Annotated in this window: 54 protein-coding genes and 1 other annotated feature (1 of these 55 cut by a window edge); of the genes, 36 read left to right on the top strand and 18 right to left on the bottom strand. The window is 38.2% G+C overall.

Translation table 11 applies throughout. The features are described from left to right. Window positions 1-28: 28 nt before the first annotated feature. Window positions 29-691 carry a ribonuclease H family protein gene (locus AC1RFD_RS15415; protein ID WP_048391789.1) on the top strand — a complete coding sequence of 221 codons (663 nt, stop codon included), beginning with the start codon at window positions 29-31 and terminating at the stop codon, window positions 689-691. Window positions 692-810: 119 nt separating this feature from the next. Then, window positions 811-1,722, top strand: a complete 912-nt coding sequence (locus tag AC1RFD_RS15410) for a stalk domain-containing protein (RefSeq protein WP_416141112.1) — start codon at window positions 811-813, stop codon at window positions 1,720-1,722. 50 nt (window positions 1,723-1,772) lie between these two features. On the opposite strand, the gene AC1RFD_RS15405 is transcribed toward AC1RFD_RS15410, so the two are convergent. Continuing rightward, window positions 1,773-2,171, bottom strand: a complete 399-nt coding sequence (locus AC1RFD_RS15405) for a hypothetical protein (RefSeq protein WP_490762084.1) — start codon at window positions 2,169-2,171, stop codon at window positions 1,773-1,775. A gap of 165 nt (window positions 2,172-2,336) precedes the next feature. Here AC1RFD_RS15405 and AC1RFD_RS15400 point away from each other — a divergent pair, with 165 nt between their 5' ends. Then, a complete protein-coding gene (locus AC1RFD_RS15400; protein WP_048391787.1) occupies window positions 2,337-3,842 on the top strand; it encodes a coproporphyrinogen III oxidase in 1,506 nt (501 codons plus the stop codon). Window positions 3,843-3,864: 22 nt separating this feature from the next. On the opposite strand, the gene AC1RFD_RS15395 is transcribed toward AC1RFD_RS15400, so the two are convergent. Next, the gene (locus AC1RFD_RS15395; RefSeq protein WP_048391786.1) at window positions 3,865-4,962 is read right to left on the bottom strand and encodes a CdaR family transcriptional regulator; all 1,098 of its coding nucleotides are present in this window, start codon (window positions 4,960-4,962) and stop codon (window positions 3,865-3,867) included. Window positions 4,963-5,127: 165 nt separating this feature from the next. Here AC1RFD_RS15395 and AC1RFD_RS15390 point away from each other — a divergent pair, with 165 nt between their 5' ends. The 5 genes from AC1RFD_RS15390 to AC1RFD_RS15370 all read left to right on the top strand — a co-directional run bounded on the left by AC1RFD_RS15390 (window position 5,128) and on the right by AC1RFD_RS15370 (window position 10,030). Further along, window positions 5,128-6,267: a glycerate kinase gene (locus AC1RFD_RS15390; protein WP_048391783.1), complete on the top strand. Its 1,140-nt coding sequence runs from the start codon at window positions 5,128-5,130 to the stop codon at window positions 6,265-6,267. Next, entirely contained in the window at window positions 6,268-7,614 is a 1,347-nt protein-coding gene (locus AC1RFD_RS15385; RefSeq protein WP_054548651.1) for a GntP family permease, read from the top strand. Between the two features lie 69 nt (window positions 7,615-7,683). Continuing rightward, on the top strand, window positions 7,684-8,871 hold the full coding sequence (locus tag AC1RFD_RS15380) for an MBL fold metallo-hydrolase (protein ID WP_492475044.1): 1,188 nt from the start codon (window positions 7,684-7,686) through the stop codon (window positions 8,869-8,871). Further along, window positions 8,858-9,109, top strand: coding sequence for a DUF3006 domain-containing protein (locus AC1RFD_RS15375; RefSeq protein ID WP_492475043.1), 252 nt, complete (start codon window positions 8,858-8,860; stop codon window positions 9,107-9,109). Before AC1RFD_RS15380 ends, AC1RFD_RS15375 begins: the two co-directional genes overlap by 14 nt. Window positions 9,110-9,241: 132 nt before the next feature. Then, complete coding sequence (locus AC1RFD_RS15370; protein ID WP_492475042.1) at window positions 9,242-10,030, top strand: HAD family hydrolase; 789 nt, start codon at window positions 9,242-9,244, stop codon at window positions 10,028-10,030. A 44-nt stretch (window positions 10,031-10,074) separates the two neighbouring features. Here AC1RFD_RS15370 and AC1RFD_RS15365 read toward each other — a convergent pair whose 3' ends face one another. From AC1RFD_RS15365 to serA, 3 genes are all read right to left on the bottom strand, one after another. After that, a complete protein-coding gene (locus AC1RFD_RS15365; RefSeq protein ID WP_115674058.1) occupies window positions 10,075-10,998 on the bottom strand; it encodes a hypothetical protein in 924 nt (307 codons plus the stop codon). Continuing rightward, window positions 10,988-11,491, bottom strand: coding sequence for an RNA polymerase sigma factor (locus tag AC1RFD_RS15360; RefSeq protein ID WP_238542698.1), 504 nt, complete (start codon window positions 11,489-11,491; stop codon window positions 10,988-10,990). Before AC1RFD_RS15360 ends, AC1RFD_RS15365 begins: the two co-directional genes overlap by 11 nt. A 96-nt stretch (window positions 11,492-11,587) precedes the next feature. After that, a complete protein-coding gene (gene serA, locus AC1RFD_RS15355) occupies window positions 11,588-13,201 on the bottom strand; it encodes a phosphoglycerate dehydrogenase (RefSeq protein ID WP_492475041.1) in 1,614 nt (537 codons plus the stop codon). 159 nt (window positions 13,202-13,360) lie between these two features. Continuing rightward, window positions 13,361-13,602, bottom strand: a binding site (T-box leader). A gap of 404 nt (window positions 13,603-14,006) precedes the next feature. Here serA and AC1RFD_RS15350 point away from each other — a divergent pair. Together AC1RFD_RS15350 and AC1RFD_RS15345 are read left to right on the top strand one after the other, a co-directional pair. Further along, window positions 14,007-15,656 (top strand): FAD-binding dehydrogenase, encoded by a 1,650-nt coding sequence (locus AC1RFD_RS15350; protein WP_048391767.1) that lies wholly within the window; start codon window positions 14,007-14,009, stop codon window positions 15,654-15,656. A 13-nt stretch (window positions 15,657-15,669) separates the two neighbouring features. Further along, a complete protein-coding gene (locus AC1RFD_RS15345; protein WP_255349860.1) occupies window positions 15,670-15,792 on the top strand; it encodes a hypothetical protein in 123 nt (40 codons plus the stop codon). 6 nt (window positions 15,793-15,798) lie between these two features. Here AC1RFD_RS15345 and trhO read toward each other — a convergent pair whose 3' ends face one another. After that, window positions 15,799-16,770 carry an oxygen-dependent tRNA uridine(34) hydroxylase TrhO gene (trhO, locus tag AC1RFD_RS15340; RefSeq protein WP_259949862.1) on the bottom strand — a complete coding sequence of 324 codons (972 nt, stop codon included), beginning with the start codon at window positions 16,768-16,770 and terminating at the stop codon, window positions 15,799-15,801. Between the two features lie 138 nt (window positions 16,771-16,908). On the opposite strand from trhO, the gene AC1RFD_RS15335 reads away from it, so the two are divergent. Further along, on the top strand, window positions 16,909-17,691 hold the full coding sequence (locus AC1RFD_RS15335) for an enoyl-CoA hydratase (RefSeq protein WP_048391764.1): 783 nt from the start codon (window positions 16,909-16,911) through the stop codon (window positions 17,689-17,691). 52 nt (window positions 17,692-17,743) lie between these two features. Here AC1RFD_RS15335 and AC1RFD_RS15330 read toward each other — a convergent pair whose 3' ends face one another. Beyond that, window positions 17,744-17,929 (bottom strand): YhzD family protein, encoded by a 186-nt coding sequence (locus AC1RFD_RS15330; protein ID WP_036075853.1) that lies wholly within the window; start codon window positions 17,927-17,929, stop codon window positions 17,744-17,746. A gap of 258 nt (window positions 17,930-18,187) precedes the next feature. Here AC1RFD_RS15330 and AC1RFD_RS15325 point away from each other — a divergent pair, with 258 nt between their 5' ends. From AC1RFD_RS15325 to AC1RFD_RS15310, 4 genes are all read left to right on the top strand, one after another. Beyond that, window positions 18,188-19,402, top strand: coding sequence for a metallophosphoesterase family protein (locus tag AC1RFD_RS15325; RefSeq protein WP_492475040.1), 1,215 nt, complete (start codon window positions 18,188-18,190; stop codon window positions 19,400-19,402). A 4-nt stretch (window positions 19,403-19,406) separates the two neighbouring features. Continuing rightward, complete coding sequence (locus AC1RFD_RS15320) at window positions 19,407-22,295, top strand: ATP-binding protein (protein ID WP_492475039.1); 2,889 nt, start codon at window positions 19,407-19,409, stop codon at window positions 22,293-22,295. Further along, window positions 22,292-23,227 (top strand): 3'-5' exoribonuclease YhaM, encoded by a 936-nt coding sequence (yhaM, locus tag AC1RFD_RS15315; RefSeq protein ID WP_048391758.1) that lies wholly within the window; start codon window positions 22,292-22,294, stop codon window positions 23,225-23,227. Before AC1RFD_RS15320 ends, yhaM begins: the two co-directional genes overlap by 4 nt. 165 nt (window positions 23,228-23,392) lie before the next feature. After that, window positions 23,393-24,697 carry a methyl-accepting chemotaxis protein gene (locus AC1RFD_RS15310; RefSeq protein ID WP_048391756.1) on the top strand — a complete coding sequence of 435 codons (1,305 nt, stop codon included), beginning with the start codon at window positions 23,393-23,395 and terminating at the stop codon, window positions 24,695-24,697. A 68-nt stretch (window positions 24,698-24,765) separates the two neighbouring features. On the opposite strand, the gene AC1RFD_RS15305 is transcribed toward AC1RFD_RS15310, so the two are convergent. After that, window positions 24,766-25,746, bottom strand: a complete 981-nt coding sequence (locus AC1RFD_RS15305) for a peptidylprolyl isomerase (RefSeq protein WP_288585694.1) — start codon at window positions 25,744-25,746, stop codon at window positions 24,766-24,768. A gap of 143 nt (window positions 25,747-25,889) precedes the next feature. Between AC1RFD_RS15305 and AC1RFD_RS15300 the strand changes: the two genes are divergently transcribed. Continuing rightward, complete coding sequence (locus AC1RFD_RS15300; protein ID WP_004230765.1) at window positions 25,890-25,994, top strand: YjcZ family sporulation protein; 105 nt, start codon at window positions 25,890-25,892, stop codon at window positions 25,992-25,994. A gap of 245 nt (window positions 25,995-26,239) precedes the next feature. Here the strand turns inward: AC1RFD_RS15300 and AC1RFD_RS15295 are convergent, their stop codons facing one another. From AC1RFD_RS15295 to AC1RFD_RS15270, 6 genes are all read right to left on the bottom strand, one after another. Further along, complete coding sequence (locus AC1RFD_RS15295; protein ID WP_008173337.1) at window positions 26,240-26,425, bottom strand: hypothetical protein; 186 nt, start codon at window positions 26,423-26,425, stop codon at window positions 26,240-26,242. Between the two features lie 70 nt (window positions 26,426-26,495). Beyond that, the gene (locus AC1RFD_RS15290; protein WP_016992098.1) at window positions 26,496-27,041 is read right to left on the bottom strand and encodes a DUF3267 domain-containing protein; all 546 of its coding nucleotides are present in this window, start codon (window positions 27,039-27,041) and stop codon (window positions 26,496-26,498) included. Window positions 27,042-27,246: 205 nt separating this feature from the next. Beyond that, window positions 27,247-27,807, bottom strand: a complete 561-nt coding sequence (locus AC1RFD_RS15285) for an HTH-type transcriptional regulator Hpr (RefSeq protein WP_004230760.1) — start codon at window positions 27,805-27,807, stop codon at window positions 27,247-27,249. 157 nt (window positions 27,808-27,964) lie between these two features. Beyond that, window positions 27,965-28,360 carry a YtxH domain-containing protein gene (locus AC1RFD_RS15280; RefSeq protein ID WP_048391751.1) on the bottom strand — a complete coding sequence of 132 codons (396 nt, stop codon included), beginning with the start codon at window positions 28,358-28,360 and terminating at the stop codon, window positions 27,965-27,967. Window positions 28,361-28,494: 134 nt separating this feature from the next. Next, window positions 28,495-29,031, bottom strand: coding sequence for a tryptophan transporter (locus AC1RFD_RS15275; RefSeq protein ID WP_054548643.1), 537 nt, complete (start codon window positions 29,029-29,031; stop codon window positions 28,495-28,497). Between the two features lie 148 nt (window positions 29,032-29,179). Next, window positions 29,180-29,593 carry an HIT family protein gene (locus AC1RFD_RS15270; protein ID WP_054548642.1) on the bottom strand — a complete coding sequence of 138 codons (414 nt, stop codon included), beginning with the start codon at window positions 29,591-29,593 and terminating at the stop codon, window positions 29,180-29,182. Between the two features lie 104 nt (window positions 29,594-29,697). Between AC1RFD_RS15270 and AC1RFD_RS15265 the strand changes: the two genes are divergently transcribed. Further along, a complete protein-coding gene (locus AC1RFD_RS15265; protein WP_054548641.1) occupies window positions 29,698-30,447 on the top strand; it encodes an ABC transporter ATP-binding protein in 750 nt (249 codons plus the stop codon). Further along, window positions 30,431-31,612 carry an ABC transporter permease gene (locus AC1RFD_RS15260; protein WP_048391743.1) on the top strand — a complete coding sequence of 394 codons (1,182 nt, stop codon included), beginning with the start codon at window positions 30,431-30,433 and terminating at the stop codon, window positions 31,610-31,612. Before AC1RFD_RS15265 ends, AC1RFD_RS15260 begins: the two co-directional genes overlap by 17 nt. A gap of 67 nt (window positions 31,613-31,679) precedes the next feature. Here AC1RFD_RS15260 and AC1RFD_RS15255 read toward each other — a convergent pair whose 3' ends face one another. After that, a complete protein-coding gene (locus AC1RFD_RS15255) occupies window positions 31,680-32,198 on the bottom strand; it encodes an antibiotic biosynthesis monooxygenase family protein (protein ID WP_054548640.1) in 519 nt (172 codons plus the stop codon). Between the two features lie 233 nt (window positions 32,199-32,431). Here AC1RFD_RS15255 and hemE point away from each other — a divergent pair, with 233 nt between their 5' ends. The 3 genes from hemE (at window position 32,432) to hemY (ending at window position 35,994) form a co-directional block, all read left to right on the top strand. Beyond that, complete coding sequence (gene hemE / locus AC1RFD_RS15250) at window positions 32,432-33,481, top strand: uroporphyrinogen decarboxylase (RefSeq protein WP_048391738.1); 1,050 nt, start codon at window positions 32,432-32,434, stop codon at window positions 33,479-33,481. Window positions 33,482-33,637: 156 nt separating this feature from the next. Further along, window positions 33,638-34,558 carry a ferrochelatase gene (hemH, locus tag AC1RFD_RS15245; RefSeq protein WP_112116630.1) on the top strand — a complete coding sequence of 307 codons (921 nt, stop codon included), beginning with the start codon at window positions 33,638-33,640 and terminating at the stop codon, window positions 34,556-34,558. 14 nt (window positions 34,559-34,572) lie between these two features. Beyond that, entirely contained in the window at window positions 34,573-35,994 is a 1,422-nt protein-coding gene (hemY, locus tag AC1RFD_RS15240) for a protoporphyrinogen oxidase (RefSeq protein WP_492475057.1), read from the top strand. 139 nt (window positions 35,995-36,133) lie between these two features. On the opposite strand, the gene AC1RFD_RS15235 is transcribed toward hemY, so the two are convergent. Both AC1RFD_RS15235 and AC1RFD_RS15230 read right to left on the bottom strand, forming a co-directional pair. Next, on the bottom strand, window positions 36,134-39,172 hold the full coding sequence (locus AC1RFD_RS15235; protein ID WP_492475038.1) for a beta strand repeat-containing protein: 3,039 nt from the start codon (window positions 39,170-39,172) through the stop codon (window positions 36,134-36,136). 179 nt (window positions 39,173-39,351) lie between these two features. Continuing rightward, window positions 39,352-40,437, bottom strand: coding sequence for a glycosyltransferase family 2 protein (locus tag AC1RFD_RS15230; RefSeq protein ID WP_492475037.1), 1,086 nt, complete (start codon window positions 40,435-40,437; stop codon window positions 39,352-39,354). Between the two features lie 183 nt (window positions 40,438-40,620). On the opposite strand from AC1RFD_RS15230, the gene AC1RFD_RS15225 reads away from it, so the two are divergent. The 6 genes from AC1RFD_RS15225 (at window position 40,621) to AC1RFD_RS15200 (ending at window position 47,202) form a co-directional block, all read left to right on the top strand. After that, window positions 40,621-41,589, top strand: coding sequence for a YncE family protein (locus AC1RFD_RS15225; RefSeq protein WP_259949839.1), 969 nt, complete (start codon window positions 40,621-40,623; stop codon window positions 41,587-41,589). Continuing rightward, the gene (locus AC1RFD_RS15220; protein ID WP_004230448.1) at window positions 41,589-42,272 is read left to right on the top strand and encodes a response regulator transcription factor; all 684 of its coding nucleotides are present in this window, start codon (window positions 41,589-41,591) and stop codon (window positions 42,270-42,272) included. The genes AC1RFD_RS15225 and AC1RFD_RS15220 overlap by 1 nt, the downstream gene beginning before the upstream one ends. Next, window positions 42,269-43,657 (top strand): sensor histidine kinase, encoded by a 1,389-nt coding sequence (locus tag AC1RFD_RS15215; RefSeq protein WP_054549576.1) that lies wholly within the window; start codon window positions 42,269-42,271, stop codon window positions 43,655-43,657. The genes AC1RFD_RS15220 and AC1RFD_RS15215 overlap by 4 nt, the downstream gene beginning before the upstream one ends. A 3-nt stretch (window positions 43,658-43,660) precedes the next feature. Next, entirely contained in the window at window positions 43,661-44,185 is a 525-nt protein-coding gene (locus AC1RFD_RS15210) for a FixH family protein (protein ID WP_004230451.1), read from the top strand. 121 nt (window positions 44,186-44,306) lie between these two features. Next, complete coding sequence (locus AC1RFD_RS15205; RefSeq protein WP_009373269.1) at window positions 44,307-44,879, top strand: TetR/AcrR family transcriptional regulator; 573 nt, start codon at window positions 44,307-44,309, stop codon at window positions 44,877-44,879. A 133-nt stretch (window positions 44,880-45,012) separates the two neighbouring features. Beyond that, on the top strand, window positions 45,013-47,202 hold the full coding sequence (locus tag AC1RFD_RS15200) for a YhgE/Pip domain-containing protein (protein ID WP_115673010.1): 2,190 nt from the start codon (window positions 45,013-45,015) through the stop codon (window positions 47,200-47,202). A 399-nt stretch (window positions 47,203-47,601) separates the two neighbouring features. Here the strand turns inward: AC1RFD_RS15200 and yhfH are convergent, their stop codons facing one another. Beyond that, window positions 47,602-47,727 carry a protein YhfH gene (gene yhfH, locus AC1RFD_RS15195; protein WP_004230455.1) on the bottom strand — a complete coding sequence of 42 codons (126 nt, stop codon included), beginning with the start codon at window positions 47,725-47,727 and terminating at the stop codon, window positions 47,602-47,604. A 144-nt stretch (window positions 47,728-47,871) separates the two neighbouring features. Between yhfH and lplA the strand changes: the two genes are divergently transcribed. The 9 genes from lplA to AC1RFD_RS15150 all read left to right on the top strand — a co-directional run. Beyond that, window positions 47,872-48,864, top strand: coding sequence for a lipoate--protein ligase (gene lplA, locus AC1RFD_RS15190; RefSeq protein WP_048390817.1), 993 nt, complete (start codon window positions 47,872-47,874; stop codon window positions 48,862-48,864). 100 nt (window positions 48,865-48,964) lie between these two features. After that, window positions 48,965-49,669 (top strand): response regulator transcription factor, encoded by a 705-nt coding sequence (locus AC1RFD_RS15185; protein ID WP_004230457.1) that lies wholly within the window; start codon window positions 48,965-48,967, stop codon window positions 49,667-49,669. Continuing rightward, a complete protein-coding gene (locus AC1RFD_RS15180; RefSeq protein ID WP_048390819.1) occupies window positions 49,669-50,652 on the top strand; it encodes a sensor histidine kinase in 984 nt (327 codons plus the stop codon). Before AC1RFD_RS15185 ends, AC1RFD_RS15180 begins: the two co-directional genes overlap by 1 nt. A gap of 11 nt (window positions 50,653-50,663) precedes the next feature. Further along, entirely contained in the window at window positions 50,664-51,089 is a 426-nt protein-coding gene (locus tag AC1RFD_RS15175) for a hypothetical protein (protein WP_048390821.1), read from the top strand. A gap of 12 nt (window positions 51,090-51,101) precedes the next feature. Beyond that, window positions 51,102-51,878 carry an ABC transporter ATP-binding protein gene (locus tag AC1RFD_RS15170; protein ID WP_004230460.1) on the top strand — a complete coding sequence of 259 codons (777 nt, stop codon included), beginning with the start codon at window positions 51,102-51,104 and terminating at the stop codon, window positions 51,876-51,878. After that, window positions 51,850-53,784 carry an FtsX-like permease family protein gene (locus AC1RFD_RS15165; protein WP_492475036.1) on the top strand — a complete coding sequence of 645 codons (1,935 nt, stop codon included), beginning with the start codon at window positions 51,850-51,852 and terminating at the stop codon, window positions 53,782-53,784. Before AC1RFD_RS15170 ends, AC1RFD_RS15165 begins: the two co-directional genes overlap by 29 nt. A 142-nt stretch (window positions 53,785-53,926) precedes the next feature. Then, window positions 53,927-55,474, top strand: coding sequence for a fatty acid--CoA ligase family protein (locus AC1RFD_RS15160; RefSeq protein ID WP_492475035.1), 1,548 nt, complete (start codon window positions 53,927-53,929; stop codon window positions 55,472-55,474). A 249-nt stretch (window positions 55,475-55,723) separates the two neighbouring features. Next, entirely contained in the window at window positions 55,724-56,371 is a 648-nt protein-coding gene (locus AC1RFD_RS15155; RefSeq protein ID WP_048390828.1) for a VTT domain-containing protein, read from the top strand. Window positions 56,372-56,536: 165 nt separating this feature from the next. Further along, window positions 56,537-57,671, top strand: the 5' portion of a protein-coding gene (locus AC1RFD_RS15150) for an EAL and HDOD domain-containing protein (RefSeq protein WP_326141242.1). The gene runs 95 nt beyond the window's last position; 1,135 of the gene's 1,230 nt are visible here — the first part of the coding sequence; the start codon lies at window positions 56,537-56,539; its stop codon lies off the right edge, out of view.

The raw sequence follows: 57,671 nt of genomic DNA, 5'->3' as shown, positions 1-57,671 counted from the left end.
CAGTTAAAGAGTATGGGAGGTTATGAATATGCATGTCATCATTGAATGGACCTATAAAACACCAAAAGGAGCAACAACAGTTTTACGTTCAGCTGAAATGCCTGCAGCTCAAGCACTTTTACTTGCAGAGGATATGGAAAGAACGGGAAGGGTAAAATCGCTACATTGTATGGATCGGCAAGATACAAATTGGTCACTTAAAGAGCTAAAAGCATATTTAAAGGAAATTGATACAGAGCCTCATAATATTACGCTCTATTTTGATGGAGGTTTTGATCGTGGGACAAGGCAAGCAGGACTAGGCTGCGCCATTTATTACGAACAAAATGGTAAACCTTTACGATTGAGAAGGAATGCCTTTTCGTCTGAATTGAAATCAAATAACGAGGCAGAGTATGCAGCGCTTTATTTAGCCTTAGTAGAACTAGAACTTTTAAATGTCCACCATTTGCCTGTGCGTATTATAGGAGATTCACAAGTGGTCATCAATCAACTGAATGGGGAATGGCCAGCATTGGAAAAAGAACTAGCAAGCTGGGCAGATAAAATTGATGCTAAGCTGGAGCAACTTCACATTCAAGCCGAATACCAGCTTGTTTCACGTAAGGATAATTCGGAAGCAGATCGCCTTGCTACTCAAGCTTTAAATGGCATCGATATTACTGGTTTGAGCGAGATTGTTAAAGAATAGGAATAAGAGGTGGCAGTAGATACTGCCACCTCTTTCTCATAAAATCCTCGGTTTGCACTGAAACTTTTTCCATTTTAAAACTACTACTACTATGAATCCAAACAATAAGGAGAGATTTTATGAACATGAAAAAAATAGCACCTGCAGCTATGTCTGCATTATTATTTGGAAGTGCCCTTGTACCGGTAGCTTCAGCAAATGAGCAGCAATCTACAGAAGCGGAGGTACCACAAATACAAATTGATCCCGTACACATTTTTAATGATACTCGTGGTACTGTGGAAGATGTTCGTATTGAGGAAAATATTACATATTACACAGTAAAAGAAGGCGAGCAAACAAATGTATTAGAAATTACTAAAGATACTCTCGTGTTCGACAATACTGGGAAGAAAGTGGAGCTACAAAAGGGTGATAAAGTATTAGCTTATACCTTTGCTAACAAACCGCAAAAATATATTTATCCACCACAATTCAATCCAGAGGTTGTCATCGTTGAAACAGAAGAAGTTGGTTTTGTAGAAGTGGATTATTTCTTTGAAGATTTAACTAATACGTATGATATTTTAAAATTAAATATTGGGAAAGAAACAGAGCTATTCAATGAAAAAGGTGAAAAGGTGGACGCTAAAGATTTAGCAGAGAAGCATCTAATTGTTTTCTATACGGCCTCTACTAAAAGTATCCCAGCTCAAACAACACCATCTAAAGTAATTGTACTGGACGATGATTCCTCAACTACTAAGAATCCAATAAATGAAGAAATTGATAATATTATCGCATCAGATTCTTATGAAGTAGCTGGTACAAAAATGGTGCCATTACGTGTGATCGCTGAAAAGCTTGGCTTCAAAGTGGATTCTACAGGCAAGGGGGCAATCCTTTCAAAAGGGAATATGTCTTATACAATTACTCGCGGTGAAAAAACATTTGGCTATAATAAGGCATTACGTACACTAACAGTAGCACCGACCTTAAAAGATACAAAGACATATGTACCTGTTGAATTTGTGGATGAATATTTAAAATAATTAAGAAAATAGTATGCCAACAATGCTTGGCATACTATTTTTATTTGTGGTTACTCAGCCATTGCTAGAGCGTAATGGTTCTTTGAGGAAATAAAGGCTGGATACTTTTTCGCGAATTGTTGGAGACATTGTTTAAAGGATATTGTACTCATGAAGTTTTTAGCTAATACCATTTCATCTGAATACAATAAAAATTGCTGAAAATGCTGTTGAATAAATACCCTTGTCTTTTCATAATGCTTGTTAATTGAAATAGCGCCATAGATTTCTTGTTGATCAATAATATAAATAAAATCACAAAGTACTTTATGTGTGCCGTATTTAAGTTTTACCGTGACATATAATGTTTTTTCGTCACAGCGCTCTAAATCAAAATGGTGGAATGCTACTTTTACTTGATGAATAAAGCTCGAAACAGATGTATAATTGTCATTTTTTAAAATAAACATTCTCGACACCACCTTTTCTGAAAATTATAATGACAAAAAAATAGTTTGTCTATATTTAAACAGAATATTCTGTTATTTTATAGATTCTAATTGTTATTTTGCTTATAGTCATAGAAATTTGTTAAACTTAAATCTGCAATATATAAAAGAAGAGAGCGAAACGAAATGAAAATTATTCATATAGATCAAAAATATCCTGAAGATTGGATTCGCGTATTAAATCATATTGCGAATTTATTTTTTGAGGATTCCAAGCTGAAGGCTGAACCAATGGGAGCAGATATGTCTGCTTCATTTGACTATCAGACTGGAGACGATTTTTCCATTTCTACAAAAGCAAACTTGATTGTAGATGGTAAGCAATACACAAATGAGTACAGTATTCAATATGAGTCCCCAGCAACAGATCGTGAGCTAAATATTCGCATAAAACGTGCATTGTCACATGTATTTTTAGATGTTCTTGAACAGCATACTGGAGTGCATCAGCAATGGGGGATTTTAACGGGTGTACGCCCAACAAAGCTGTATCATAAATTTAGAAAAGAAGGTAAAAGTGAGCAAGAAATTGCTGATCTATTAATTCGAGATTTCCGCTTATCAAAGGAAAAAGTTGGACTATTAAAGGAAATTGTGGACCGACAACTAGTGACCATTCCTGATCTTGATGCCATTGGACAAGAAATCAGTGTTTATATTGGTATTCCATTCTGCCCTACCAAATGTGCATATTGCACTTTCCCAGCCTATGCGATTGGTAGTAATCGTAAGCAAGGGCGTGTTACGACTTTTTTAGATGGCTTGCATATTGAATTGCGCGAAATGGGCAAATGGCTGAAGGACAATGATATGAAAATCACCTCCATTTATTGGGGTGGTGGTACACCGACTTCAATTGAGGCCGATGAAATGGATGCCTTATATCAAACGATGTATGAATCATTCCCTAACCCTGAAACAATTCGAGAGGTGACAGTTGAAGCAGGAAGACCTGATACCATCACACCAGAAAAATTAGAAGTACTAAAAAAATGGGGTATTGATCGTATTAGTGTAAATCCACAATCTTATACTGATGAAACATTAAAAGCAATTGGTCGTCATCACACAGTCCAGGAAACCATTGATAAGTTTTGGCTTGCAAGAGAATCAGGTATGAACAATATCAATATGGATCTTATAATTGGGCTACCGAATGAAGGGATTGAAGAATTCCAACATTCATTAGAGGAATCGGCAAAAATGCAGCCAGAGTCTTTAACTGTTCATACGCTATCATTTAAACGTGCTTCAGAGATGACGCGTAATAAGGATAAATACAAAGTAGCCGACCGTGATACGGTAGCTGAAATGATGGAAATGGCACGAATTTGGACAAAAGAAAATGATTATGTTCCATACTATTTATATCGTCAGAAAAATATTTTAGGTAATTTAGAAAATGTCGGCTATAGTAAAGCGGGAGAAGAAAGTATTTATAATATCGTTATTATGGAAGAAGTGCAGACAATCTTAGGAATTGGCTGTGGGGCATCCTCAAAATTTGTTCATCCCGAAACAGGGAGAATTACACAATTCCATAATCCGAAAGATCCTGCTGCCTATATCATGACCTTTGAAGAGGCTATTGGGAAGAAAATAGAATTTTTAAATGAATTATATAAGGCTTAATGATGAAGGCAATCTGATCTGTTCAGATTGCCTTCATTGTTTGTAGTGTTCGTAATGTACAGGCCATTTTTAGCAGAACAGCATCCTCAAAGTATTGCGGATCATAGCCTGTTAATTCCCTTATTTTATTTAAACGATAAGTAAGTGTATGTCGATGAATATTCAATTGCTGAGCACAATGCTTTAGCTGTAAATTACAATCAAAAAACGATTGTAATGTTTCCAATTGTTTAGCGTCTAAATTTTTGAGTACACGACGGTAAAATGCTTGTACCTCCTCCGATTCACGATGTTTAAAAAGGGAATATAACTCGACATCTTCAAAAAAAGTCAATTCATTATTGATTGCAGCAAATTTTAGAGCTGTTTTGGCACCTTGGTAGCTATAGGGAAGCTGAGATAAATGTTGAACCACAGGCCCTACACCAATTTGAAGGGAGGGAAGTTTCTGCTTCTGCTTACGCAGTGCTTTTATAATAGGACGGCAATTTTGCTCCATACAACTTGTTAGTAGGATATAGTATTCCTGTAATTGGCTATGACCAGCAAGAATAGGCTGTTTGTAAAATAGATCCTCAAAAAAGAAGGGTATTGTATTTTCTGCGTAGGATGCTTCATTTAAGCTCACTAAAATCACCTGAAAAGGGCCAGAAAGAGCAAATGGTAATTTCTGAATCCGTTCAGTTAAGGTTCCGTCTAGCTTACTTCCATGAACGAGTGCTTCAAATATGTAATCGTTATTCTTTCGTTGCCATTCGCTTTTAGATTCAACAATCGCTTGATGGGCCATAATCTCTGTTGTGAGTTGAACGAGATTAGCAATTTCAAGCATATCCTCTGAATCTCCTGTAATACCTATAACACCTACAACCTCATCTTGGTACATAATTGGCATATTGATGCCTGGTTTTGTGTTTGGATAAAGTGCTATATTTTCCTCATTTATAATTAGAGTCTCTTTTGTCTGTGCTACGTATAGTGCACCTTCATGAATATTTTCCACCCTCATTTTATCCCCAGAAGCTAAAATGACTCCACTTGGGCTGATAACATTAATATTGTGACGCAAGCGCAACATCGTTTGATGGACGATGTCTTCTGCTAACTTTTTTGTCAACATGTTTATACACCTCGCATAAAAAACAGCCTGTTATATGACAGATAAATTGTACACCTATTATAATGTTTTCTGAATTTATTGTCATTATAATAAATTGTAAGCGCTTAACTTAGGGATATGAAAATTTACGTAAATGTCAATGGACGACATAAGTGGAGGTATAACATGAAAGTTATCATTAGTCCAGATTCCTACAAGGGTACTCTGTCAGCAGTTGAAGTAGCAAAGGCAATGCAAAAAGGAATCTTAGATGTGGATCATTCAATTGAAACAATTATACTACCAGTGGCAGATGGTGGTGAAGGTACACTGCACTCACTTATTGCCTCTACAGATGGTCGATATTGCTCAGCAACTGTGCTTGATCCATTGGGAAGAGCTATCCAGGCTCAATATGGTGTACTGGGCGATCAAGTAACCTGTGTAATAGAGATGGCTCAAGCATCTGGTATTATGCTGTTACAAGAAAATGAGAAAAATCCTGAACTTGCTACATCTTATGGCACAGGACAATTAATTAAAGCTGCACTTGATCAAGGTTTTAGAAAATTTATTATTGGCATTGGTGGGAGTGCTACAAATGATGCGGGTACTGGTATGTTACAAGCATTAGGTGTGCGGTTATTATCAGCGGAAGGGGTGGAACTTGAGGCTGGTGTTTCTAACCTTATGCAATTAGATGTCATAGATATGAGTCTACTAGATACTAGATTAGCAGAAGCAACATTTACGATTGCCTGTGATGTGGATAATCCGCTTATTGGTGAACGAGGAGCCACTGCCATCTTTGGTCCACAAAAGGGTGTTCAAAAACACCAGGTCGCTGAATTTGATCGTTGTTTAAAGCATTTTGCAGATATTGTTGAAGCTCAATTTGCTATACGATTACATGACTATAAAGGTGCTGGAGCCGCTGGGGGAATGGGGGGCGCATTAATCGCTTTTTTAAAAGGAACCTTCCATGCAGGAATTGACCTTGTGCTGGACGCTGTACAACTTCAGGCTCATTTAGCAGAAGCACAGTTAGTGATAACGGGTGAAGGAAAATCTGATCTTCAAACATTACATGGTAAGGCACCATTAGGTGTAGCAAAAGCCGCAAAGCAAGCGAATGTAGAGGCGATGCTGCTGTCTGGAGGAATTGATACCAAGGCAAATGCAGCATTACAAGCGTATTTTACAGTTGTTGAGTCATTGGTAGATGAGGAGATTGATGTGCAGCAGGCAATGCAAGAACCTGCACACTTTATTCGGTTAAAAACTAAAAGAATGATAGAGCGTTACTTACAAAAGGGGGATGTCTAGATGTTGTTCATTATTATATTAATAGGGGTATTATTTGTTGTCTTAGGAACAGCTAAGTTAAAGCTTCATCCGTTTTTAGCTTTATTAATCAGTGCTTTCTTCGTTGGAATTGCTTCAGGTATGCCATTGTTGACAGTAGTGGAAAGCATTAATACTGGATTTGGAGGCTTAATGACAAGTATTGGTTTAGTCATTATTGCTGGTACTATTATAGGCTTAATATTAGAAAAATCAGGTGCTGCTTATCGAATGGCAGAAGTAGTGTTAAGAATTGTAGGACCTAAACGTCCACAATTAGCGATGTCTTTAATTGGCTATATCGTATCCATACCAGTATTTTGTGATTCTGGCTTTATTATTTTATCCAGCTTGCAAAAATCATTAGCAAAGCGAGCCAATGTTACGATTGCATCTATGGCAGTAGCTTTAGCAACTGGCTTATTTGCGACGCATGTATTAGTACCACCAACTCCAGGTCCTATTGCAGCAGCAGGAAATATTGGCGCAGCAGATTATTTAGGAACAGTCATTGTCATTGGTTTATTAGTCGCGATACCAGCGACATTCGTAGGTTATCTATGGTCAGTAAAAGTTGCGACAAAAATTCGCGTTCCTGAAGATGAGGTAGAGGCATTAGATTATGAGGAAGTCATTAAATCCTTTGGTAAAATGCCCTCAACATTTAAAGCATTTTTACCAATCGTTCTGCCGATTGTGTTAATTGGTTTGGGTTCTATAGCAGCATTAGTTGGTGATACGGAATCGACTTTCAATACCATCTTTAAATTCTTAGGTTCTCCAACAGTGGCCTTATTTTTAGGTGTAGCAGCAGCCTTTTTATTATTACCTGAAATCAATGAAACGACATTAACAGGTTGGATTGGCGAAAGTCTAAAAGAAGCAGCACCAATTTTACTTATAACAGGGGCTGGTGGTTCGTTTGGAACTGTTATAAAAAATGCTGGTGTTGGAGAAATGCTTCAAGAAATGGATTTAGGTATGTTTGCCTCAGGTACATTATTCCTTCTTGTGCCGTTTATAGTAGCAGCAGCGTTGAAAACGGCTCAAGGTTCTTCTACAACAGCTCTTGTGATTACATCTACTTTAGTAGCCCCAATGCTTGTGACATTGGGAATTGATGGAGCGGTACCATTAGCATTAGTGGTGATGGCAATAGGTGCAGGAGCAATGACAGTTAGCCATGTGAATGATAGCTTCTTTTGGGTGATTACGCAGTATAGTGGTATGGAAGTAACACAAGCCTATAAAGCCCAAACGGTGGCCACATTACTCCAAGGGCTTGTGACTATTATTATTACGATGATTTTATGGTGGATATTTGTTTAAAGTAAAAGGAGAGCAGCCCATGGCTAGCTCTCTTTTTGTATAATAGGAGAATAGAAAGGAAGTTAGTAGATGAAAAAAATAATAGTATTACTCCTTTGTATTTTTTTATTAGCCGGCTGTACCGAGGCAGTCAAGACAGAGAAAATTCCTGTAACAGCTGGTCATGAAATGCAGGTTCATTTTATTGATGTAGGACAGGGGGATTCTATACTGATCGAATCACCAAGTGGTAAAACGATGCTTATAGATGGGGGAGTGAAGGGCGCAGGGCAACAGATTGTCTCTTATTTAAAAGAACTTGGGATAAATAAGCTTGATATTGTAGTAGCAACACACCCAGATGCTGATCATATTGGAGGGCTTATTCCTGTATTAGATAACATGACGATTGAGCAATTTTATGATTCGGGAAAAGTACATACATCGCAAACCTTTGAAGAGATGCTGACACGTATCGATGAAAAAAGTATTCCTTATCATGTGCCAAAAATCGGCGATGATATCGAATTTGATAAGGATGTAAATGTGAAAATTTTAAATGCCAATGATCAGGCTACAGACAATAACGATGCCTCCATTGTCTTAAAAATGACTTATGGGAATGTCTCTTTTTTATTGACAGGAGATGCGGGAGTGGCATTAGAAAAGGAAATGTTGCAGTATGATGTGAAAGCAACAGTTTTAAAAGCTGGACATCATGGCTCTAACACAAGTAGCTCAGAGGAGTTCATTCAGGCTGTAAAACCAGAGGTCACGATATTAAGTTATGGAGAGGATAATAAGTATGGACATCCACATGCAGAAATTGTGGACCGTTTGCAGGCTATTGGTAGTAAAATATATGCCACCGCGGATTTAGGAACGATTACGGTGTCCACAGATGGGGTAAACTATACGGTGAACGGTAAGGAAACTTCTAGTGTAGAAACTGGTAATATACTATCTAAAGAAGAACCGACAACAGCTATTGAAATCGTTAGTAAGGATCTAGTTACTGAAATTGTAGGAATTAAAAATAGTGGACAACACGCAGTATCTTTAAAAGATTGGCAGCTTATTTCAATTGAAGGGCATCAAGTTTATAATTTCCCTAATCTTTCTTTACAGCCAGGGAAAACGATTTATATTACTAGTGGAACCAATGCACGGGAAGGGCAAAATTATTTGAAATGGACAACTAAACAAATTTGGTTAAATGCTGGAGATGCTGCGCAATTACGGAATGAGAAAGGGGAACTTGTAAGTGAGCTTGAGTAAATACACATTGGACCGTATTGAAGATGGCTATGCGGTTTTCTTAAAGTTTCCAGCAGAAGAGGAACAACTCATTATTTCACAGTCAGCCATGAACAAGCCTGTGCAAGTAGGTGATCGTGTTCAGATAGAAGAAAAAGATGGTATTTACCATATTGAAATTTTAAAAGAAGAAACACAACAAAAAAGAGCAGACCTTCAGAGTTTAATGAATCGTTTACGAAATAAAAATAATAATTAATACATGACAAGCTGTGAAGATTTGACGTACAGCTTGTTTTTAGATACAGGAATTGTACTTAAATTGTTATCCTAAATATTTTGAAAATATGCTAAAATAGTAGTATTAATCGGGAGCTAGGAGCGGACAAAAATGTCGATAAATACAATTATTTTTGATTTAGATGATACACTACTATGGGATAAAAAATCAGTCAAAACTGCATTTGAAAAAACATGTGACTATGCAGCAACAGTACATAATGTGAATCCTACTGAGCTAGAGGAAGCTGTTCGCAGAGAGGCACGTGCTTTATATGAGGGTTATGAAACATATGATTATACGGTATTAATTGGTATCAATCCATTTGAAGGACTTTGGGGAACGTTTGACGACTCGACGGACTCCTTCCAAAAAATGAAGGAAATTGTTCCTAGCTATCGTGCAGCGGCTTGGACAAAAGGGTTAGCTACTCTTGGTATTGAAGATACAGCGTTTGGAGAGGAGCTAGGAGAGCGCTTTGTAGCCGAGCGTAAAGTAGCGCCATTTTTATACGAAGATACTTTTGCAGTGTTAGATGAATTAAAAGGAAGATATCAGCTTGTATTGCTTACAAATGGCGCACCAAGTTTGCAAAATTTAAAGCTAGAAATCACACCAGAAATTGCCCCATATTTTGATCATATTATTATTTCAGGTGACTTTGGTAAAGGTAAGCCGGACGCAGCTATTTTTGAGTATGTGATGGAGAAAGCAGGTATTACAGCGGACGAGGCAATTATGGTTGGCGACAATCTTAATACTGATATTTTAGGATCATCTCGTGTGGGAATGCGCAATGTATGGATTAATCGTGAAAGCAATATCGCCAACGGGGCTGTGACACCTACCTATGAGGTGGACTCTTTGACAGCGTTGTTGGAGCTTGTAAATAAGCTATAGATAAAAATGTGCTGACCCTTCATGGAGTCAGTACATTTTTTTTATTAAAAATAGACATTCAGTCCAAGGTATAAACATGTAAAAGCTATCGCTATACAAAGCTGAACAAGAGCGCTAGCAATTAAGTAACCCTTAGGTTCACCAGCCTTTTTACGATAATAGATTTGCATAAAGGAGTAGAGTGAGAAAAGGCCATAAATAATTGTTGCATGAATTGTATGGTGAACAAGATAGATACCAAATGAAATACCTCCAAACAACACGAGCATGATGGCATTGGCAATAGCATGCTCAACTGTCGCAGCGAAAAAGCGACGTTCTGTATAAGGCATTCTTTTTTTAGCAATCCATAGGATGAAATGCATAAGTAGGATGAAAATGTTCCCTAAAATAAGTTTCGTCGACCGCTTCTCATCATAAAAATAGCGTAGAGAGTCAATTGATTCTTCAATCAGAAAGGCTTGCTGGGTTTCAACATTGAAGAAAATCTTGTTATTGAGTACCTTCCATTTCTCTTGTGTACGGTCATTATAGAGAATCAAAATATCATAGATAGTACCACTTTTCCATTGACTAGCGGATATTGTTATAGGAGAAGCGTTGTCCCAATTCTGTTGTAGCTGTGTGATTGCCTTTGAATGAGCATAGCATTGCTGAGGAACATAAAGGCAAGAATCCTTTGCTATAAAGGTATCCTTGTTCAGATTCTCCTTTAAGTAGACACGTTGGATGGCTTTGGAGGAATCCATTGTCATAGGAGAATCAGTCGGACGTTGAACAAAAGTTAAAATTAATAAAGAAAGAACTACTATAAATAGCACTGACACAGACGGAATTTTCCATCCATTTCCAGTAGTTTGTTTACTAATTACTGAGGGCTCTGTCATATTGCGTAATAATTTTTTTTGCTGCTGATCAGATAACATTAAATCATCTAAGTGTTGCCATGTCTTCTTATCATTCTTCATCCATCTCACCTCCTAACTGTTTTTTTAATGCGATGAGTGCTCGTTTTAATGTGTTTTTTACTTTCCCCTCATTCCAGCCAAGAATAGCGCAGGTTTCTTCGATGGAAAGCCCCTCTATTTTGCGCAGAATGATCACATCACGATAGGTAATTTTTAGTTTTCGAATTGCAAGATACAGTATCTTGGCATCTTCTCGTTGCATCAGCCATTGATGAGGAGAAGGTGACGCTTGTTCTACATGCTGTTGTAAAAAAGGGACAAACTGAATAATCTTTTTCCGACGATAATGATCATAGGCAAGGTTACGTGCAGTGCACCGCAACCAAGCGAGATCGGCTCCTACTTTTATTGTTTGGTGATGGTTCAAATAACGGACAAAGGTTTCCTGTGTATAATCCTCCGCTAATTTTTCATCATTTAGTAAGTAATATAAGTATTTAAAAATGGTGTGATTATGTAAGTAAAATATTTCTTCTATGTTCAAGCTGAACACCTCCTTTTCTTTAAAGACGAAGAACTCATAGAAAAGTATCATTTTCCCAAAATAAAAAGCAGAGAGTAGAGACTCCCTGCTTCTTGTTGTTATTAATTATAGGTTAATGGCTTTTACCTCATCAATGTTTTCAAGCTGTGCCACAAAAACTAAATCTTCTTCTGTTACAACATTATCAACCGTTAACATCATAATCGCTGTACCACCAACCTGCGCACGACCAACCTGCATTGTTGCGATATTAATTTCTTTTTCTGCAAGCTTTGTTGCTACACGGCCAATTGCACCTGGTTTGTCAGTATTTTTAATATAAAGAAGGTGGCCTTGTGGAATGACGTCAACAACATAGTCCTCTACTTTTACAATACGTGCACCTAAACCGTTTAATAGTGTACCCGCTACAGTATGTGTTTCGTTAGCAGTAATAATTTCAATCGTAATTAAGCTAGTAAAGCCTTTTGCTGTTGTTGTTTTGTGCTCATTAATTTTCATACCAATACGTTCAGATAAGTAACGAGCATTCACATCATTGACATGATTACCGTGATTTTTAGACAGTAAACCTTTTAATGCATTTGAAGTTAATGGACGAACATCATAGTTTGCTACTTCTCCAGCATAAGATAGATTGATTTCTTTGACTGGCTCTGTTGTCACTTGTGATAGGAATGAACCAAGTTTTTCAGCTAATTCAAAGAATGGCTCAACTTGTGCAAGAAGCTCTTTAGGTATAGATGGCATGTTTACTGGATTTGTTACAGTACCTGTTTTGTAAAATTTAATGATGTCATTTGATACGTCAACCGCTACAGATTCTTGTGCCTCGATTGTAGATGCTCCTAAGTGAGGCGTTGCGATAACTTGTGGTAAAGTCAGTAGCTTATGATCTGTTGCTGGTTCAGAAACAAATACATCAAGAGCTGCTCCAGCCACTTTACCTGCTACGATTGCATCATATAAATCGTCTTCATTGATGATACCGCCACGTGCACAGTTAATAATACGTACGCCATCTTTCATCATCGCAAATTTATCTTTATTAATAAGGTTGCGAGTTTCAGGTAGAAGTGGTGTATGAACTGTAATGAAATCTGCAGCTACACAGATTTCTTCAACCGTTGCTTTTGTTACACCTAATTCTTTGGCACGTTCATCTGTTAGGAAAGGATCGTATGCCATAACATTCATACGTTGACCCTTAGCACGATAAGCTACTTCAACACCAATTCGACCAAAACCTACAACGCCTAAAGTTTTATTTTTTAGCTCCACGCCAACAAAAGATTTGCGATCCCATTTGCCATTTTTTAATGTATTAAAAGCTTGTGGAATATGACGGGCAAGTGAAGTCATCATCGCAATTGTATGTTCGGCAGCTGAGTTAGTATTACCATCTGGTGCGTTTACTACGATAATGCCGTGTTCTGTAGCAGCAGCAAGGTCAATATTATCGACACCAACACCAGCACGACCAATTAATTTTAAGCTTTTTGCTGCTTCAATTACTTCACGTGTTACCGTTGTTTGAGAACGAACAAGTAATACATCTACATCAGCAATTTTAGCGATTAATTCTTCTGGTGCTAAACCTGTGTCTACAATAATGTTTAAATCTAAATCTTGTTCCTGGCGTAATGGGAAAATACCATCCTCACTTAGTGGATCAGCGATAAATACGTTAATAGTTCTTGTTTTTGTTGCAGTAGTCATTATAATTAGCTCCTTTTTTATCATTATTGGCTATGGCTTTATCTACGATAGTCTGAAATTTGTAAAATTCGAGCATCTTACAGCATACAAACAATCTCCTTTCTAAATCGAAGACAATATAAAAAGCCTTCCACGCCTTACAAACACAGTTAGTGTGTTGTAAGGGGCGAAAGGCTGTATAAACTTTGGTTCGCGGTACCACCCTTAATCACTGCTGGAAAATTTATTCTGGCAGTCTTAGCTATATGCGTAACGTGCATGAGACGGATAAGCTTACTTTTAAGTTGTTCAGCCTATCTATTCAGGAGTGGAACTATTATCGTAGAAATCACTGATTTGCACCAACCATCAGCTCTCTTTGGATTTTCTTGCGACTAGTGTGTCTCCGTCGTTATATTTTTTGTGATTAAATTTGTTAACATCATAATCCCTATTGTTCACCTTTGTCAACGATATTTCTTAAAAACTTTAAAAATACTGACTTCAAAAGTCTGAAAAATAACTAAAAACGAATATTATTTATATAATACTGTTTTATTGTTCGTCTTTTTGGGGAATACAATGAAAGCGCTAACGATATTTGAAAAGTCCGATAGTATCAGGTTTCTGTGTAGTTTTAGCATTGAAAATTATATGGGAATTAAATGGAATAAAATAGAGGGTTTATGCTAATTATCCATGGATTTGTTCTAAGAAAGCGAACGTTTTTGTTTGTCACATTTTAGACAAAAATATAAAAAGTAGAAGGTAAACAGACTGTGAGAGAAGAATGTTAGTTAAGGATGATTGATTTGGGGGTGTAAGAATGAAGTACGATGTTGCAATAGTCGGTGCTGGTCTTGCAGGATTAGTCGCAGCTTGTGAATTAATCGATGCAAAGAAAAAAGTTCTTTTAGTAGATCAAGAGCCTGAAAATTCAATCGGAGGACAGGCATATTGGTCTTTTGGAGGAATATTTTTAGTAAATTCTCCAGAGCAAAGAAGGCTTGGAATTAAAGATAGTAAGGAGCTTGCATGGCAGGATTGGCAAGGAACTGCAGGCTTTGATCGTTTAGAAGATGAGGATTCCTGGGCGTATAAATGGGCAAGAGCATATGTCGATTTTGCTGCAGGTGAAAAATACGACTGGTTAAAGTCAAAAGGTATAAAGTTTTTCCCTGTTGTTGGATGGGCAGAGCGGGGAGGCTCATTGGCAGGAGGGCATGGCAATTCAGTACCTAGATTTCATATTGTCTGGGGAACAGGCCCTGGCATTGTAAAGCCATTTGTAGATAAAGTAAAACAGGCTATGAAAGAAGGATTCATTGACTTCAAGCCAAGACATCGTGTGGATGAATTTGTGCAGCAAGAAGGGAAGATTATAGGAATTAGCGGAACGGTGCTAGCTGAAACCTTTATTAATCGAGGTGAAAAAAGTTCGAGATTAGGAATCGGTGAATTTTCCTACGAAGCTAAAGCTGTGATTGTGGCAAGTGGTGGTATTGGGGCAAATTTTGATTTAGTGAGAAAAAATTGGCCTGCTCGATTAGGAACCCCTCCCAAAAATATGGTATGTGGTGTACCAGCTTACGTTGACGGAAGAATGCTAGAGATCACGGAACATGCTGGGGGACGCATTGTAAACCGTGATCGCATGTGGCATTACACAGAGGGTTTAAGAAATTGGGATCCAATATGGCCCAACCATGGAATTCGGATATTGCCTGGTCCCTCCTCCCTGTGGTTTGACGCAGAGGGGAATCGTTTTCATGCACCCAACTTTCCAGGGTTTGATACACTCAGTACGTTAGAGGCGATTCAAAAAACAGGTTATGACTATTCCTGGTTTATTTTAACGGAGAAAATTATTGAGAAAGAATTTGCATTATCTGGCTCGGAGCAAAACCCAGATTTAACAAACAAAAGCATAGGCGATGTTCTAAAACGCATTTTACCAGGCCCACCTGCTCCTATCCAAGCTTTTAAAAATCACGGAGAGGATTTTGTGATTGCACATGATCTAAAGGAACTTGTAGATGGAATGAATAAACTTGCTGGAAATGAGCTACTTGATTTCATGAAGATTAAAGAGCAAATCTTGGCAAGAGATCGGGAAATGGACAATAAGTTTACAAAGGATTTGCAAGTAAACGCTATTCATGGAGCAAGAAATTATATTGGGGATAAATGGGTGCGTGTTGCCAAGCCACATAAAATTTTAGATACCAAAAATTGGCCTTTAATTGCTGTTCGCTTAAACATTCTAACAAGGAAAACTTTAGGTGGCTTACAAACAAATTTAAATGGCGCTGTTTTGGGCATGGACGGTCAGCCAATTCCTGGGTTATTTGCTGCTGGTGAAGTAAGTGGTTTCGGTGGCGGTGGCGTCCATGGCTACCGCGCTTTAGAAGGGACATTTGTTGGTGGTTGTTTATTTAGTGGACGCCAGGTAGGGCGTTATTTAGGGCAAGGATAAAGTGCATAAATGAATGAAGAGCATCGTTTTGATGAACGATGCTCTTTTTAAATGGATTGATAATGTTGGAGTAGATCACTATGCTGAAGTTTTGAGCAGAAATCCAACAGCAATGCGCACCTTGATTAAATTATGAAATGGATTAACAATTTGATTGTTGGACCTCTGCAATCTTAGCAATTTGTTCTTCAACCTGTTCCTTTGTCCAACCGTTTTCCTCCACGAAAAAGTTGCGTTCTGCACGGCGACAATCATCTGAACAGCTTCGCATGTAAAATGCCTCATGTTTTTCTTCACAAAGCATTAACTTATGACACGCTGGGTTTGCACAGTTTGTGTATCGTTCAGAAGGCTCCCCGGTGAAATAATCCTTCCCAACAATAACATGTTCCACCTGATTAATCGGTACACTTCGACGGCGGTCAAAAACAAACATTTGACCATCCCATAATTGACCTTTTACCTCAGGATCCTTCGCATATGTAGCAATACCGCCGTGTAATTGACCTACGCTCTTACCATAGCCCTCGCGTTTTAGCCAACCAGAGAATTTTTCGCAGCGAATACCACCTGTACAATAAGTTAAGATTTTTTTATCTGCAAAATCTTCTTTATGTTCCTCCATCCAAGCAGGTAGGTCACGGAAGTTTTCAATATCTGGTCGAACAGCTCCTCGGAAATGACCGAGATCATATTCATAGTCATTACGGGCATCGATAACCACGGTGTTGTCATCTTGCATCTGTTCCATAAATTCTTTAGGTGTTAAATAATCACCTGTGATTTCTAACGGATTGATATCCTGTTCTAAACCGAGGTGAACAATTTCTCGACGAGGACGTACATGCATTTTTCTAAAGGTATGCCCTTCAGTCTCATCAATTTTCCACATCATATCGCTAAAACGAGCATCTGCCTTCATATGATTCATGTAAGCATCTGTTTGCTCAATGGTACCTGATACAGTTCCGTTAATACCTTCGTAACCTACTAAAATACGACCAAGAAGCCCTATCTCTTTACACAATGCTAAATGTTCTTCTGCGAACGCTTCAGGATCTTCAATCGTAATATATTTATAATAAAGTAATACACGATAGTCTTTTTGTGTCAAAATACATTACCACCTTTATCTCGATATTCGTCCTTTAATATAGCATAACAGGAGCAATTTTGCTTAGAGAGAAGGAGTTTTCTAAAAAAACACGAATTATACATAGTGAATGACTATTCATATTTGGGGGTTATAGAGATGGAATTTTCAACGATTACATTAGAAAAATTAGAGCGTCGAGCAACCTTAACATTGAATCGTCCACAGGCGATGAATGCAATGGATGATGTCATGATGCGTGAACTTGCAGAATGCTTTGAGGCTCTACAGCAGGAAAAAGATATTCAGGTGCTTGTTATTCGTGGAGAAGGAAAGGTCTTTTCTGCGGGTGGTGATATAAAAGCAATGCTAGATGAAAGCAAACCACTGAATATTGATGAGGCAATGGTTTATCTGACACGTATCGTGAAGGCATATTATCAGCTACCGATGATTGTGATTGCAGCGGTTCATGGTGCATCAGCAGGTTTAGGATTTAGTCTAACACTAGGGGCAGATATTATTGTAGCCTGTGAAAATAGTAAACTTGCTATGAATTTCATTGGAATTGGACTGATTCCAGATGGGGGCGGTCATTTCTTCATGAAGGAGCGTGTAGGTACTGTTAAAGCGAAACAAATGATATGGGAGGGAAAGGTATTAACAGCAAAAGAAGCATTAGATGCAGGGTTAATTGATTATATTGCACCAGAGGGCACTGTATTTGCAATGGCAGATCAGGTGGTGGGGAAAATGCTTGCATCCCCGATTTCTTCCATGATTACAACGAAAAAAATTCTACATGCACAAAATATGCCACAGCTAGAAAATATCTTAGCATTAGAGGCTGAGGGCCAGTCTGCAATGCGTAAAACAACAGATCATGTCGAGGGCATTCATGCATTTGTAGAGAAAAGAACGCCTGTCTTTGTAGGCAAATAAAAATAATAAAAGGCGCGTAGCAAACCATTGACTACGTGCCTTTTATTAGCCACTAAACATGGAATAAAATTAATTTACCTGAAGCGTTTACAAGACGATGAGTTTTATCGGCAACACCTTTTTCCTCAATTTGTTGTTGTCCATTTAGTTTAGCAGCCTCATCATTTTCAAAAGTCCAAGTTTCATCAAACAATGTTTCCCCTGTTTTTTCAAAAGCTGTAAAACGATAATTCTCCATACAGACCCCACCCTTTTACTTGAATATATTTCTATTATACATAGAAGATTTATAAACTTCACGGTAAAACTAGTGAATTTTTTGATAAATTACGAAAATTGTGGAAAAAGTAAGGCAATGTTGTTTTTTTCGTAATAGCATTTTTCATCAAACATGAGTTATGATAAAATAGAACAAATATTCGGTTTTGAATAAACAACATATTATTACTTTGGTTTTGTACTAAAGAGAGAATTATCTACTATTTGAGGTGATTGGATGTCAGCAATTCGTTTTTTCCATATGGCAGATTTACATTTAGATAGTCCATTTAAGGGCTTATTTGGTCTACCCGAACCCATTTTAAAAAAAATACGGTCAAGCACTTTTGAAGCGTTTGATAAAATTATCCTTAAAGCGATTCAGGAAAAACCTGATTTTTTACTAATTGTTGGGGATATTTATGATGGTGAAAATCGTAGCTTGCAAGCACAACGAAGATTTCAAGATGCAATGGAGAAGCTTTTTCAACACAATATCCCTGTCATTGTGAGCTACGGAAATCATGATCATTTAAATGGTACATGGACACGCTTTTCTTTACCAAGTAATGTCTATGAATTACCAGCTGAAACGAGTGTAGTTCAATTAAAAATACGGGGTCAACAAGTGAATATATATGGTTTTAGCTATCCTGAACGTCATTTAAAGGAATCTGTTATTGAAAGCTATCCAACTGCACATGATCAGCATGCCATTCATATTGGTATGCTTCATGGCAGTGAGGCAGGCAATACAACACATGATGTGTATGCCCCTTTTACAAAACAACAGTTACTTGAAAAGAACTATCATTATTGGGCGCTTGGCCATATTCATAAACGACAGCTTTTACATCAAAACCCTCCAATTGTTTATCCAGGCAATATTCAAAGTCGACATCGTAAAGAACAAGGAATGAAAGGCTTTTATGATGTGACGCTATCCAAAACATCGACTGAGCTTGATTTTATCTCTACCTCTGCTGTTGTTTATAGCACCATTGAGATGGATTGTACGAATGTGGTACACGCCAATGAATTATTGAAGAGATGTGCAGAAGCTATTACAGCTATTAGGAAGAAGTATGGCGCATCGGTAGTAGAGCTTCATTTGCAAAATATTGACGAACAAACGGAAGCTTTATTTGAACATGCAACAGTAGATGCATGGTTAGAGACTATTCGAGAGGCTGAGGAAGGTATTGACCCAATGTGTTGGGTACAAAAGATGGTGTTGCAAAAGGCAGCGAGATTTTATGAGCATACAGCAACAACTCAATCCGTTGTGAGCTTAATGGAACAATGGGACAGTAATGAATGGAAGGATATTCTAAAAGATTTGTACCAATATGCTGGTGGTGCGAGGCTGATAGAGCCACTTAGTGAAAAGGATATTGAGAACTTAACCCATCGTGCACAGACATTATTAGCAGAAGAAATTCAAAGGGCGTGATTACATGCTGACAATACAGAAAATCCAAATTTATGGCTTTGGTAAGCATGAAAATATCTCCATTTCGTTAAATGATGGTGTCACTATTTTTTATGGATTAAATGAAGCAGGAAAAACGACGATACAGCAGTTTATACTACAAATGCTTTTTGGTTTCCCAACAAGGCAGCAGATACAGCGCAAATATGAGCCGAAAATTTCAACGAAATATGGAGGTCAGCTGACACTTTTACACCCTATTTATGGTCAATGTACAGTTGAACGTGTGAAAGGAAAGGCTGCTGGTGATGTTACTGTCTACCTAGAGGATGGAACGACGGGGCATGATGAGTTGTTAGTAAAGCTTTTATATGGATATTCTAGGGCATCCTTTGAAGCCATTTTTTCTTTTTCGCTGCATGAACTACAAGGTATTGAAAAAATGTCTGAAGAGGAGCTAACCCATTTGCTACTTGCCTCAGGTACAACAGGTATTCAGTATTTATCCGCACTTGAAAAGAAAATGGATAAAGAGGCTAGTGAGCTGTTTAAAAAGACAGGTAAAGTGCCATTGATTAATCAAAAGATTGAACAACTAAAGCAGCTTGAGCGGACAATTAAACAGGAACAGGGGAAGATTCAAACCTTTGAGGATAAATTACAGCAATTACAATTACTTGAGCAAAATTTAGAACAGCTATTTGGTACGCAAAAACGGCAACAGCAACAATGGCAGCAATTAACTATTCAAAAGCAAGCACTCCCTCTCCTCAAGCAGCAACAGACATTGCAACAGACAATGACCAATTTTCAACATGTTCAGTTTCCATCAGAGGGTATCAGACGGTATGAGCAGGTAAAGGATCGTCTGTTACATGAAAGTCAGCAACTGATGCAATTAAAGGAGCAGCATCAAATATTGCAGGAGAAAATACTTGCAACAGTGGATGAGCAAAAGGTCAATGAAATGGCTTACCTTATGCAAAAAGAGGCAACGTGGCATCAGCTAATGGTGAAAGAGCAAAATTTACAGGATGATCTATTTTTGCTCGAACAAGAAATTGAAGCACAGTTTCGTTTACTAGGTGTAACAGAGAAAGAAGCACAAGAAAATCTTTTGAACGAAACAGTTTCACTCCAACAGGAGCAACAATTTCAGCTTCAATTAAGTAAATTAGAGGAGGCGGAGGAAGAGCTAAAATTTCATCTACGTTCACTAGAGCAAGTACACCTAGAATTAGATGCAATAGCCAAACAGAAGCAACAGCTAATGCGTGAGTCATTAACAAGTGAGGAAGAACATATTTTAGCACAATGGCCTCAACAAAAGCGGAGGCTTGAGCAACTACGTTCTGCCAAATCGCAACGCAGTAAGCAGAAGCAGCCTCATGACTTTATCTGGCTTGTACTACTGATTTGCTTCATGTCGTTTGCTTATGGTGTATTTGAAAAAAACATAGTTGTAATTCTAATTGGAGCAGTTTTATCATTGCTAACTTTTTTGTTTATTCGATATGTTAAGCAAGCAAATGAACCTACTAATAAAGAGCATAGCATCCTCCTACGGGAGTTAGAGCAAGAGGAATTGACAGTACAAGCAGTTCTTGCAAAGAAGCAAAGATATGAAGATCGCTGGTTGCACATCAATGAACAGCAGAAAGAGAAGGAGCAGCAATATACTTCTCTTGAATATAAAATTCAACTAACGGAGGTAGAGAGTGAAGAGGCCACTCAAACGCTCCAACATTTTTTAAAGCGTTATCGCTTACAAGGAACGATAGCCAGATCGCTAATGCCCGAATTATTTATGCGTATTCGTGGTGTACAAGAATTAGCAGCTAAAAGAAACAGTACCTCAAGTCTGTTGCAAGAAACGCAGGTAGAAAAGAACAACATTTATGAGCAGCTTCAACGGGTTTTAGAGGGAGCCTATAATGAACATGAAATTTATATGCATTTACGAACAGCCTACCTTGAAGCACAACAGCAACAGCAACAAGCACAGCATGCAAAAGATCAGCTAGCCAGCGTTCAAATAAAAATAGAAGGTGGACAATCAAGAATGGATCGTTATACTGCTGAAATGTACGAGCTATTCAAAGAAGCAAAGATCCAAAATGAGCAGGCTTATTATGAAATGCATGAGCAATTTGAACAGAGAAGAAAAATTGAGACAGAATTGCAAACCGTCCAGGCTCAATTATCTTCACTCGATCTTCAACAGAAGGAAAATCTGATTGAGGACTCTGTTAGCGAACGCATATTTGCTTTAGAACAAGAGCAGCAATCATTGCAACTAGAAATTGATCAATGTCTGGAACAACGTGCTGCTTTGCTAATGGAAAAAGAACAGCTATTAAATGATGAAAAGTATGGTCAATTACTTCAACAGTTTGAGCAGGAGAAAACAGAATTGCAGCAGTTAATTGAGCAGTGGGCAACTAAAAAAGCTGTGGCGACAGCTATTCATGAAACCCTATTCCGTCTTCGTGAAGAAAAATTACCTCATGTCCTTGAAGAGGTAAATGCTATATTCCGTTTACTAACAGGAGGAAACTATGACAAAATTTCGATTCATGAGGATGGTTATTTTGTAGCGCAGGATGCTGCAGGGATACGTTATCAAATGGTGGAGTTGTCCCAGGCTACCAAAGAGCAAGCTTATATTGCATTGCGAATGGCTCTAGCAAAAACCCTAGTGAGCGCTGCACCATTTCCAATGATTATGGACGATCCTTTTGTCCATTTTGATCGAAACCGCACAGACAAAATGGTACAATTAATGAAAGAAGTAGGATATGAACGTCAAATTTTATATTTTACTTGTCATGACACAATGCTCAACTATTGGCAAAAAAACCAGATTGTCGATATAGGAGCATTAGCAAATGAAAGGGGAGTGGCGTCAACATGAAAGGGATTACGACGCTCCAAGTTGGAGAAGTAGTTGATCAATTTTTATTAATAAAACAAGCGACAAAAGGGGTTACAACCGTTGGGAAGCCATTTATGTCGCTAATATTACAAGATAAGAGTGGGGATATAGAGGCAAAGCTATGGGATACGAATGAGGATCATGAAAAGATGTACCATGCGGAAGCCATTGTACGTGTTGGCGGAGAGATTCATGACTATAGAGGAAAGAATCAATTGCGTATTAAATCTATCCGTGTTGCTAAGCCAGAGGAAGGAATTGCTATTCACGATTTAGTGCCATCCTCTGCAACACCAAAAGAACAACTGTATGAAGAATTAACGCAATTTTTCTTTGACATTAAAAACCCTAATATCTCACGGATTACAAGAGCAGCAATTAAAAAACATCAAGAGGCTATTTTAGTTTTTCCAGCAGCGACTAAAAATCATCATGACTATGCATCAGGTTTATTAGATCATATGGTCTCCATGCTCAAACTAGGTAAAGCCATTGCTGACCTATATCCAACATTAAATCGTGACTTATTATATGCTGGAATTATTTTACATGATGTAGGCAAGGTTGTAGAGTTATCAGGCCCAGTTGCCACAATGTATACAGTGGAGGGCAATTTATTAGGTCATATTACGATTATGGTAAATGAAATTGCTAAGATTGCTAGTGAGCTTGAAATTGAAGGTGAAGAAGTCATGCTGTTGCAGCATATGGTATTGTCACACCATGGGAAAGAAGAGTGGGGTAGCCCGAAAAAACCTATGATTCAGGAAGCAGAAATTTTGCATTATATCGATAACATTGATGCAAAGATGAATATGTTAACAAGGGCATTAGGTAAAACGACACCGGGCGAATTTACAGAGAGACTCTTCCCACTTGATAATCGTTCATTCTATAAGCCTACTATTTAAAAAGCAATATCAATCGTCCCATAAACTAACGTTGCTGTCTAGCTATTCGATATTAATTTCTCTGAGTCTAAGTATTCATATATTTAATTGTAGTGCCTAACTATTGTACCAATGTGAATATTTAATTTAGAATAGAGAGAGAAATTATAGGAATGGGGAAAAGTAATGGATACAGAGGGACTTTTTTCACGGAAAATTAAGTTTTGGAAAAGTTTAATTTTCAAAATGATACTAGCTATCGGCATAAGTTTATTTATTAGCTCCCATATTTCAGAATTTGTTAGTCGTCAATTCGAGAAGGTAGTGCATTTGAATGGAAGTGCTGGGGTTGCCATTAATACATTTATTTCGTTATTTATTGGCACAGTAATTATTTCGTTATGTACAAGGTATATTGTCTTAAGGCGTGTAAAGCGTGTGTTAAATGCTATGACCCAGGCTGCTGATGGCGATTTAACTGTTCGTATTGATGATCGATTAAAAGATGAAATTGGTCAATTATCGACTGAATTTAATCATATGCTAGAACAAATTGGGACGGTCATTGAAAAGACGAATAAAGCATCGACAGATGTATCAACCTTTACAAAGGAATTTACAACGATTACCGAACAAAGCAGTCAAACAGTTGAAACTATTTCGGGTGCCATTGGGGAAATTGCCTCCAGTGCAGAAGGACAATTAAGGCAAATGGATTTATTATCTGAATCAGCACATTTAATTACTAAAGATATGGATCATGCATCTTCTGCTATACAGGAAGTTGCCTCAATAGCAAATGAAACGAACCAAAAGGCTGATTTAGGATTACAGTTAATTGAGCAAACGATTGCAAAAATGAATACCATTAATGAATCTGTTCATCAGTCAACTGCAGTTGTAAATGCTTTAGGCGAAAAATCGAAGGAAATCAGTACGATTGTAGCGTTGATTACAAGTATTACAGATCAAACAAACTTGCTTGCATTGAATGCATCTATTGAAGCAGCTCGTGCAGGAGAGGCTGGAAAAGGCTTTGCAGTAGTGGCAGATGAAGTAAGAAAGTTAGCAGAGGAATCTGGAAAGGCTGCAGATAATATTCGAACATTGGTGGATGATATCTTAAACCAAACCTCCAGTGCTGTTTATGCTATTAATAGCGGTACACAGTTTGTGGAGGAAGGCCGTGAGTCTGTTGAACAGACAGGCGATACCTTTAAAAATATAGTCGTATATTTGCAACAGATAAGTCATCGTACAACGGAGGTAAAGGATATTGTCTTGCGTGTCAATGAGAAAGCTAGTCAAACAGATGAGGCTGTAAAAGAAGTCGTTGGCATAGCAAATGGCACATCTTCGGGCATACAGCATATTGCTTTATCTATCGAGCAACAAAGTGCTTCTAATGAGGAAATAGCAAGTGCTGCAAATGTTCTTCAGACAATGTCAAATGACCTACAAACTGAAATTAGCCAATTTAAAGTAAAGTAAAATAGAGTAAAAAAGAGAAGCATCTGATGTATCAGGGTGCTTCTCTTTTGTTATATACTAGACTCTAATTATTTAGATTCCTTGTCAGTATCTTCTGCTTTATCTTCGGAATCCTCTTTTGGCGCATTTTCTTCAGCTTTTTTAGCTGCTTCTTCAGCTGCTTTTGCTTGTTCTTCACTTGTTGTTGTAAAGAATTTAAGCGGTTCTTTTAAATCTTTATCAGATGTTTTTACATCGGCATCTTTAGCCATTTTTGCAACGATATCTTTAAGAATCGTTTGAGCTTCACCAGTTTGGTTCAGTTTACTTAACATAGTTGAACGAATGTTTTCTTCTTCGTCTTTAAATGAACCAACACCTTTTACATCACGCTTGTCCGTAATTTCAATTACATGGTAACCAAAGCTAGATTTTACTGGTTCACTTAATGTTTTTAATTCAAGAGCATAAGCGGCATCGTTAAATTCATCTACCATTGAACCTACAGAGAACCATCCAAGCTCTCCACCTTTTTGAGCAGAGCCAGTATCTGTTGAGTACTCTTTTGCAACGTCCTCAAACTTAGCGCCACCCTTAATTTTTTCAATTACTTCTTTTGCTGTTTTTTCATCTGCTACTAAAATATGACGACCATTTAATTCTGTTTTCATTTGCTCGTAGTATTTTTTCACATCTTCTTCTTTAATTGCTTGATCTTTTAAAGCTTTTTCTTGAAGAAGTTGAACACGTAAAGAATCTTTAAAGCCCTGTTCTGTTAAACCACTTTCAGCAAGCGCTTGTGTAAAGCCATCACCAAATTGTGATGCAGTTGTGTCATACGCTTCTTTGATTTCTTTATCTGTTACTTCATATTTGTCAGCTAAAACTTTTTCAGTCACCATTTGCTGCATTACATATGAGCCTGTTAAAGCTTTTGCCTTTTCATTAAAATCAGCTACTGAAATATCGCCCACTTTAGAAGTAACGATTGCTTTGCTGTCTCCGCCGCTACAAGCACCAAGCGCTAATACAGATGCAGCTAAAGTTAAAGATAAAACTGTCTTTTTCATAGTGGATATTCTCTCCTAACATGGTTTCGTCCATTTTTTACTATAACATAAACGTTTTAAAAACAAAATGGTTCCCCCTTGAGTATTGCCTATATTTCAAATTTTGAAGCGCATAGGATATAGAAAAGAAAGGGGGTGAAGTTATGGGCAACGGAGGATACGGTGGCGGTGGCTACGGCTCAGGCTTTGCTTTATTAGTTGTGTTATTTATTTTATTAATTATCGTTGGTGCAGCGTTCCTATACTAATTAATAAAACAGCGAAAAGCTAAGAGCTTTAACTCTTAGCTTTTCTTAACAATGTTAGACATTCGCGCCGCATGCCTTAGGTTCTAAACAATTTATTTGGTTAGAAAAAGTTGTTGCATGGGGGGCTCGACTTATCTTCAAGCGTGCGGACGGGCGCGGATGGTGCACATGTTTTGAAAGGGGCTTTTCAAAAAAGCCCGAAAAAATTTAGATTCCATTACGCCGAGGCGTAATGGAATTTTCTGTTAAACTGCATATAAAATTTCAATGTAGAATGAGACAAGTAGGATAGTAATAAGTATATTTATAGTTCGGAATATTTTTGGTTGGTTTTCTTCGGGAATTTCACGTCGCATGCATAGAGCATATGTCATGCGGTTAATTTGAAATAAATAGAATACCGAGAATAGAACTACAATCATTAATAGCAAGTCTATTCCTCCCCTCTTTCAATAGTAATAGCATAACAAAGAACGTCAATAAAAAACAAGTACAAGCAATTTAGTGAACGGTCGGTGGAACTAAAATTTCATAGCCTTTAGGTGTTTCCTCTATTTGTGAATTTTTAGGTGAATTCAAGAGATACTTTACGTAAAGGATATCAATCAGGCATAGACTACAGTGATAGGCTAACAGCAATGTCCCATAATGGGTATAGGCTGGTAAAAGCCATGTTCCAACTATAATACTAGTATTTAGAACGATAAAAGGCGTAAGTAATGCTAAGATGTATCGATTTTTAGATAATGGCTCTCGAATTCGCATGTGTAAAACAGGAATTATATAAAACTGACTACGTACACGTAATTTTAAATGTTGGCGTAAATCAAATAGGGCCACAAAGTGCAAAAATTTGTGAATGGGATAAAGTGTTAGCACAGCTATCACAAAGAGCCAGAATAGTCGATCTGTATAATGCTCTTCATTAAATAAATTAAACGTTACATACGAAACAGAAAAGACCAATAAAAAAGTAATGACACCCATTATAATAATACGCGTAGTACCGTAATGATGTTCTAAATTTAAAATTTTCCAGCAATGCATGGTTTTTTATCAACTCCGAATAGGAAGTGTCCTATTTAATGTAAATTGAATTATGTTAGAATGCAAGAAAAAGGAGGTACTTCAGAAATATTTCTGAAATACCTCCTTTCACATGACTCATTCCTGAATGAACAGTAGTATAACTCATTTTTGTTCAACTTATAAATAATTGCAGGAAAAATTATGTGCAGTTTGAAGCTTCGTCTTATCCTTTTACAGGTGTGCGTTCTTCTAGTGTGTCAAAGGAATCACGGAAATGTTGGAAAGAGCGTTCGAAAATATCGATGAAATCTTCACCATAGATATTACGAATAACAGCCATTACATCTAAAAAATCAGGGAAACGGCCATATAAATCTTTTAATGCTAATGATCCTTCCAGTACGGAATGATACGTATTATGGTAGTTTTTATTCATCTCTATAATGAGCTCTGTGCCAGCTTCTGTAAGTTCAACATACGTATTACGTTTATCGTCATCACGCTTGGAAAACTTAAGAAAGCCTCGCTCTTCTAATTTTTTGGAGAAATTAAATGCTGTAGAAACATGCATCACGCCAAATTTCGCAACATCAGAAATGGAAGCGCCTTTTAAATGGTATGAAATCCATAAAATATGGTGTTCATTAATATTTAAATCATAAGGTTTAATCCATTGTTGCCAATCCTTTTCAACCGCTTTCCACAGCGCTTTTGATAACTGTGCGATTCTTTGACTATAAAGCATCGCTTCTTTTTGTGTATATAATTCCTCTGACAAAGCCATCACCTACTGCTTTCTTTCGCATTTTTAAAAATATTATAGCAGTAAAGGAAAAAAGTTTAAAGTTAGAAAAATTAAAAAATTGAAAAGTGGCTAAAAAATAATATTATAGCAATAGTTTTTGATAAAAATACAGATTATCTAACTATCGATAAGGACTTTAGTCGCTAACTTTTTCTTGAGGTTTTTTCTTATTTTCTGTAATTTGTGCAATGTTTTTCTCGATTTCGCTTATCGAATTCTGTAAAGCATCTAATTCTTGTTGTAAATTATTTTTCGTTGGTTCGATTTCTTCAGTAAAAGTCGTAATTGTTTGCTTTAAATCATTTATTATTTGTGGGATATTATTTTTTACTTCATTTGTTAATGTGTTAACAGATTGTTTAACAGTTCCTACTTGTTGTTTTACATCAAGGAGCATACCCTTTGTTTGGTCAACATTTTGTTTAACAGAAGCACGTAGCTGTTGCCCAGATTGTGGCGTGGAGAAAAGTACAGCGATTGTCCCACCGATAATTCCTGTCGTTAGTCCAAGTAAAAATGGTTTTGCTTTCATATTAGATACCTCATTTCTAGTCATGTTTATTTACTATTAAACCATGAAATGCACCAATACAAAAAGAAAAAAGAAACTAAACGAGTGATTTGACCGTCACAGTTTAGTTTCTTTTGATTATTTAAAGTGTTTATTTATGAAATTTGAGAAATAGCTGTATTGAATTTAGAGCGCTTCACTAATTTTGAAACAATTGGATAAATAACGGCAAACGCAACAACGTTAAATACGACAGCTGGAAGGACAACGCCAATAAATAGCATCGCAAACGTCGCGCCAACATTTGCATTAAACACAAAAAGCGCTAATCCTAAGAAGACAGTTCCTGAAAGAATTGTTCCCAAGCCAACTAAGACAGCAGATATGGCGAAATGACCTGCCAGTTTTTTGAGAATGATTAAAGCAGCTAAAAATACAAAACCAGTAACAGCTTTATCAATAATATTTGGAACTAGACCTGCTGGGAATGTTGTAAATAAACCTGAAAGCACCCCTGTTGAAAGAGAAAGTAGGAACGTTTCTTTCACTGTTGGGAATAATAGAATACCAATAAACATCATAGTTAACATAAAATCAGGCTTCATTCCATTCACCATTCCTGGTGTAACCACATAAAGTGCAGCACCGACACCTACTAACAGTGCCATTAATACTATATTCTTTGTATTCATTTGAATCTCTCCTCGACTATGCTAATCTATTTGTCTCCTAACGTGTCCTCTTGACCGCTAGCGAAACTTATTTGTGATTGTACGCTAAATTTTAAAAATTTGCAATACAGCATTCTGAACATTCAGATGTTAATATATTACAAATGGCTTATAGATTGGCTTTAATACTTTCTGCTACTTCTGACAACTGCTCTGGTGAGTACTTTTGTGTTTGCCAAATTAAGCCTAGCCCTTCTTTTTCATCGTAACGCGGAATAAAATGTAAGTGGTAGTGGAAAACAGTTTGTCCAGCTGCAGCACCGTTGTTATTAATGGTATTCAAACCAATCGGCTGAAATGCTGCTTTAATTGCATTTGCAATTTTTGGTGCCACAGCATATAGATTATGAGCCACTTCCTCTGGCATTTCAAATAAATCTTTGCAGTGATGCTTTGGAATTAATAGTGTGTGGCCCTTTGCAACAGGTGAAATGTCTGTGAATGCATAGACATGATCGTCTTCATAAATTTTTGTACTTGGAATGGAACCATCAATAATTTTGCAAAATAGGCAATCGCTCATAAGAATTTCCCCCTTAACGTATATGTAAGTACATTCTATCATACTCAAACCTGTATCATTTGCTAATTTTTGATAAAATATAATACAAGAAGAGGAGTGAGAATATGTCAGTATTAGAGGTACAGCATGTGACAGGTGGTTATACAAGAAAACCTGTTATTAAAGATCTATCTTTTACGATTGGAGAAGGTGAACTAGTTGGCTTAATCGGCTTAAATGGAGCTGGGAAAAGTACAACGATTAAACATATTATAGGAACAATGTTGCCAAAGGAAGGGGACATACGTCTAAATGGTATAACATTAAAGGAAGATACGGACAAGTATCGTACAGCCTTTTCCTATATTCCTGAAACCCCTGTATTATACGATGAGCTAACATTAAGAGAGCATTTAGAATTAACTGCAATGGCTTACGGTATTGACAAAGCAACACTCGATGCTCGTTCTGAGGTACTGTTAAAAGAATTTCGAATGGAGAAAAGATTAAATTGGTTCCCTTCACATTTTTCAAAGGGAATGCGTCAAAAAGTTATGATTATGTGTGCCTTTTTAGTGAATCCAAGTCTATATATTATTGATGAACCTTTTGTGGGATTGGATCCATTAGGTATTCAATCGTTATTAGATCAAATGGATGAAAAGAAAAAAGAAGGCGCTTCTATATTAATGTCTACACATATTCTATCAACAGCTGAAAAGCATTGTGATCGCATTATCTTATTGCATGAAGGAAGAGTTCGAGCACAAGGAACAATGGCTGATTTACGTCAATCATTTGCTATGCCGTATGCGACATTAGATGACCTCTATATTGCTATGACAAAGGAGCGGGACCATGAAGAACTTGCGTGATGTATGGTCCTCTCGCTTCATGCATTATATAGGAGAAGTACAAAAATATATGCAATTTATTTTTACAGGGCATATTGCTATCGTACTTGTATTTCTAATAGGAGCAGGGGGCTATCAATATAGCGAATGGCTGAAAGTTGTTCAAACAGACTTTCCAGCAGAAGTCCTGATAGCTGTTATCATCGGGATTTTATTGGCCTTTAGCCGTCCGACTACATTGTTGAGAGAGCCAGATCAAGTATACTTATTACCTTTAGAATCAAAGATGTCTTTGTACTTCAGCAAGGCGTTGGCTTGGACGTTTTGGTCTCAGGTGTGGATTGTAGCGATTGTCTATATTGTTAGTATCCCTTTATTAAAAGCCGTGACTGAATTAACAACGGTCGAAATATGGACAATATTTTTACTTACTATTGTGTTGAAATATCTAAGTGTTCGAGGAGAATTCAGCTATCGTTATAGTGAACGAGGGCAGATGGTTTGGGTGGATAGGTTTATTCGAGCTGTCATTTTTGCAGCTGCTATTTATATGGGGCTCCATGCACAGTTGTTATTAGCAGTAATCGCGACAGTTATTAGTGTTATTTATATGATAGTCTTTAGTAAAAAATCAGTTGGTGAACCAGTGCCGTATGAGCATTTTGTCAAGCTTGAACAGAATCGTATGATGAGCTTCTATCGTTTTGCAAATTATTTTACAGACGTACCTCATTTACACGGTAGCATTCGGCGTCGAAGCTGGATGGACTGGCTCTATAAATTTGTACCATATGGTAAGGAAAATGCTCAAAAGTACTTGGTATTTCGTACCTTTATTCGAACAGATGACCATTTCTATTTATGGGTACGCCTTACTGCTATTTCAGCAATCATTGCAGCATTTGTAGATATTCCTGTCGTTACATGGATTGTAGCAGGTGCACTCAGCTTTGCGACAACTATTCAGTTAAAACAAGCTCTGTTATCCAGCGGCGAATTTCGAATGGACATGCTCTATCCGTTACCAGATCATGCTCGTCAACTAGCTGTGAAGCAAATTGTGCGTTTAGCCATGATTACACAAGCTATTGTTGTGGGCTTATGTGCTATGACACAACCAATGTTTTATATTGCCTTTATCATTGTTTTGGTGATTAGTGAATTAACGTCGAAGGTTTCAAAGTAGAATAGAATACTAAAAAGCTCATTTACCAATGATATTGTTGGATAAATGAGCTTTTAATTATTTAAACTTATTGTGAATCTTCTTCTTTCGGTATAGCACTATAGGTTGTTACATAAGAAGCTGCTGAGAAGATGTTTTGCTGGCGTATCCCAGTTGAATCATCTCTTCTAGCATGGGCAGTTTCATAGGCTTTAGAGCTCTTCCATGCGTCAAATGAATGAGGTCCATGCCATTGAGTCATGACAATGTAAGTATCACTCTTGATAGGCCTTAATAAACGGAAGGCAACAAAGCCAGGCTCGTTTTCAATAGCGCGTGAACGTTCTAAAAAGCGATGCTCGAAAACTGGTCTTCCTTCATCTGTTACAGGAATATTGTTGAAAACAAAGAAACCGTGTTCCTCTAAATCATTTACTGAATCTAGCACTTCAAATTTACGAGGTGTCGCAAATACTGTTTTTCCTTCTGTTTCATGTATCAGTACAGAGTTACCTTCCCCATGAATTAAAATCATATGTTCATTAGAATACTTATTTTTTACCTGTTCCAAAAAATCGCCAGTACCAGAAGTTAAATAAATATACATGAATTTATCCTCCTTATGAATCTTACTAATATAGCGTGATTATACCCTTTCTGGCGTAAGTCTAACGCTCCGCTCAAAAAGAATATGCCGAGAAAGAACAATTTTATGACATTTCACTAGGAAAACTATACAATAACAGAGGAAGCGTTTACTATTGGAAACGGATATCAATAATAAAGGAATAAACATGCGATTTTTTATAGTAAGAATTTAACGAGGGGAAGGAACTATTCATGACAACTTTTAATGATACACTTCTACGTGCTGCACGTGGAGAAAGGACCGCACATACACCAGTTTGGTATATGCGTCAGGCAGGACGTTCTCAGCCAGAATACCGTGCCATTAAAGAAAAGTATTCCTTAGAGGAAATTACACATCAACCTGAGCTATGTGCGTATGTCACTCGTCTACCTGTAGAAAATTACAATGTAGATGCTGCTATATTATATAAAGATATTGTCACACCTCTCCCTGGAATTGGGATAGATGTGAAAATCAAGGCAGGTGTTGGTCCTGTTATTTCAAATCCTATTCGTTCAGTAGCGGATGTAGAAAAATTAGGTGAATTCAATGCTAAAGAGCATACACCATTTGTATTAGAAACAATCAAGTTACTTGCAGAAGAGCAATTAAATGTACCTCTAATCGGTTTTGCTGGAGCCCCATTCACACTTGCAAGCTACATGATTGAAGGTGGTCCTTCAAGAAACTATAATAAAACAAAATCATTTATGGTATCTGAACCTCAAGCTTGGTTTGCTTTAATGGATAAACTCGCTGACATGATTATTGCAGATGTAACGGCTCAAATTAAAGCTGGTGCAAAAGCTATCCAAGTGTTCGACTCATGGGTTGGAGCCTTAAATGTAGAGGATTACCGTGTATTTATTAAACCGATTATGACTCGTATTTTTGCAGAGTTGCAAAAAGAAAATGTACCATTAATTCAATTTGGAGTGGGTGCTAGCCATTTAGCAAAGGAATGGAATGATTTACCGATAGATGTTGTGGGCTTAGATTGGCGTTTACCGATTAAAGATGCACGTGCCAATGGTATTACCAAGCCTGTACAAGGAAACTTAGATCCATCCCTATTACTTGCAGATTGGTCAGTTATTGAAAAACGAACAAAAGATATTATTGATCAAGGTCTAGAAATGCCAGGTCATATCTTTAATCTTGGTCATGGTGTTTTCCCAGAGGTTGACCCAGATGTCTTAAAACGTCTTACAACACTTATTCATGAATATAGTGCTCAACAAATTCAAGCTCGTTCTTAATGGAAGTCAATCAAGCGTGAATAATATGTCCTTTTCTACATAGGGAATTTTAATTTCAATGTAGAAAAGGAGCTGTCCAACAATCAAGATTGGGCAGCTTCTTTTTATCACATAATGTATGAAAAACATAAAACAATTTTAGAGGTGAAAAGGGTAATGAAAGAAGTTAAAGGCTTACTAGTAATGGCATATGGAACACCTTATAAAGAAGAAGATATTGAACCTTACTATACGCATATTCGTCATGGACGTAAACCTTCTGCAGAGCATTTAGAAGATTTACGTAGCCGCTATGAAGCAATCGGTGGTTTATCCCCATTAGCTGCGGCAACACAAGCACAAGCTGAAGCATTATGTACACGTTTGAACGAAGTACAGGATGCTATAGAATATAAATTGTTTATTGGTTTAAAACATATTCATCCATTTATAGAAGATGCAGTAGAGCAAATGGTGGAGGAGGGCATAAAAGAAGCGGTTTCTATTGTTTTAGCTCCTCATTTCTCTACTTTCTCAATTAAGTCTTATAATGGTCGTGCTGAAGAGGCCGCAGGAGGTCGCTTAAAGATAACTTCTGTGGAATCTTGGTATGACGAGCCAAAATTCATAGAATACTGGAAACAACAAGTGAATGAGACATTCAATGCAATGTCAGAAGAAGAACGTGAGACAGCTTGTCTAATTGTATCAGCACATTCATTGCCTGAAAAAATTAAAAACTTAGGTGATCCATATGAAGATCAACTAATTGAAACAGCTCGTCTTATTCAAGCTGCGACTGGTTTAAAAAATGTAGAGGTTGGCTGGCAATCAGCAGGCCAAACACCAGAGCCTTGGATTGGTCCAGATGTTCAAGACTTAACACGTGAGCTATTCGAAGAAAAAGGTTTCCGTTCATTTGTTTATACACCAGTAGGTTTCGTAACAGAGCATTTAGAAGTGTTGTATGACAACGATTTTGAATGTAAAGTTGTTTGTGATGAACTTGGTGCAAAATACTATCGTCCAGCGATGCCAAATACACATCCTTTATTTATTGATGCGATGGTAGAGGCGATTCATAAAAAATTAAGCTAAGCGAAAAGAAAGTGATGATGTTGGTGACTCAGAAAAGACGAAAGGTAGTTGTCGTAGGCGGTGGCATTACAGGCCTTACAGCTGCGTTCTATATGCAAAAAGAAGCAAGCGCAAAAGAATTGCCATTAGATATCGTACTTGTCGAGTCGTCATTACGTCTTGGCGGAAAAATTCAAACTCTAAGAAAAGATGGCTTTATTATTGAGCGTGGGCCAGAATCTTTTTTTGATCGTGAAAACTATGTCAATGATTTAGCAAAGCATCTTGGGATCGAACAGAAACTATTAACAAGTAATGCGGGTCCAAACTATATAGCTGTTGGTAGTCAGTTATATCCAATACCTAGTCATCTCTTATCTGGAGAGACACCACATATCTCTTCATTCATAACTTCAGGCTTGTTCTCACTAAGTGGTAAAGTTCGTGCGGCGGGGGACTTTTTCATTCCCCGTTCTACACAGGATGACGATCAACCGTTAGGCGCTTTTTTTAGAAGAAGATTTGGTGCTGAGATAGTGGAAAATCTAGTAGAGCCCCTACTAGCAGGTACATTTGCAGGAGATATTGAGCAGTTAAGTATGAGCTCAACCTTCCCACAGCTTTATAGTTTAGAACAACAATATCGTAGTTTACTGATTGGTATGAAGAAGTCAGGCACGAATTTCTTAAGCAATCATCACATAGCTGAAAATAAAGGTATCTTTCAAACCTTTAGCAATGGCCTTGAAACACTCATTGAAAGTATAGAAGAATCACTACTTCCGGGGACAGTGATGAAGGGTGTCAAAGTAGAGGAAATAGAGCATGGCAAGGATGGTTCAGTTCAGGTAATGCTCAATAATTTTTCACATATCAAAGCAGATGCTGTTATTATTGCCACCCCCTTTAATATGGCTGAAAAAATGTTTAGTAAGTTAAGTCTATTACATGAATTGGGCACAATGAAGGCTGCTACTATTGCAACCGTTACAATGGCCTTTAAAAAGGAACAACTCGGGGATTTAGATGCACTTTCTTTTTATGTCTCTCGAAATAGTGATTTTTCAATTACTTCCTGCACTTGGATGAATCGAAAATGGCCAGGTACTTCACCAAAGGATTTTGTATTATTACGCAGTTATATTGGTCGAGTGGGCGACGAAGCGATTGTGGCTTTATCGGATACGGAGATCGAAAAAACCGTGCTACAGGATTTACAGAAAACGATTGGTATCGATGGCGTACCTGTCACAACGGTTGTAACACGTTGGAAAAATGCGATGCCACAATATACAGTTGGCCACGAGGCGAAAGTCCTTCGTATCAAACAAGAATTACAAGAACATTTTCCAACTGTAAAGCTTGCAGGAAGCTCGTTTGAAGGAATATCGATTCCAGAATGTGTACAGCAAGGTAAACAGGTTGCGAATGAAGTATTAATGGAAATGTTCAAGTAATGCAAATCAGATAGTACAAACATTTATTATCAATGTTTGTACTATTTTTTATATTGTTACATGAAAAAGAAATAGCAAACCACTATTTTGTGGTTTGCTATTTCTACTAAGAGCTGTATTGCTGATTAATGTCCTAACTCTAAGAAATTCGATGACATGACCAAACAATACCACCAGAGTTAGCGCCGCCTAGTGTAAGAGAGATAGTCAATCCATTTGCTTCATAGAACAAATCAATCGTATCTCCAGCATTTAAATTCACTTCTCCTGCTAAAGTGATTGTGCCATTTCCAAGAACTGCGCGTAAAGTTAATACAAGCGCCACATTGACGTTTAGTACAGGGAACAAGCCACTAATTAAATTTGTAGTAGCATTTTGTCTAATTGCAAATGAAGGGTTTATTCCTGCTCCTAAAGTAACGGTAATAGCCGCAGCAGTGGAGTAGTTAATGGTTGCTTCAAAGGAATACCTACCTGTAGTTGGTACAGTGAATATCCCAGTTGTTGGATTGAAAGCAGGTGTTGTAAAGTATGGTGAAGCAACACTCCAGTTAGTGATTGAAGTAGATCCACTAACAGCCAACGTGTTTTTAAAGGCAGAGAATCCTTCAGTAAACGCAGGCCCAGTAGCACCGGTAGCGCCAGTCACGCCAGTAGCCCCAGTTACACCAGTAACGCCGGTAGCCCCGGTTACTCCAGTAGCGCCAGTAGGTCCGATTGCGCCAGTAACACCTGTAGCGCCCGTAGAACCAGCAACACCGGTAGCCCCGGTTACACCAGTAGCCCCAGTTACACCAGTAGCCCCAGTAGCCCCAGTAGCGCCAGTTACCCCAGTAACGCCGGTAGCCCCAGTTACCCCAGTTACCCCAGTAGCCCCGGTAGCCCCAGTAACGCCGGTAGCCCCGGTTACCCCAGTAACACCGGTAGCCCCAGTTACCCCAGTACCGCCAGTACCGCCCGTAGCCCCGGTTACCCCAGTAACGCCGGTAGCCCCAGTAACGCCAGTAACGCCGGTAGCCCCGGTTACACCAGTAGCGCCAGTAGGTCCGATTGCGCCAGTAACGCCCGTAGCGCCCGTAGCCCCAGCAACACCGGTAGCCCCAGTTACCCCAGTAGCGCCAGTAGGCCCAGTCTCACCCGTAGAACCAGTAACGCCGATAGCCCCAGTTATCCCAGTAGTGCCAGTAGGTCCGATTGCGCCAGTCACGCCAGTAGCCCCGGTTACACCAGTCACGCCAGTAGCCCCAGTAGCCCCAGTTACCCCAGTAACGCCGGTAGCCCCGGTTACTCCAGTAGCGCCAGTAGAACCAGCAACACCGGTAGCCCCGGTTACACCAGTAGCCCCAGTTACACCTGTAGCCCCAGTAGCCCCAGTAGCCCCAGTAGCCCCAGTAGCCCCAGTAACGCCGGTAGTCCCGGTTACTCCAGTAGCGCCAGTTACCCCAGTAACGCCGGTAGCCCCAGTTACCCCAGTAACGCCGGTAGTCCCGGTTACTCCAGTAGCGCCAGTTACCCCAGTAACGCCGGTAGCCCCAGTTACCCCAGTAACGCCGGTAGCCCCAGTAACGCCGGTAGCCCCGGTTACCCCAGTAACGCCGGTAGCCCCGGTTACCCCAGTAGCGCCGGTCTCACCCGTAGCCCCAGCAACGCCGGTAGAGCCGGTAGCGCCAGTAACGCCGGTAGCGCCGGTAGAACCAGTAGCGCCAGTAGGTCCGATTGCACCAGTAACACCAGTAACACCAGTAGTGCCTGTAGAACCAGTAACGCCGGTAGCCCCAGTCTCACCCGTAGAACCAGTAACGCCGGTAGCCCCGGTTACTCCAGTAGCGCCAGTAGGTCCGATTGCACCAGTCAAGCCAGTAGCGCCGGTTACACCAGTAGCGCCGGTAGCGCCGGTAGAACCAGTAGCGCCAGTAGGTCCGATTGCGCCAGTCGCGCCCGTAGAACCAGCAACACCGGTAGCCCCAGTTACTCCAGTAGTGCCAGTAGCGCCGGTCTCACCCGTAGCCCCAGCAACGCCGGTAGCGCCAGTAACGCCGGTAGCGCCAGTTACTCCAGTAGTGCCAGTAGCGCCGGTTACTCCAGTAATGCCAGTAGCGCCGGTTACTCCAGTAATGCCGGTAGCCCCAGTTACCCCAGTCTCACCCGTAGAACCAGTAACGCCGGTTACCCCAGTAGAACCAGTAGCGCCAGTAGCCCCGGTTACACCCGTAGAACCAGTAATACCAGTAGCGCCGGTCACTCCCGTAGAACCAGTAACGCCAGTAGCGCCAGTAACGCCGGTAACGCCAGCAACGCCGGTAGCGCCAGTAACGCCAGTAACGCCGGTAGCCCCAGTTACCCCAGTAACGCCAGTAGCCCCAGTAACGCCGGTAGCCCCGGTTACTCCAGTAGCGCCAGTAGGTCCGATTGCACCAGTCAAGCCAGTAGCCCCGGTTACCCCAGTAACGCCGGTAGCCCCAGTAACGCCAGTAACGCCGGTAGCCCCGGTTACACCAGTAGCGCCAGTAGGTCCGATTGCGCCAGTAACGCCCGTAGCCCCAGCAACACCGGTAGCCCCAGTTACCCCAGTAGCGCCAGTCTCACCCGTAGCCCCAGCAACGCCGGTAGCGCCAGTAACGCCAGTAACGCCGGTAGCCCCAGTTATCCCAGTGGTGCCAGTAGGTCCGATTGCGCCAGTCAAGCCAGTAGCCCCGGTAGCCCCGGTTACACCAGTAGCGCCAGTAGCGCCGGTTACCCCAGTAACGCCGGTAGCCCCAGTTACCCCAGTAGCCCCGGTAGCGCCAGTAACGCCAGTAGCGCCAGTAGGTCCGATTGCGCCAGTAGCGCCCGTAGAACCAGCAACACCAGTAGCCCCAGTTACTCCAGTAACGCCGGTAGCGCCGGTAGAACCAGTAGCGCCGGTTACACCCGTAGAACCAGTAACGCCAGTAACGCCGGTAGCGCCAGTAACGCCGGTAGCGCCAGTAACGCCGGTAGCGCCAGTAGCCCCAGTAACGCCAGTTACCCCCGTAGCGCCAGTCACACCTGTACTACCTGTAGGTCCAGTTATCCCCCCAGTCGGTCCTGTAGGTTTCACTGGCCAAATTGGACAACTTGGAATAGGACCAGTTTTACAACAACAAGGAAATGAATGACACTTACTGCAAACTCTATCTATAAAATTTCCAAAATGCATAATCTCACCTCCTCTCTCAAATATCGTATTCTGATGAATGATAAGGGAGGTAGACACATAACTATTAATTACTTGTAAATAGAGAGTTATTTATAGATTCGTTGCAACTGTATTTAAGATAATTGGATGTTTATCCTGCGAATAGGAGACGAAACTTTTTAGATGGTGATAGATATTTTTTAAGAGTCATTTTGATTGATTGTTAAAATACACTTGAAATATTCTTTATTGTGTAGAATTTTTGGGTCATTCGGAATAAACGAGCCCGCTAATTCATTATGGGCATTGGCTAGTTCATATTGTTGTAAGCGATCGTAAAGAACACAGAGCTGTAAGTGGGGTAGCCATGTAGAAAAGCTTTTGTTTTGAAAGGGCGCATTTGGCTTCTGTTTAATCACTAGAGCTTGCTCATACCAAAATATAGCTTCGTAATTTCTGGATTGTTCCATAAAGTGATAACCTAGGCGACAGCAGGCTTCTGGTCGGGGGATATCGTATTCAAAGCTTCGTAGTATAGCGCTGAAATTGTTTTCTTTATCGTTTAAATGGGAATAGCAATCAGCTAATTTTAAGCAGGCACGTATGTTATCTTCAATCCACCCTAATTTGGACGTTAAAAATAATTCATAATAATAAATAGCTTCCTCAAACAGGCCATGATCTACTAATTCATTAGCAAAATAAAATGTATCACGTGGTGATAGTGTTTCTCCCGTTTCAATCAGTTGTCTATAAATCGTAATATTGCGGGAGTGATCATGGGTTAACGGTAAATGGCTGACAGCAACATCACTATCAAACAACATACCACAAACTTCTAAATATTCATGAACTGCACCAATCCATTGAAATTGCTTTTCCCTCCTGACAAGGCGATATCTTCTTATTAAGGCATCTGCATTTCCCTCATGATCGAAACTTAAATGATAATTCATAGAAACAGCATCAATGTCGGAAGTAAGAGATGCTTTGAGTGCCTTTAATTTTTGGCGGTCTTCCTCTAAAAAAACATCGTCAGCATCAAGCCAGAGGATGTATTCTTTTGTTGCTTGTTGAAAGGAAAAGTTTCGTGCTGCTGCAAAGTGATGTATCCATTTAAAATCAAAAATTCGGTCTGTATATTGTGCAACCACTTGCTTTGTACTATCTGTTGATCCCGTATCAACAATATTAATTTCATCTACTATATCTTTGACAGAGTCAAGACATCGACCAATAACATCTTCTTCATTTTTTACAATCATACATAAGCTAATGGATATCATACTCTATTCCTCCTTACCATTATCTTTGTAATATATGTAAGGACGGAAATATTGGTTGGATGATTGAACTGTTAGAAGAATTGCGCGCCTGATATGTGAAATGTATTTTCATGGTTTGTCATAAATTTACCTTCCAAGTTTCACCCGAATTTCACAATTGTGAAGTATAGTAAAGGGGCAGAGGTGATAAAGTTGAAAAAATGGGCATTCTTCATTTTTTCGTTACTACAAATTATATGGTTAGCGGGTTGCGCTGAAAAGTCATATGAACCCATTGAAAGGGAACGAAGTTTTATAGCTTCATTGAACATACAAGAGCCATCATTAGATTTTATTGATGAGGATGGGAATATGCTTGCGACATGGTTATTTGATAAGGCTTATTCAGGGGCCATATTATTAGGAGATGACCAAGTTTTATTATATGGACACCAACTAAATAACATCGACGTCTATACAATATCCACCGGAGAAAAGCTCTATTCAAAAAAAGTAGAGATTGGTACGACCAATGTATACTACGATGACAACATCAAGCAATTTTTTATCACGAATAGTAAAACCAATACAGTGACAAGCTTTGATCAAGAAGGCAATCAGCTAGCTTCACAACAACTTGGCAATTATCCAATGTCAATGACATCGTATAGGGATAAACTATATGTTATTAATTTTAAAGATACAAAGTTATCTGTATTAAATATGAAGGATTTAAAAATTGAGCAAGAGTGGCCGATTCAAAAGTCTGCACATGGAATAGTTGTTCTAGAAGAAAAACATGAGCTATGGGTAGGCGGTCATGGGGAAGGAAGTAAGCCAAATAGTTCTGTTAAAAAATATGATTTGACTACAGGTCAACTGCATGGAGAGATTGACATGCCTTTGATGCCAGTAGGAATAAAAAAGACCAAAGATGCTATTCTTGTTGTAAGTCATGGTCACAACGAGTTATATGTGGCTGACTTTGATGGCCATATCAAATGGCAGCAAGAGGTTGGGGCAAATCCATTTGTAGTGGATCAATTTAAAGATTATATTGTTGTCGCTGGCTATGATGATCACACATTGTATTTTATAAAAGATGGCCAGAAGGAAAAAACAGTTGATGTGGGGAAAGGTGCTTTTCAGCTGTTAGTAAGGGAGGAACAATGATGACAACTGTATTAATAGTTGATGATGAGCAGGATATGCGTAATTTAATTGAAATGATGCTCAATAACTCTGATATAGAGACATTTACTGCCGCTAGTGGAACTGAGGCTTACGATGTAATAGTGCGTGAAAATATAGATTTAGTATTACTTGATGTAATGATGCCACATGAGGATGGTTTTGTTGTTTGTCAAAGTATTCGGGCTATGTCCAATGTGCCGATTATTTTTTTAACTGCACGTGATGCGAATGAGGATAAAGTGAAAGGTCTTACACTTGGCGGAGATGATTATATTGTTAAGCCATTTACACATGATGAACTCGTAGCCAGAATTTATGCTGTATTAAGACGAAGTGGTGCAAATATTACAGAACTACAGCAAAAGTACGTAATTTTTGGCTCTATTAAAATAGATGAAATAGCACGAAAAGTATCCGTTGATGGAAAGAGTATTCCACTTACTTTAAAGGAATTTGAACTCTTACACTTATTTATGAAAAATCCAGGAAATGCCTATTCGAGAGAGCAATTATTAGAACGCATTTGGGATATTGATTATGTAGGTGGAACACGCACGGTAGATACACATATTAAAACTTTACGAATAAAGCTTGGAAAGGATGCGGCTTCGCATATTCAAACCGTTTGGGGTGTGGGCTACCGCTTTGATCCTGGCGAATGAAAAAAATTGCCACGCGCATTTGGTTGTTAATTTTCGCCTTTTTAATTATTACCGTTGTCTTTATGTATGTTCTCACAAATTTTTTATATCAACGTTTATATGTACAAGATACAGAAGATACAATGGTCGAAGTTGGATTGAAGCTACAAACAATGTATGACAATGGCAAGGTAACGGATGAATTTATTGCAGATATTGAAGAATTTAATGATTATTCCAATTTGAATATATTTGCGGTAAGGAATCCTCGTGAATTAAGTGCCTGTGTTCCATTTGATATCGATTATGAGACATTGATTGGTCCTGAGGAAAGACAAAAATTATTGGCAGGAAAGTATGTGCAAAAAATTGGGTACGAGCCTCGCTTTGATCGACAACTTATTTCGGTGGTTGTACCACTTGTTGATCAAAATCGATTAGAAGGTATTATTTATATTTATTTCCCACTGGCCAAAATTAGTGAATTGGCAAATAGTGGCGTTATTTTATTGTTTATTAGTGCTTTCATATTTTTAGTAGTTGTTAGCTATTTAATTTATAAAGGGATTCGACATATTATGCGACCATTAAACGATTTACAGCTTGCAGTGGAGCAGATGTCCTATGGGAATTATGAGACTCGTGTACCTGTCAATTCACGAGATGAAATCGGTAAATTATCTAGTACCTTTAATAAAATGGCAGAGGCCATTCAGCAAGAGGATGAAGCACAAAAAACATTCTTGGCAACAGTCTCGCATGAATTACGAACACCAATTAGCTATGTAAAGGGCTATAGCGAAGCCATGCAAAATGGCATCATCACAGAAGGCCAAAAAGAAGAAACCATTCAGCTAATCGTCCGTGAGGCCAATCGCATGGAACGCTTAACAAACGAATTACTTCAACTGGCAAGAACAGAAAATGAACAAACTGACATTGATTTATATCCAATTCCATTAGGTGAAACATTACGAGAGGTTCAAAAAATCTTAACGCATCAAGCAAATAAAAAGAACATAACTTTATATTTAGATGTAGATGATGCCCTAATTATTGAAGCGGATGAAGTAAAACTAAAACAAATTTTTATTAACATTATTGAAAATGCGATTAATTATTCGCATGAAAATTCTAAGGTGGAAATTGTTGCTGCTGAAAAGGCTGGTAGTGCACAAATTACCATTAGGGATTATGGAATTGGTATTCCTGTCGAGGATTTAACCCATGTCACTGAACGATTTTATCGTGTTAACAAAGCTCGAAGTCGTGCGGACGGTGGTAGTGGACTAGGTTTATCGATTGTTGAACAGTTATTAAAACAGTTACAGGGAACGTTAGAAATTGAAAGTGTTGTTGAAAAAGGCACATCCGTGAAGATACGGTTGCCATTAATGGAGGATTAAAAGATGAAAAAGTGGTTATTTGCGCTAATTGCAGTCCCTACATTATTAGTAGGATGTGGAGAAAAAAAAGAGGCATTGCCAGAACCAGAAGTACCACAGATCCCAGAAGTTGAAATTTTAACACCAAAAGAAGTAGCACTCAATGAAACGATTGAGCTGGCAGCACATGTTGAACAAGGTGGAAAAAATGTCGATGATGCTGTAGTAGAATTTGAAGTTTGGGAATCAGGAAAACGCGATGAAGGACAAATGATTGATGGGAAATTAGAGCAAGACGGTGTATATAAAGCAACGACTACTTTTGATCATGATGGTGTGTATTATATGTATGCACATACAACAGCTAACGGTGTTCATAATATGCCAAAGCAACAAATTATTGCTGGAAGCCCTGATATGACAAAGGTTGTCCCAGAGGATGAAAAAGCCAATAACAGCATGGATAATAACATGATGGATCATAATAATGACACTTCAGATGATATGGATCATGAGGAAGAGAAAAAAGATGAAAAAAATCATCATTAAAAGCTTGCAATTTTTTTGAAATAGGAATATGATAATGACCAGATGACCGAAATGGTTTTCTGGTCATTTTTATTGAAGTGTACGAGAGATGTACATAACCTAACTAGAAAGGATGTTACTAATGGATCGTAGGCAGGAAATTCTTGAAGCAGCTGCAAAATCTTTTACATTGTTTGGCTACAAGGCAACAACAATGGAGCAAGTGGCTAAAATCGCCAATGTCGGTAAAGGTACGATTTATACATTCTTTGCAAATAAAGAAATTTTATTTCAAGAGATCGCAATGTCACTTGTACGAGAGATGAAAGCGGAAGCAGATGCAGTGTTGGATGCATCAGCAAGCTTTATGGATAATGCGCATAATGCTTTAATGAAAATGCTACAGTTCCGAGAAAAACATCTTTTATTTGCAAAGCTAATCGAGGAAGAAAAAGAATTACGAACACCAGCAGTTAAACAGGTGCTACTACGTATCGAGACTGAAATCTTATCGTATGTCGCAGAGTTAATACAACGACGTATTAATAAAGGTGAAATTAGAGAGTGTGATGCGGAGCTAGTTAGTTACTTATTGCTGAAGGCATATCTTGCTTTTGTTGTCGATTGGCATGAGTTACATGGTGATGTAATCCCTGAAGAAAAGATTCTTAATCTTTTTAAGGAAACTATCTTTCGAGGTTTGATTTTAACTTGATTCGATAAAATACAGCTGTATAAGTATTGAATCAAGTGCTCTTTTTGCAATATTGTCGAGGTTGATTATTTTTTTTGAATGAAAATGACCAAATGACGTTTTCGGTCAAATAGTTTAGGAGTGAGGATATTATATGATTAAAGCTGAGTGGCTGAAGATCTTTAAAACAAGAAAAATGCTTGTGTCAATCATTGCTGTATTATTTATTCCAGTAATGTATGCGGGTATGTTTTTATGGGCGTTTTGGGATCCTTATGCGGGGCTTCCTAATCTTCCAGTAGCTGTTGTTAATGAGGATACTGGTGCTGAGATGGATGGCGTTAAATTAGACTTAGGGGATACCTTGGTCGATAAATTGATAGATAGCGAGCAATTTAACTTTATAGAAGTTTCAAAAGATGAAGCTGAAAAAGGCTTAAATAGTCGTGACTATTATATGATTTTAGAAATTCCAACAAATTTCTCTGAACATGCAACAACACTATTAGATGACAAACCATCAAAATTAGTAATGAACTACATTCCAAACGAGGGATTGAACTTCCTTGGTGCTCAAATTGGTGAGACTGCAATGGATCGTGTACGCGCTGAAGTAAATTCTCAAGTATCAGCGACTTATGCTGAAAAATTATTTGATTCCATTGCAACACTTGGAGATGGCTTTACAGAAGCTGCAGATGGCTCAAATAAGCTAGATGAGGGTGCACAAAAAGTAGCGAATGGTGCAAAAGATTTAAAAGGATATCTGGAGCAACTAGCATCGAGCACAGTTGAACTATCAAATGGTACTGATAAATTAACAAAAGGTGCGGGAGATGCCGCAAAAGGCGCGAATGACTTATCTAGTGGTTTAGTCAAACTACAAGATGGTACTGTTCAATTACAACAGGGTGCACAGCAAGCTGCAAATGGAGCAACGAGCCTTGAACAGGGGTTATCACAATATACACAAGGTGTTGCAAAAGTTGGTGCTGGTTTAAACACTTTAAACGACAAACAACAGCAAATTAGTGCAGGTGCAGCATCTATTGCTGAGAATGCCGGTGCATTGAATGGTGCGGCAACTCAATTAACAGCGGGATCTGCAAAAGTAGAGGCAGGCATTACAGCTCTATCAAATCAATTACAAACGATGATGGCTTCAATGCCTGAAGAGCAAGCAACAGCGTTGAAACAAACATTAGCGGAACTACAGGCAGGTAGTGCTAGTGTGCATAACGGTTTAACATCTTTATCAGCTGGTACAGAAAAATTACAAGCTGGTGCCAATCAAGTAAGCTCTGGGGCAACTCAAATTGCAGCAGGTCAAGCAGAAGTGCTAGCTGGTGCGAATGCATTATCAGCTAAAAGTAATGCTTTATTGGAAGGTGCAAAAGGTCTACAAGCAGGTAATGCTACATTAGCTGCAAAATTAGGTGAACTACATGCAGGTGTGAATACAGCTGTAACAGGTTCAAAAACATTAGCATCTGGTTTAAATGAATTAGCGAATGGTACAACAACATTAAATCAAGGTACTTCAACACTTGCTTCAAAATCTGGTGAGCTAGCACAAGGATCTGCAACACTTGCAGATGGTTCGACGGAGCTTGCAGATGGTACAGCTACTTTATCTGGTAAATTAGGTGAGGCTAGTGAAAAAGCAAATGAAGTTAAAGCAAATCAAGACACGTATGATATGGTAGGTAGTCCAGTTGAAGTTGAAAAAGAGTCTGTAAACCATGTTCCTAACTATGGTACAGGTTTTGCACCGTACTTTATTTCTCTAGGTTTATTCGTAGGTGCATTATTAATTTCAATTGTGTTTCCACTTGTTGAACCTGCTATTCGTCCTAAAAACGGGGCATCTTGGTTTACAAGTAAAGTGACAGTACTAGCAGTCGTAGGTTTAGTGCAAACATTACTAACAGTAGTTATTGTTAAATGGGGTCTAGGCCTCGAAGTGAATAACATGGGCTACTTTATCTTAACAGCCTTATTAACAAGCTATGTATTTTTAGCCTTAATCCAAATGCTTGTTTCAATCTTTGGTGACCCTGGTCGTTTCATGGCAATTGTTGTACTAATTTTACAATTAACAACAAGTGCAGGTACATTCCCATTAGAATTAATACCTTCACCATTACAAGTATTTAACAAGCTATTACCGATGACATATACAGTTCAAGCATTTAAATCAAGTATTTCTACTGGTGATACGTCATTCTTAATGCAAAACTATGGAGTTCTAGCTGGCTTCTTAGTAGCATTCTTAGCGATCACATTTGGTTACTTTATGCTACTGCACAATAAACGTTACTCTAAAGTAGCTGAAGAAAACTAATCATGAAGCACTCACCTAATGTACGGTGAGTGCTTTGTTGTTCATAGGGGTTATGTAATAATTCTTCAGCCTCAAATGACATAAATAAAAACGAAGTTATCTATAGAAATTTTATGAAAAAAAGTATGGATTTCCATTGCGGTCATTTGTTTTTAAGTAGGTGAGCTGTTCCCTCTGGACGCTGGCAGAACGGAAATCCCCCTTCCCTTGCCAAAAGGTATTTCTCTGCTAGTGATTGTCTTTTTCAAAAGCATAAAAACAACAGCTGATATGAGCGTATCAGCTGTTGTTTTTTGTAAGTGTAAGAGATTTAATTAAGGGTTCATCAAAATATGATGAAGGGTGTCATGATTGCTACGTGTGGGGCACGTATATGACTATATCAGAATAGGCAAATGCTTATAGGTGGTTACATTTTTCACAAGTGTTGCTGTAGCATTCGCTTTGTTCTTCCATTTTTTCACCGCACTCAGTACATTGCTTAGCAGGTAAATTCTTGAAAAATTCAACTACGTTTTCTAACATTGTGGACTCCTCCTTTAAGTTCATCTGTACTATTACTGTTTTGATATTTTCTAGTGTATTATAACAGATGCTTTTCGTCAACACAAAATGCCTAATTTACGGTAAAATAAATATGGATATTTTGTGAAGGAGGAAACGTGAACTATGATTTTCGTTGATAATAAAGGGATCCATGATCCACGTATTAATCTTGCTATTGAGGAGTATTTGTTAAAAACAATGGACGTTGAGAAAGAGCCAGTGCTCCTTTTCTATATTAATCAACCGTCTATCATCATCGGTAAAAACCAAAATACGATTGAAGAAATCAATACAGACTATGTAGAGGACAATGGCATTATTGTTGTGCGCCGTCTTTCAGGTGGTGGTGCTGTTTATCATGATTTAGGCAATCTTAACTTCAGCTTTATTACAAATGATGATGGCGATAGCTTTATGAACTATAAAAAATTCACGCAACCAGTTGTTGACGCTCTAGCAAAAATGGGTGTGAATGCAGAGCTCTCAGGACGTAATGATATACTAGCAGAGGGACGTAAAGTTTCAGGAAATGCTCAGTTCTCTACAAAAGGACGTATGTTCAGCCATGGTACATTGATGTTTGATACAGAAATCGATGCGGTTGTCTCAGCCTTAAAGGTCAAAAAGGATAAAATCGAATCAAAAGGTATTAAATCAATTCGCTCACGAGTAGCAAACATTTCAGAGTTTTTAAAAGAGCAAATGACAGTTGAGGAATTCCGTCTTGAAATTTTAAAATCCATTTTTGGCGGGGAAGAAAATATTCGTTATTATGAGCTAACCGAAGATGATTGGGCAAATATCCACAAGCTATCAGAGGAACGCTATCAAACATGGGAGTGGAATTTTGGGAAATCACCTCGCTTTAATATTCAAAAAACACACCGATTCCCAACAGGAGGCATTGATATTCGCCTAGAAGTAAATCATGGTGTGATGGAAGAAGTGCATATTTTTGGAGATTTCTTTGGTGTCGGTGATATGGCTGATATAGAACAGCGCTTAGTTGGGACAAACTATGACAGAGCTGCAATTGCTAAGGCATTAGCAGACATCGATATCCCTACATATTTTGGTGGAATTTCAACTGAGGACTTTTTACAATTAATTTATTAAGGAAAATACGGTTTCATGTAATGTTTTAGCCTAAAGGTTCGCTGACAATTATGTCGTCGAACCTTTTTTTGATACAATATAGAAAGAAAGGAGTGTTGATATGGAAAAGCATCGAATATTCATAGTTGAAGATGATGTCAAGATTGCATCATTACTAGCGGAAACGCTTAGAAAATATCAATACGAAGTTGCAACAATTCAAGAATTTGATCATCTTATAGAAGAATTTACAGCATTTAATCCACATATGGTGCTGCTTGATATAAATTTACCCGCTTACGATGGCTATTATTGGTGTCGCCAGCTACGTCAGCATACAACATGTCCAATAATTTTCATTTCTGCACGCTCAGGAGAAATGGACCAAATCTTTGCGCTTGAAAATGGGGGCGACGATTTTATTACAAAGCCTTTTAACTACGAAATTGTGTTGGCTAAAATCCGTAGTCATCTACGCCGTACATATGGTGAATATGCAGCAAGGCAAGAAGAACGGACAATCAAGCAAGGACAGCTTGTACTTCATTTAGAAAGAATGGAGCTACATAAAAATGATTTAGAAATTCCACTTCAGAAAAAAGAATGTATCATCTTAGAGCTATTGATGGGCAATGCACCGAAAGTAGTTTCGCGTGAGCAATTGTTAGAGGAGCTTTGGGACGATCAAGCATTTGTCGATGAAAACACTTTGAATGTGAATATGACCCGAGTTCGAAAAAAGTTAGCGGATTATCATATATCGTCAACAATCGAAACGGTACGTGGTGCAGGCTATCGATTCATATTAAGTGCAGGTGAGCTATAGTGGGCTGGAAACTTTTTTTACGTGATTATGCATCATTTATTGTGTTCCAGCTCTTATTAGTTGGCTTCATCATGGTTATCTATGCACTCGACGGTTTTCGAAATATTGATACGGCTATTTATTCCTTTTGTATTAGCCTTGTGCTATTAGCATCCTTTTTACTTGTCCGCTATTTAATGCGGCAACGCTACTTATTGAAGATAACTCAGCTTCCATCAGCAATGGAGGATGTGCTACAAAAAAATGCAAAAACGCCAGAAGCTATACAAACCGAGAAGTATATGCATGAATTGTATCGACTTTATCAACATGAGCTGCATGCTTTATATGCAAGTCAAAAAAGGCATGATCAATTTATGAACCAGTGGGTCCATCAAATGAAAACACCTATTTCAGTGATTGAATTATTATTACAAGATGACCGACCTCTTGATAAAAAGAATGTTCAGGAGGAAATCGATCGCTTGCGTAGAGGATTGGACATGGTACTTGTTAATGCACGCCTAGAAAATTTTGAGGATGATATGCAAGTAGAGCGGGTTGCGTTAAAAGGTATTGTAACTGCAACTGTTAATGAAAATAAACGTTTATTTATTACGAAAAGAGTTTTCCCGGAAATTCATATTGACGACGATCTAATTGTTGCCAGTGATTCAAAATGGCTTCGTTTCATTCTTGGACAATTTATCACCAATGCAGTGAAATACACGTTTGAAGCCAATAAAAAAATTGTTATTTCTGCCATTGAAAAGGATGACTATGTACAACTTGCGATTTGTGATGAGGGTATTGGGATTCCAGCTTCCGATCTTTCTCGTGTTACGAAAGCCTTTTTTACTGGCGAAAATGGGCGGAAAACAGGTGAATCAACTGGAATGGGCCTTTATTTAGCCAAAGAAATCTGTGAAAAGCTAGGGCATGAGCTGGCTATTACATCAGAGGTAGGAAAAGGGACGATTGTGACAGTAACATTTACAAATTAGGGGGCACTAGGATGGTAGAGGTACGTATAGAAGATTGGAAACTAACGATTGATAAGGAGAAAACAAATGCGCTTTATATGACACATCTGCAAGCGGGAGATCCATTAGCCTATCAAAATTTTATCCTGGCAAATGAAAAGTTAGATGAAGAACTACTGCATTTTTCAAAGAGCCTTGGGTTAAACTTACAGCAACCAACATTATTGAATGCTTTTCCTGTAGACGGTCAACAGATTATGTATAGTGGGTATTATACTGTATGTGGGGAAATCGTAGAGGGAGAAATGGATGCTTGGGATGTGATTATTGGGGAGCATTGCTTTAGTTTAGTAGAGGAAGAGTCAATACTGGCTTTAACAGAGCCTCATTTTCACATTGGTTTTGAGGTCGTTTTACAGTGGCTTTTACCTCAATCCTTAGAATTAATGAAGAAATAAGGTGAATGAAGTATGCCTATTTTACAAATTAAAGATGTGACAAAAGTGTACGAAGGTAAAGTAACGCATCGAGCATTAAATCAATTGAGCTTTGACGTGGAAGAAGGCGAGTTTTTAGCTGTTATGGGGCCCTCAGGAAGCGGTAAAACGACATTGTTGAATATTATTTCGACCATCGATGAACCAACTAGTGGAGAAATCATTTTAGATGGAATGAATCCACATAAGTTGAATGCTACAGAGCTTGCCTATTTTAGAAGAAGACAGCTTGGCTTTGTGTTTCAGGATTTCAATCTTTTGCATATGCTGACGGTCGAGGAAAATATCGTGTTGCCCTTAACGTTAGATCAACAGCCACTAGAGGTAATGGAGGAGCGTCTGGCAAGTATTGTAGAAAAGCTAGATTTAACTTCCTTCCTTCATAAACGTCCAAATGAAATATCTGGGGGACAGGCACAAAGAACAGCAATTGGTCGTGCGCTTATTCATAATCCTAGTCTCATTTTAGCGGACGAACCTACAGGTAATTTAGATTCAAATTCTTCACGTGATGTGCTTGAACTATTGACAAAGGTGAATCAGGATAAACAAACGACAATCGTGATGGTCACGCATGATCCAATTGCAGCAAGTTATTGTGATCGAGTGTTATTCATTAAAGATGGTGAATTTTTTAATGAAATTTATCGAGATGACCGCCGTCAGATGTTTTTCCAACGTATTTTAAATGTTTTGAGCTTACTAGGAGGAGGGCAAGTAGGTGACCTTTCGACAATTCGCTTACCGTAATGTCGTGCGGAACAGCCGGATATATGGCGCCTTTTTCATGGCAAGCTTTTTTTCTGTGGCTGTATTTTTTATCTATTCCATGCTGATGTTTCACCCTGATATTGAACGTGGGATATTAGGGGAGATGTCTCTCATTGGGATGGTGGGGGCTGAAATTGTTCTCGTCCTGTTTACATTATTCTTTTTATATTATTCCATGAGTGCCTTTTTAGAGGCCAGATCACATGAATTTGCTATTTTATTGCATTTGGGAATGGAAAAACGTCAGATGAATAAACTTGTCTTTTTAGAGACAATGATTATTGGAACAGGCTCCATTATTGTAGGGATTGTCTTTGGTTTCTCCTTTTCAAAATTCTTTTTTATGATTGTTAGGGAAATTTTACATTTAGAAGATTTACCACTCTATATTTCATGGGAGCCATTTTTATTAACGATTGGTGTTTTCACAAGTGCATTTTTCGTCATTTCATTTATTAGTGTGTATTTTACACGAGAGAGAAAATTACGAGATCTTATAAAAGGCAGTGATTATTTAAATAGCTTAACAACGTATTCCAAAATACGATCTTTCTATGGTATTTCTTTAATTGTAACGACGTATATTCTCGCGTTTGTTGTCGGACATACATCACTAATTGGGCTAACGCTGTTAATACCATTTTCCGCAACATTTGGCACCTATTATTTTTTCAGTGATTCTGTACCTTGTTTTTTAGATTTAGCACGTGGGAAACGCAAATATCATTGGCAACGCTACCGTCTACTATCGCTAGCAGAACAAACGCATATAATGATGGATAACGTGAAAATGTTTTTCGTTGTGACGATGGTATCGACACTTGCATTTTTATCTGTTGGTGTTTTAGCAACAATGTCCTCCTATACAACGCAATATGATCGATTAAATCCACTCGGGCTGGTTTATAAAGGGGATGTCGATAATCCATATGAACGGGAGCATATCAATTCTTTAAGGCTGCAATTAGAGGAGAAAGGTTTATCTTATCAGCTATCCCGTTTTATTGTTGTGAAGCAAACCTCCTCTTTCACTCGAAATGAAGTGGAGGTTTTTCGAGAGTCCGATATGAATGTCCTGCTTTCTTCCTACAGTTATCCATTATTGAATCTGGAAGCAGGTGAGGCAGTATTCATTCCTTATTCGGAGGATTCCCTAAAAAAATTAAAAGATCGAGTTGTGCATACTGTTTTAGAAGAAAACAATATACCGCTCACTATTGATAGTGTCTATCCAAAAATAGTGTTTCCAGGCTCGATTGTCAGTGTCAATTCGATTGTCATTAGTGATGAAGACTTCGCGAAGCTTATTCATCCGATTTCCGATCAAGACATTATTCAACCAAGCTATCATCTATTTACATTTGTTATTCCTCAATGGATGGAAACGAAGGATATTGGTAAGGATATCGATCATCTAGAATCCAATTTATATTTTATTAAAAAGGATAAGTTTAGCCCTTTTTACTTTGAAAATGCAGGATTAAATTATTCTTATATACTAGCTACCTACTCATTATTTACATTAGTGGGTGTTTTAGTAGCCACTGTATTTTTACTTGCAGCTGGTAGCTTTATCTATTTTAAATTGCATACATCCCTCGAACGTGAAAAGCGTAAATTTGATGTATTAAAACGTATGGGTTTAACAGATACAGAGTTAAAAAAGCTAGTTAATCGCCATTTGTTTCCCCAATTCTTTTTACCTTGGGGTGTTGCGATGATGCATAGTGCCTTTGCTTTTCTAATGGTTCAAGGTATTTTAAGGGACATTGCGAATATATCGATTGTAAAAGAAGTATTCTTTGCTTTTGGTTTTTTTGTATTAATACAAGTGGTTTATTTTTATTTAATTCGATGGCGCTATATCTCCCATATTCGCTCATGAAGTAATGGTTTAAAAGAGAAAAAAATGAATTATTTAACGTAATTTATGACATGAGATAAAAAGACTCATTGTTTTTTAGATATATTTCTTATATAATATTACTGAATAACGATTCATTTTATACGATAAGGGGATGGTGTAATTGAATTTAGTTTCACGTGTTCGTCAACAGGCAACAGAACAACCTGAAAAAGTGGCGTATCATTTTATGGGGAAAGATACGACTTACGGGGAATTTGAGCATACAGTTGGCCGCTTTGCAAAGGGATTACAAGATTTAGGCGTTGAAAAAGGGGATCATGTGGCGTTTTTACTCGGCAACACGCCACACTACTTAATTGCCCTCTATGCAACAATGCGCTTAGGGGCAACAGCAATACCTGTTAATCCAATCTATACACCGGATGAAATTTCTTACATTTTGCATAATGGAGATGTAAAAGCAGTCATTGCTCTGGATATGTTGCTGCCATTGGTTGAAAAAGGTGTACAAGCATTTCCACAGGTAAAAACATTTATAGTTTGTGAAACCACACCAGATATAGCGGAAAAAGTGGCAGCTTTATCACCACAAGCACAAGAAAAAACACATTTATTTACACATGTAATCGCCAAAACCACTCAATCTTTACAACCTGTTGAAGTTGCAGAGGATGACAATGCTATTATTTTATATACTTCAGGAACTACAGGTAGTCCAAAGGGAGCCATGCTGACACATGGCAATGTGTACTCAAATGCACGTGATGTTGCGCATTATTTAGGCATTAATGCAGAGGACCGTGTTATTGCGACACTACCTGTATTCCATGTATTTGCCTTAACGGTAGTGGTGAATGCGCCTTTATTAAGTGGGGCAACAGTTTTACTTGCACCACGCTTTAGCCCTAGCGAAATTTTTGCTTTAGCACGAGAGCAAAAAGCAACGGTATTTGCTGGTGTTCCTACTATGTATAATTTCTTGTACCAATTACCTGAGGGCAATCCTGAAGATTTCTCGACAATTCGTTTAGCTATTTCAGGTGGTGCCTCCTTGCCTGTTGCGCTACTACATAATTTCGAACAGAAATTTAATGTGCGTGTGTCAGAGGGCTATGGCTTATCCGAAGCTTCACCCGTGACATGTTTTAACCCATTAGATCGTGATCGTAAAGCTGGCTCTATTGGAACATCCATTAGCAATGTCGAGAATAGAGTTGTTGATGTTAATGGTCAGGAAGTACCTGTGGGCGAAGTTGGAGAGCTAATTGTAAGTGGTCCAAATGTGATGAAGGGATACTATAAAATGCCTGAAGAAACGGCGATGGCGATTCGTGACGGCTGGCTCTATACAGGAGATTTAGCAAAGGTAGATGAAGAAGGGTATTTTTACATTGTCGATCGTAAAAAGGATATGATTATTGTAGGGGGCTTTAATGTTTATCCTCGTGAAGTAGAGGAAGTGCTGTTTGCCCATAATAATATTGTAGAAGCAGCAGTGGTAGGCTTCCCAGACCCTAACTTAGGGGAAGCAGTACATGCCTATGTTGTGCTGAAAGAAGTAGCTGCTACTACAACAGATGATCTACTATCCTATTGTGCTAAACATATGGTGAAGTATAAGGTTCCGAAAGTAATTGAAATACTGGATGAACTACCAAAAAACACAACAGGAAAAATATTAAGACGCTCATTAAAAGAGAAAGTTTAAACGAGAAAAGCTACTATTGAAAAATGGTAGCTCTTTTTTTGTACATTATTCGTATAATAGTAAAATCAGTTGAGAGTAGATGTCTGTAAGTGATAAAATCAAACTTGTGAAATCTTCTACATACTTTTCAAGAGCTTGTCATATAGTGAGGAAGTAATGTAAAAAGACGTACAAAACTGGAACCCTTTGAGGTGAAGCCACGTCAAAACTTTTAGGTAAAAATACTATTGAAAGAGAGCATACAAAAACATGTTAGAACTCATTAAGGAGTTAATAAGTTTTATTGTGCATATCGATGTGCATTTAGAAGAAATTATTCGTGATTTTGGCAATTGGAGCTATCTTATTTTATTTGCGATTGTTTTTGTAGAAACAGGGGTTGTTATTTTCCCATTCTTACCTGGTGATTCCTTGTTATTTGCAAGTGGAACATTAGCTGCGGCAATGGGCGCATTCGATATGTGGATTTTAATCCCTGTATTTTTAGCAGCAGCTATTTTGGGAGATACGATGAACTATCATATTGGACATAAGGTAGGGACATCTATTCCGCCAAAGAGCCTCCTCGGTAGAGTTGTTAAGAAAGAGCGTATGGAAGCAGCTGAAAAATTCTTTAATACACATGGTGGGAAAACGATCGTAATCGCACGTTTCATGCCATTTATTCGTACATTTATCCCGTTTGTGGCGGGTGCAAGTAAAATGAAATATAGTTATTTCTTATTTTATAATATTTTTGGTGCAATTTTATGGGTATTCAGTTGTACGTTATTAGGTTACTTCTTTGGGAATATTCCAATTATTAAAGATAACTTCTCTGTTGTATTGATTTTGATTATCTTTATATCAGTTGTGCCTGCAGTGATCGGTGCAATTAAATCCAAAGTCGGTAAATAATATGGACAGTCCTTAAGTGATTCATCATCACAGGGACTGTCCTTTCTTTATTATTTGCTGAAAAAGCAAAGTTGGCATGTTAAGTTAGCTTGAAGTATAAGCATCAGGTCGTAAAAAATGTTATACTATAAATTACTAGAAAATGGAGAAATGGGGGGCAATGGAATGGAAGTATTCATTGGCAGACAGCCTATATTTAATCTTCATGAGCAAGTCGTTGCATATGAATTGTTATACCGTAGCAAAAATGTAAATGCCTTTCCAATGGTCGATTCAGATGCAGCAACGATTGATGTACTTGTGAACTCATTTCTTTCAATTGGTTTTGAAGAGGTAACGAAAGGTAAGCCTGGCTTTGTTAATTTTACTGAAAACTTATTGATGAGCTCTATACATGAATTTTTAAATCCCTCACAGGTAGTGATTGAGATATTAGAGGATGTTCCACTTACCTCTCAATTAGTGGAGCGTGTAATTGAGCTAAAAAAACAGGGGTTTCAAATTGCCTTGGATGATTTTATGATGGATGATCAAGTGGAAGTTTATGATGAATTATTTGAACAAATTGATTATATTAAGGTGGATTTTTTAGCTTCTTCCATCGTAAAAAGAATGGAAATCGAAAATAAAGTTAAGGAGAAATTTCCACATATTCAATTGCTCGCTGAAAAGGTAGAGACGCGTCATCAATTTGAAGTCGCTAAATCCTCAGGCTATGTGTTATTTCAAGGTTATTTTTTTGAACAACCGCAAATAATACGAGCAACAGACATTCCAGCAAATGCGATTCAATATATTCACATTATCTCTTTACTAAAAGAGGAAGAACCAAATATTCATTTGTTAGCGGAAAATATTGAACGTGATATTTCATTGACATACAAATTATTGCAAATGATTAATAACTCATCTAAACGTTCTAAATCTAAAGTGCGCTCCATCAAGCAAGCGATTGTGTTATTGGGCGTATCCAATTTACGAAAATGGATTTATTTATTGGCCATGCGTGAAATTGATATTGATGCTGATTCTGATCTTTTTAAAGAAGTGATGTGTACGTCTTTATTCCGAGCTAAGGTTTGTGAAAAACTAGCTAAGCTTGCTTATAAAAAGAATTTCTCAGAATATTTTTTAGTCGGCATGTTTTCTCTAATTGATACATTACTTCAAAGACCGATGAATGTTATTTTACAGCAGCTACCATTCTCAGAGGCTATTACGAATACCATTTTAGGCTTTGAAACGGAAATGACCCCATATTTGGAGTTTAGTATTGCGTTAAGTAAACTTGATTGGCCAC

It is taken from the genome of Lysinibacillus sp. GW823-FHT02G10, from assembly GCF_058797135.1.
The sequence above is the reverse complement of the archived record's forward strand: the minus strand, read 5'-3'. Positions and strand labels throughout refer to the sequence as shown.

What these genes read in the sequence shown, in the direction of transcription:
- AC1RFD_RS15175 (WP_048390821.1), top strand. Translation starts at nt 50,664, where the DNA reads ATGGTAGAGGTACGTATAGAAGATTGGAAACTAACGATTGATAAGGAG.
- AC1RFD_RS15210 (WP_004230451.1), top strand. Translation starts at nt 43,661, where the DNA reads ATGAAAAAGTGGTTATTTGCGCTAATTGCAGTCCCTACATTATTAGTA.
- AC1RFD_RS15325 (WP_492475040.1), top strand. Translation starts at nt 18,188, where the DNA reads ATGTCAGCAATTCGTTTTTTCCATATGGCAGATTTACATTTAGATAGT.
- AC1RFD_RS15370 (WP_492475042.1), top strand. Translation starts at nt 9,242, where the DNA reads ATGTCGATAAATACAATTATTTTTGATTTAGATGATACACTACTATGG.
- yhfH (WP_004230455.1), bottom strand. Translation starts at nt 47,727, where the DNA reads ATGTTAGAAAACGTAGTTGAATTTTTCAAGAATTTACCTGCTAAGCAA.
- AC1RFD_RS15395 (WP_048391786.1), bottom strand. Translation starts at nt 4,962, where the DNA reads ATGTTGACAAAAAAGTTAGCAGAAGACATCGTCCATCAAACGATGTTG.
- AC1RFD_RS15275 (WP_054548643.1), bottom strand. Translation starts at nt 29,031, where the DNA reads ATGAATACAAAGAATATAGTATTAATGGCACTGTTAGTAGGTGTCGGT.
- AC1RFD_RS15265 (WP_054548641.1), top strand. Translation starts at nt 29,698, where the DNA reads ATGTCAGTATTAGAGGTACAGCATGTGACAGGTGGTTATACAAGAAAA.
- lplA (WP_048390817.1), top strand. Translation starts at nt 47,872, where the DNA reads ATGATTTTCGTTGATAATAAAGGGATCCATGATCCACGTATTAATCTT.
- serA (WP_492475041.1), bottom strand. Translation starts at nt 13,201, where the DNA reads ATGACTACTGCAACAAAAACAAGAACTATTAACGTATTTATCGCTGAT.
- yhaM (WP_048391758.1), top strand. Translation starts at nt 22,292, where the DNA reads ATGAAAGGGATTACGACGCTCCAAGTTGGAGAAGTAGTTGATCAATTT.
- AC1RFD_RS15320 (WP_492475039.1), top strand. Translation starts at nt 19,407, where the DNA reads ATGCTGACAATACAGAAAATCCAAATTTATGGCTTTGGTAAGCATGAA.
- AC1RFD_RS15185 (WP_004230457.1), top strand. Translation starts at nt 48,965, where the DNA reads ATGGAAAAGCATCGAATATTCATAGTTGAAGATGATGTCAAGATTGCA.
- AC1RFD_RS15280 (WP_048391751.1), bottom strand. Translation starts at nt 28,360, where the DNA reads ATGAAAGCAAAACCATTTTTACTTGGACTAACGACAGGAATTATCGGT.
- AC1RFD_RS15415 (WP_048391789.1), top strand. Translation starts at nt 29, where the DNA reads ATGCATGTCATCATTGAATGGACCTATAAAACACCAAAAGGAGCAACA.
- AC1RFD_RS15255 (WP_054548640.1), bottom strand. Translation starts at nt 32,198, where the DNA reads ATGTATATTTATTTAACTTCTGGTACTGGCGATTTTTTGGAACAGGTA.
- AC1RFD_RS15215 (WP_054549576.1), top strand. Translation starts at nt 42,269, where the DNA reads ATGAAAAAAATTGCCACGCGCATTTGGTTGTTAATTTTCGCCTTTTTA.
- AC1RFD_RS15335 (WP_048391764.1), top strand. Translation starts at nt 16,909, where the DNA reads ATGGAATTTTCAACGATTACATTAGAAAAATTAGAGCGTCGAGCAACC.
- AC1RFD_RS15365 (WP_115674058.1), bottom strand. Translation starts at nt 10,998, where the DNA reads ATGAAGAATGATAAGAAGACATGGCAACACTTAGATGATTTAATGTTA.
- hemH (WP_112116630.1), top strand. Translation starts at nt 33,638, where the DNA reads ATGAAAGAAGTTAAAGGCTTACTAGTAATGGCATATGGAACACCTTAT.
- AC1RFD_RS15400 (WP_048391787.1), top strand. Translation starts at nt 2,337, where the DNA reads ATGAAAATTATTCATATAGATCAAAAATATCCTGAAGATTGGATTCGC.
- AC1RFD_RS15410 (WP_416141112.1), top strand. Translation starts at nt 811, where the DNA reads ATGAACATGAAAAAAATAGCACCTGCAGCTATGTCTGCATTATTATTT.
- AC1RFD_RS15270 (WP_054548642.1), bottom strand. Translation starts at nt 29,593, where the DNA reads ATGAGCGATTGCCTATTTTGCAAAATTATTGATGGTTCCATTCCAAGT.
- AC1RFD_RS15220 (WP_004230448.1), top strand. Translation starts at nt 41,589, where the DNA reads ATGACAACTGTATTAATAGTTGATGATGAGCAGGATATGCGTAATTTA.
- AC1RFD_RS15310 (WP_048391756.1), top strand. Translation starts at nt 23,393, where the DNA reads ATGGATACAGAGGGACTTTTTTCACGGAAAATTAAGTTTTGGAAAAGT.
- AC1RFD_RS15305 (WP_288585694.1), bottom strand. Translation starts at nt 25,746, where the DNA reads ATGAAAAAGACAGTTTTATCTTTAACTTTAGCTGCATCTGTATTAGCG.
- AC1RFD_RS15230 (WP_492475037.1), bottom strand. Translation starts at nt 40,437, where the DNA reads ATGATATCCATTAGCTTATGTATGATTGTAAAAAATGAAGAAGATGTT.
- hemY (WP_492475057.1), top strand. Translation starts at nt 34,573, where the DNA reads ATGATGTTGGTGACTCAGAAAAGACGAAAGGTAGTTGTCGTAGGCGGT.
- AC1RFD_RS15300 (WP_004230765.1), top strand. Translation starts at nt 25,890, where the DNA reads ATGGGCAACGGAGGATACGGTGGCGGTGGCTACGGCTCAGGCTTTGCT.
- AC1RFD_RS15200 (WP_115673010.1), top strand. Translation starts at nt 45,013, where the DNA reads ATGATTAAAGCTGAGTGGCTGAAGATCTTTAAAACAAGAAAAATGCTT.
- AC1RFD_RS15345 (WP_255349860.1), top strand. Translation starts at nt 15,670, where the DNA reads ATGAAGAGCATCGTTTTGATGAACGATGCTCTTTTTAAATGGATTGAT.
- AC1RFD_RS15260 (WP_048391743.1), top strand. Translation starts at nt 30,431, where the DNA reads ATGAAGAACTTGCGTGATGTATGGTCCTCTCGCTTCATGCATTATATA.
- AC1RFD_RS15390 (WP_048391783.1), top strand. Translation starts at nt 5,128, where the DNA reads ATGAAAGTTATCATTAGTCCAGATTCCTACAAGGGTACTCTGTCAGCA.
- AC1RFD_RS15285 (WP_004230760.1), bottom strand. Translation starts at nt 27,807, where the DNA reads ATGGCTTTGTCAGAGGAATTATATACACAAAAAGAAGCGATGCTTTAT.
- AC1RFD_RS15385 (WP_054548651.1), top strand. Translation starts at nt 6,268, where the DNA reads ATGTTGTTCATTATTATATTAATAGGGGTATTATTTGTTGTCTTAGGA.
- hemE (WP_048391738.1), top strand. Translation starts at nt 32,432, where the DNA reads ATGACAACTTTTAATGATACACTTCTACGTGCTGCACGTGGAGAAAGG.
- AC1RFD_RS15330 (WP_036075853.1), bottom strand. Translation starts at nt 17,929, where the DNA reads ATGGAGAATTATCGTTTTACAGCTTTTGAAAAAACAGGGGAAACATTG.
- AC1RFD_RS15170 (WP_004230460.1), top strand. Translation starts at nt 51,102, where the DNA reads ATGCCTATTTTACAAATTAAAGATGTGACAAAAGTGTACGAAGGTAAA.
- AC1RFD_RS15380 (WP_492475044.1), top strand. Translation starts at nt 7,684, where the DNA reads ATGAAAAAAATAATAGTATTACTCCTTTGTATTTTTTTATTAGCCGGC.
- AC1RFD_RS15350 (WP_048391767.1), top strand. Translation starts at nt 14,007, where the DNA reads ATGAAGTACGATGTTGCAATAGTCGGTGCTGGTCTTGCAGGATTAGTC.
- AC1RFD_RS15405 (WP_490762084.1), bottom strand. Translation starts at nt 2,171, where the DNA reads ATGTTTATTTTAAAAAATGACAATTATACATCTGTTTCGAGCTTTATT.
- AC1RFD_RS15235 (WP_492475038.1), bottom strand. Translation starts at nt 39,172, where the DNA reads ATGCATTTTGGAAATTTTATAGATAGAGTTTGCAGTAAGTGTCATTCA.
- AC1RFD_RS15205 (WP_009373269.1), top strand. Translation starts at nt 44,307, where the DNA reads ATGGATCGTAGGCAGGAAATTCTTGAAGCAGCTGCAAAATCTTTTACA.
- AC1RFD_RS15155 (WP_048390828.1), top strand. Translation starts at nt 55,724, where the DNA reads ATGTTAGAACTCATTAAGGAGTTAATAAGTTTTATTGTGCATATCGAT.
- AC1RFD_RS15290 (WP_016992098.1), bottom strand. Translation starts at nt 27,041, where the DNA reads ATGCATTGCTGGAAAATTTTAAATTTAGAACATCATTACGGTACTACG.